The organism is Billgrantia zhangzhouensis, from assembly GCF_021404465.1.
Classification (GTDB): domain Bacteria; phylum Pseudomonadota; class Gammaproteobacteria; order Pseudomonadales; family Halomonadaceae; genus Halomonas; species Halomonas zhangzhouensis.
Window position 1 is genome coordinate 1 of sequence record NZ_JABFTT010000011.1, and the last position, 56544, is coordinate 56544.

At 62.9% G+C, this 56544-nt stretch carries 51 protein-coding genes (1 of these 51 only partly in view); 27 read left to right on the plus strand and 24 right to left on the minus strand.

All coding sequences use genetic code 11. The annotated features are described in order from the left end of the window. From HOP51_RS14420 to HOP51_RS14460, 9 genes are all read left to right on the plus strand, one after another. Positions 1-118, plus strand: a 118-nt coding sequence (locus tag HOP51_RS14420; protein ID WP_138143452.1) for a transposase, incomplete at its 5' end; no start/stop codon positions are given. A gap of 217 nt (positions 119-335) precedes the next feature. Then, complete coding sequence (locus HOP51_RS14425; protein ID WP_276574358.1) at positions 336-2189, plus strand: type I secretion system permease/ATPase; 1854 nt, start codon at positions 336-338, stop codon at positions 2187-2189. Then, positions 2186-3541, plus strand: coding sequence for an HlyD family type I secretion periplasmic adaptor subunit (locus tag HOP51_RS14430; RefSeq protein ID WP_234274607.1), 1356 nt, complete (start codon positions 2186-2188; stop codon positions 3539-3541). Before HOP51_RS14425 ends, HOP51_RS14430 begins: the two co-directional genes overlap by 4 nt. Further along, on the plus strand, positions 3538-4914 hold the full coding sequence (locus tag HOP51_RS14435; protein ID WP_234274608.1) for a TolC family outer membrane protein: 1377 nt from the start codon (positions 3538-3540) through the stop codon (positions 4912-4914). Before HOP51_RS14430 ends, HOP51_RS14435 begins: the two co-directional genes overlap by 4 nt. Positions 4915-5009: 95 nt before the next feature. Beyond that, positions 5010-7211, plus strand: coding sequence for a ferric-rhodotorulic acid/ferric-coprogen receptor FhuE (fhuE, locus tag HOP51_RS14440; protein ID WP_234274609.1), 2202 nt, complete (start codon positions 5010-5012; stop codon positions 7209-7211). Between the two features lie 175 nt (positions 7212-7386). After that, positions 7387-8310 carry an iron-siderophore ABC transporter substrate-binding protein gene (locus HOP51_RS14445; protein ID WP_234274610.1) on the plus strand — a complete coding sequence of 308 codons (924 nt, stop codon included), beginning with the start codon at positions 7387-7389 and terminating at the stop codon, positions 8308-8310. Between the two features lie 76 nt (positions 8311-8386). Beyond that, positions 8387-9346 (plus strand): FecCD family ABC transporter permease, encoded by a 960-nt coding sequence (locus tag HOP51_RS14450; RefSeq protein WP_234274611.1) that lies wholly within the window; start codon positions 8387-8389, stop codon positions 9344-9346. Further along, the gene (locus tag HOP51_RS14455; protein WP_234274612.1) at positions 9343-10401 is read left to right on the plus strand and encodes a FecCD family ABC transporter permease; all 1059 of its coding nucleotides are present in this window, start codon (positions 9343-9345) and stop codon (positions 10399-10401) included. Before HOP51_RS14450 ends, HOP51_RS14455 begins: the two co-directional genes overlap by 4 nt. Beyond that, the gene (locus tag HOP51_RS14460) at positions 10398-11258 is read left to right on the plus strand and encodes an ABC transporter ATP-binding protein (protein ID WP_407061812.1); all 861 of its coding nucleotides are present in this window, start codon (positions 10398-10400) and stop codon (positions 11256-11258) included. The genes HOP51_RS14455 and HOP51_RS14460 overlap by 4 nt, the downstream gene beginning before the upstream one ends. Here HOP51_RS14460 and HOP51_RS14465 read toward each other — a convergent pair. Beyond that, positions 11255-11887: a cytochrome b gene (locus tag HOP51_RS14465; protein WP_234274613.1), complete on the minus strand. Its 633-nt coding sequence runs from the start codon at positions 11885-11887 to the stop codon at positions 11255-11257. The two genes, HOP51_RS14460 and HOP51_RS14465, sit on opposite strands and share 4 nt — an antisense overlap. A 335-nt stretch (positions 11888-12222) precedes the next feature. Between HOP51_RS14465 and HOP51_RS14470 the strand changes: the two genes are divergently transcribed. Continuing rightward, positions 12223-12600 carry a YbaN family protein gene (locus HOP51_RS14470; protein ID WP_234274614.1) on the plus strand — a complete coding sequence of 126 codons (378 nt, stop codon included), beginning with the start codon at positions 12223-12225 and terminating at the stop codon, positions 12598-12600. A gap of 150 nt (positions 12601-12750) precedes the next feature. Here HOP51_RS14470 and HOP51_RS14475 read toward each other — a convergent pair whose 3' ends face one another. Further along, positions 12751-13473, minus strand: coding sequence for an SDR family oxidoreductase (locus HOP51_RS14475; RefSeq protein ID WP_234274615.1), 723 nt, complete (start codon positions 13471-13473; stop codon positions 12751-12753). A gap of 236 nt (positions 13474-13709) precedes the next feature. Here HOP51_RS14475 and HOP51_RS14480 point away from each other — a divergent pair, with 236 nt between their 5' ends. Then, the gene (locus HOP51_RS14480) at positions 13710-14654 is read left to right on the plus strand and encodes an AraC family transcriptional regulator (RefSeq protein WP_234274616.1); all 945 of its coding nucleotides are present in this window, start codon (positions 13710-13712) and stop codon (positions 14652-14654) included. Positions 14655-14960: 306 nt separating this feature from the next. Here HOP51_RS14480 and proC read toward each other — a convergent pair whose 3' ends face one another. Both proC and HOP51_RS14490 read right to left on the minus strand, forming a co-directional pair. Further along, positions 14961-15773, minus strand: a complete 813-nt coding sequence (proC, locus tag HOP51_RS14485; RefSeq protein WP_234274617.1) for a pyrroline-5-carboxylate reductase — start codon at positions 15771-15773, stop codon at positions 14961-14963. A gap of 2 nt (positions 15774-15775) precedes the next feature. After that, positions 15776-16450, minus strand: a complete 675-nt coding sequence (locus tag HOP51_RS14490; protein WP_234274618.1) for a GntR family transcriptional regulator — start codon at positions 16448-16450, stop codon at positions 15776-15778. A 121-nt stretch (positions 16451-16571) separates the two neighbouring features. Here HOP51_RS14490 and HOP51_RS14495 point away from each other — a divergent pair, with 121 nt between their 5' ends. The 4 genes from HOP51_RS14495 to HOP51_RS14510 all read left to right on the plus strand — a co-directional run bounded on the left by HOP51_RS14495 (position 16572) and on the right by HOP51_RS14510 (position 22419). Further along, positions 16572-19970 carry a molybdopterin-dependent oxidoreductase gene (locus HOP51_RS14495; RefSeq protein ID WP_407061813.1) on the plus strand — a complete coding sequence of 1133 codons (3399 nt, stop codon included), beginning with the start codon at positions 16572-16574 and terminating at the stop codon, positions 19968-19970. Positions 19971-20079: 109 nt separating this feature from the next. After that, the gene (locus HOP51_RS14500; RefSeq protein ID WP_234274619.1) at positions 20080-21396 is read left to right on the plus strand and encodes a short-chain fatty acid transporter; all 1317 of its coding nucleotides are present in this window, start codon (positions 20080-20082) and stop codon (positions 21394-21396) included. 167 nt (positions 21397-21563) lie between these two features. Beyond that, on the plus strand, positions 21564-21740 hold the full coding sequence (locus HOP51_RS14505) for a helix-turn-helix domain-containing protein (protein WP_234274620.1): 177 nt from the start codon (positions 21564-21566) through the stop codon (positions 21738-21740). A 64-nt stretch (positions 21741-21804) separates the two neighbouring features. Continuing rightward, complete coding sequence (locus HOP51_RS14510) at positions 21805-22419, plus strand: flavin reductase family protein (protein ID WP_234274773.1); 615 nt, start codon at positions 21805-21807, stop codon at positions 22417-22419. Positions 22420-22425: 6 nt separating this feature from the next. Here the strand turns inward: HOP51_RS14510 and HOP51_RS14515 are convergent, their stop codons facing one another. Beyond that, positions 22426-23379 (minus strand): LysR substrate-binding domain-containing protein, encoded by a 954-nt coding sequence (locus HOP51_RS14515; protein ID WP_234274621.1) that lies wholly within the window; start codon positions 23377-23379, stop codon positions 22426-22428. A 96-nt stretch (positions 23380-23475) separates the two neighbouring features. Here HOP51_RS14515 and HOP51_RS14520 point away from each other — a divergent pair, with 96 nt between their 5' ends. Beyond that, entirely contained in the window at positions 23476-24405 is a 930-nt protein-coding gene (locus HOP51_RS14520) for a DMT family transporter (protein WP_234274622.1), read from the plus strand. A gap of 16 nt (positions 24406-24421) precedes the next feature. Here HOP51_RS14520 and HOP51_RS14525 read toward each other — a convergent pair whose 3' ends face one another. From HOP51_RS14525 to HOP51_RS14550, 6 genes are all read right to left on the minus strand, one after another. Next, positions 24422-25024: a 2-hydroxychromene-2-carboxylate isomerase gene (locus tag HOP51_RS14525; RefSeq protein WP_234274623.1), complete on the minus strand. Its 603-nt coding sequence runs from the start codon at positions 25022-25024 to the stop codon at positions 24422-24424. 94 nt (positions 25025-25118) lie between these two features. Then, complete coding sequence (locus tag HOP51_RS14530) at positions 25119-26048, minus strand: siderophore-interacting protein (protein WP_234274624.1); 930 nt, start codon at positions 26046-26048, stop codon at positions 25119-25121. A 150-nt stretch (positions 26049-26198) separates the two neighbouring features. Beyond that, a complete protein-coding gene (locus HOP51_RS14535; RefSeq protein WP_234274625.1) occupies positions 26199-27182 on the minus strand; it encodes a TAXI family TRAP transporter solute-binding subunit in 984 nt (327 codons plus the stop codon). 61 nt (positions 27183-27243) lie between these two features. Beyond that, positions 27244-28191 carry a D-2-hydroxyacid dehydrogenase family protein gene (locus HOP51_RS14540; protein ID WP_234274626.1) on the minus strand — a complete coding sequence of 316 codons (948 nt, stop codon included), beginning with the start codon at positions 28189-28191 and terminating at the stop codon, positions 27244-27246. Beyond that, a complete protein-coding gene (locus tag HOP51_RS14545) occupies positions 28188-30146 on the minus strand; it encodes a TRAP transporter permease (RefSeq protein ID WP_234274627.1) in 1959 nt (652 codons plus the stop codon). The genes HOP51_RS14540 and HOP51_RS14545 overlap by 4 nt, the downstream gene beginning before the upstream one ends. A 96-nt stretch (positions 30147-30242) precedes the next feature. Further along, positions 30243-31226: a TAXI family TRAP transporter solute-binding subunit gene (locus tag HOP51_RS14550; protein ID WP_234274628.1), complete on the minus strand. Its 984-nt coding sequence runs from the start codon at positions 31224-31226 to the stop codon at positions 30243-30245. A gap of 488 nt (positions 31227-31714) precedes the next feature. Between HOP51_RS14550 and HOP51_RS14555 the strand changes: the two genes are divergently transcribed. The 3 genes from HOP51_RS14555 (at position 31715) to HOP51_RS14565 (ending at position 34482) form a co-directional block, all read left to right on the plus strand. Further along, entirely contained in the window at positions 31715-32098 is a 384-nt protein-coding gene (locus tag HOP51_RS14555; RefSeq protein WP_234274629.1) for a Na-translocating system protein MpsC family protein, read from the plus strand. A gap of 166 nt (positions 32099-32264) precedes the next feature. Further along, positions 32265-33287, plus strand: coding sequence for a Nif3-like dinuclear metal center hexameric protein (locus HOP51_RS14560; RefSeq protein WP_234274630.1), 1023 nt, complete (start codon positions 32265-32267; stop codon positions 33285-33287). 91 nt (positions 33288-33378) lie between these two features. Then, a complete protein-coding gene (locus HOP51_RS14565; RefSeq protein WP_234274631.1) occupies positions 33379-34482 on the plus strand; it encodes a hypothetical protein in 1104 nt (367 codons plus the stop codon). Between the two features lie 67 nt (positions 34483-34549). Here HOP51_RS14565 and HOP51_RS14570 read toward each other — a convergent pair whose 3' ends face one another. The 5 genes from HOP51_RS14570 to dctP (HOP51_RS14590) form a co-directional block, all read right to left on the minus strand. Further along, positions 34550-36067 carry a malonate--CoA ligase gene (locus HOP51_RS14570; protein WP_234274632.1) on the minus strand — a complete coding sequence of 506 codons (1518 nt, stop codon included), beginning with the start codon at positions 36065-36067 and terminating at the stop codon, positions 34550-34552. Next, entirely contained in the window at positions 36064-37443 is a 1380-nt protein-coding gene (locus tag HOP51_RS14575; RefSeq protein ID WP_234274633.1) for a malonyl-CoA decarboxylase, read from the minus strand. The genes HOP51_RS14570 and HOP51_RS14575 overlap by 4 nt, the downstream gene beginning before the upstream one ends. 12 nt (positions 37444-37455) lie before the next feature. Further along, positions 37456-38790 (minus strand): TRAP transporter large permease, encoded by a 1335-nt coding sequence (locus tag HOP51_RS14580; protein WP_234274634.1) that lies wholly within the window; start codon positions 38788-38790, stop codon positions 37456-37458. A gap of 2 nt (positions 38791-38792) precedes the next feature. Beyond that, on the minus strand, positions 38793-39314 hold the full coding sequence (locus HOP51_RS14585) for a TRAP transporter small permease subunit (protein ID WP_234274635.1): 522 nt from the start codon (positions 39312-39314) through the stop codon (positions 38793-38795). 69 nt (positions 39315-39383) lie between these two features. Further along, positions 39384-40385, minus strand: coding sequence for a TRAP transporter substrate-binding protein DctP (dctP, locus tag HOP51_RS14590; RefSeq protein ID WP_234274636.1), 1002 nt, complete (start codon positions 40383-40385; stop codon positions 39384-39386). A gap of 143 nt (positions 40386-40528) precedes the next feature. Between dctP (HOP51_RS14590) and HOP51_RS14595 the strand changes: the two genes are divergently transcribed. Both HOP51_RS14595 and HOP51_RS14600 read left to right on the plus strand, forming a co-directional pair. Further along, positions 40529-41272 (plus strand): GntR family transcriptional regulator, encoded by a 744-nt coding sequence (locus HOP51_RS14595; RefSeq protein WP_234274637.1) that lies wholly within the window; start codon positions 40529-40531, stop codon positions 41270-41272. 65 nt (positions 41273-41337) lie between these two features. Further along, a complete protein-coding gene (locus tag HOP51_RS14600) occupies positions 41338-42816 on the plus strand; it encodes a protein adenylyltransferase SelO (protein ID WP_234274638.1) in 1479 nt (492 codons plus the stop codon). Between the two features lie 19 nt (positions 42817-42835). On the opposite strand, the gene HOP51_RS14605 is transcribed toward HOP51_RS14600, so the two are convergent. From HOP51_RS14605 to HOP51_RS14640, 8 genes are all read right to left on the minus strand, one after another. Further along, complete coding sequence (locus HOP51_RS14605) at positions 42836-42964, minus strand: putative transporter small subunit (RefSeq protein WP_234274639.1); 129 nt, start codon at positions 42962-42964, stop codon at positions 42836-42838. Between the two features lie 57 nt (positions 42965-43021). Then, positions 43022-44719 carry a sodium:solute symporter family protein gene (locus HOP51_RS14610; protein WP_234274640.1) on the minus strand — a complete coding sequence of 566 codons (1698 nt, stop codon included), beginning with the start codon at positions 44717-44719 and terminating at the stop codon, positions 43022-43024. A gap of 629 nt (positions 44720-45348) precedes the next feature. Then, positions 45349-46662, minus strand: coding sequence for a TRAP transporter large permease (locus HOP51_RS14615; RefSeq protein ID WP_234274641.1), 1314 nt, complete (start codon positions 46660-46662; stop codon positions 45349-45351). Then, the gene (locus tag HOP51_RS14620; protein WP_234274642.1) at positions 46662-47168 is read right to left on the minus strand and encodes a TRAP transporter small permease; all 507 of its coding nucleotides are present in this window, start codon (positions 47166-47168) and stop codon (positions 46662-46664) included. The genes HOP51_RS14615 and HOP51_RS14620 overlap by 1 nt, the downstream gene beginning before the upstream one ends. Before the next feature lie 74 nt (positions 47169-47242). Continuing rightward, a complete protein-coding gene (dctP, locus tag HOP51_RS14625; protein WP_234274643.1) occupies positions 47243-48244 on the minus strand; it encodes a TRAP transporter substrate-binding protein DctP in 1002 nt (333 codons plus the stop codon). A 70-nt stretch (positions 48245-48314) separates the two neighbouring features. Further along, entirely contained in the window at positions 48315-48950 is a 636-nt protein-coding gene (gene leuD / locus HOP51_RS14630) for a 3-isopropylmalate dehydratase small subunit (RefSeq protein ID WP_234274644.1), read from the minus strand. 13 nt (positions 48951-48963) lie between these two features. Further along, positions 48964-50361 (minus strand): 3-isopropylmalate dehydratase large subunit, encoded by a 1398-nt coding sequence (leuC, locus tag HOP51_RS14635; protein ID WP_234274645.1) that lies wholly within the window; start codon positions 50359-50361, stop codon positions 48964-48966. Positions 50362-50555: 194 nt separating this feature from the next. Next, the gene (locus HOP51_RS14640) at positions 50556-51368 is read right to left on the minus strand and encodes a GntR family transcriptional regulator (RefSeq protein WP_234274646.1); all 813 of its coding nucleotides are present in this window, start codon (positions 51366-51368) and stop codon (positions 50556-50558) included. Positions 51369-51524: 156 nt separating this feature from the next. Between HOP51_RS14640 and HOP51_RS14645 the strand changes: the two genes are divergently transcribed. The 6 genes in view from HOP51_RS14645 to HOP51_RS14670 are tightly spaced (at most 55 nt apart) and all read left to right on the plus strand, a layout consistent with a single transcriptional unit that may run on beyond the window. Further along, positions 51525-51911, plus strand: coding sequence for a nuclear transport factor 2 family protein (locus tag HOP51_RS14645; protein ID WP_234274647.1), 387 nt, complete (start codon positions 51525-51527; stop codon positions 51909-51911). Between the two features lie 55 nt (positions 51912-51966). After that, complete coding sequence (locus HOP51_RS14650) at positions 51967-52842, plus strand: isocitrate lyase/PEP mutase family protein (RefSeq protein ID WP_234274648.1); 876 nt, start codon at positions 51967-51969, stop codon at positions 52840-52842. Between the two features lie 33 nt (positions 52843-52875). Beyond that, positions 52876-53550, plus strand: a complete 675-nt coding sequence (locus tag HOP51_RS14655; protein ID WP_234274649.1) for an isochorismatase family protein — start codon at positions 52876-52878, stop codon at positions 53548-53550. Positions 53551-53567: 17 nt separating this feature from the next. After that, a complete protein-coding gene (locus HOP51_RS14660) occupies positions 53568-54530 on the plus strand; it encodes a polysaccharide deacetylase family protein (RefSeq protein WP_234274650.1) in 963 nt (320 codons plus the stop codon). Positions 54531-54533: 3 nt separating this feature from the next. Next, positions 54534-55484 carry a polysaccharide deacetylase family protein gene (locus HOP51_RS14665; RefSeq protein WP_234274651.1) on the plus strand — a complete coding sequence of 317 codons (951 nt, stop codon included), beginning with the start codon at positions 54534-54536 and terminating at the stop codon, positions 55482-55484. Between the two features lie 9 nt (positions 55485-55493). Beyond that, positions 55494-56544: the 5' portion of an FAD-dependent oxidoreductase gene (locus tag HOP51_RS14670; RefSeq protein ID WP_234274652.1), read on the plus strand. The gene runs 362 nt beyond the window's last position; only the first 1051 of its 1413 coding nucleotides appear in the window; its start codon is at positions 55494-55496; the stop codon falls past the right edge of the window.

Genomic DNA, 56544 nt, shown 5'->3' on the forward strand with positions numbered 1-56544 from the left:
TGTGCTGGAGGGCATGAACAACCGAATCAAGGTCATCAAGCGGATGGCCTACGGGTATCGCGACACGGCGTACTTCTTCCTGAAGATCCGTGCCGCGTTTCCCGGCAAAGTGCGATGAACCATAAAAAAGGCAAGGGGAGTCCCCTTGCCGCAACGTTCGAACACCGCGCCTCGGGCCTTGTGCCCTGGCGCGGTGCCTCGGCATTTTCGCCGGATTCGGCGCGATGTCAAGCCTGGTTACCGTGACCCTGTGATGAGTGGCACCGAATGCACGCGCGAGTCCCCGTGAGGGATTCGTCGGATTTTCACGACTCATCCGATAGGGGCAGCCCATCATGAAACCTTCGCGCGGTCAGCCGCGTAACGAAATACGTCAGGCACTGGCGGCCTATCGCGGCGGCTTTCGCAGCGTTGGTGTCTATAGCGCAGTGATCAATCTGCTGATGCTGGTGCCGCCGCTCTACATGCTGCAGGTCTACGACCGGGTGCTGGCCTCGGGCAATACCACCACGCTGCTGCTGCTGACGCTGATGGCGCTGGGCCTGCTGGCGTTGATGGGCGGGCTGGAATACGTGCGCAGCCTGGCGGTGATCCAGATCGGCGAGCGAATGGACGAACGCCTCGGTGAACGGATCTACGCCGCGGCCTTCGAGCGTGGCCTGGCCGGCCAGGGTGCTCAGGCGGGCCAGGCCACGCGGGATCTCGATTCGCTGCGCCAGTTCATCACCGGCAACGCGGTGTTCGCCTTCTTCGACGCCCCCTGGTTTCCCCTCTACCTGCTGGTGATGTTCCTGTTCCATCCCTGGATCGGCTGCTTGGCACTGGCGGGAGCGGTGCTGCTGGTCGGCCTGGCGTGGCTCAATGAGCGGCTTTCCCAGCCGCCGCTGCGTGAAGCGGGCGGTCTTTCGGTGCAGGCCGCCAGCACCGCCGAGGCGCAGCTGCGCCATGCCGAGGCCATCGAAGCCATGGGCATGCTGGGTGCGCTGTCGCGGCGTTGGGTGCGGCTGCATGGCGGCTTCGTGGCCCTGCAGGCGTTGGCCAGCGAGCGCACGGCGCTGATCACGTCCATTTCCAAGAGCCTGCGGGTGGCGCTGCAGTCGCTGGTCTTGGGGCTGGGGGCCTGGCTGGCGGTAGCGGGCCAGATCAGCCCGGGAACGATGATCGCCGGCTCGATCCTGATGGGACGCGCGCTGGGGCCCATCGACCAGGTCATCAACGCCTGGCGGCAGTGGTCCTCGACGCGGCTTGCCTACCAGCGGCTGGTGGCGCTGCTGGAGGCGCACCCGCCGCGCCGGCCCGGCATGGAACTGCCGGCGCCGAGCGGTGAATTGACGGTGGAGCCGCTCAGCGCGGTGCCGCCGGGGGGCACGGTACCGACACTGGTGCAGGTCGGCTTCCGGCTGGCGCCGGGCGAGGTGCTCGGCGTGATCGGCCCGTCGGGCTCCGGCAAGTCGACCCTGGCGCGGCTGCTGGTGGGCGTGTGGACACCGCGGATCGGCACGGTGCGACTCGACGGCGCTGAGGTCCAGCGCTGGGACAAGGCCCAGTTAGGGCCGCACATCGGCTACTTGCCCCAGGACGTGGAGCTGTTCGCCGGCAGCGTGGCGGAGAATATCGCGCGCTTCGCCGAGCCGGACTCCGAAAAAGTGATTGGTGCTGCCAAGGCGGCGGGCGTGCATGAGTTGATCCTGTCGCTGCCGCAGGGCTACGACACGTCGCTGGGGGATGGCGGCCTGGGGCTGTCCGGTGGGCAGCGCCAGCGCATCGCCCTGGCCAGGGCGATGTATGGTCCACCCGCGCTGGTGGTGCTCGACGAACCCAACGCCAACCTCGACGAGACCGGCGAGAAGGCCTTGCTGGAGGCGCTGGGCCGGCTGCGCGAACGTGGCGTCACGGTAGTGCTGATCACTCACCGCCCCACGGTGCTCAAGGCCACCACGCATCTGCTGGTACTGCGTGAAGGTCGCCTGCACAAGTTCGGGGCGACCCAGGAGGTACTGCAGGCGGCTGCCGCGTCGCGTCAGCCGGCGGCGAGCGGCCCGACGTTGATGGCGCAGAGTCCTTATTCGATGAACAGCACGATGAATGGCGCTTACGCCATGGGCGATGCCTCAACGAAGAACGGCGCCAACATGAGGGATAAGAGTGTCGAGACGGCTGCCGCGGGTGGCCAGGGAGGGCGTGCATGAGCACTCTCGACGAGCGTAAGACGTTGCGCCCCGCAGTGGAGCCGGCAACGCCCGATTGGCAGGCGCTGGCCTTGCGTCGTCAACGCCGGCCGAGGCGCCTCGGTGGGTGGTTGCTGTTGCTGGGGTTTGCCGGCTTTCTGACATGGGCGGCGCTGGCGCCACTGGACAACGGCGTGGCGGTGCCGGCCACCGTGGTGGTATCGGGCAACCGCCAGGCGGTGGAGCACCCCAGCGGCGGTATCGTCGGGCGGCTGTGGGTACGCGAGGGCGATCGTGTGACCCAGGGCCAGACGCTGGTCAGCCTGGATGCGACACGGCTGCGGAACGAAGCGGATATCTTGAACGTGCAGCACGGCGCTGCGTTTGCCGAAGCCGCACGCCTCGAGGCCGAGCGCGATGGCCATGAGCGTATCGAGTATCCCGAGTGGTTGGCGTCCACCGCTGACGTGGAACTGCTGACCGTGCTGGAGCTGCAGCGACAGCTGTTCGCCAGCCGGCGTGCCGCGCTGCAGTCGGAACTGGACGGTATCGAGGCCAATCTGGCGGGGCAGCGTTCGCTTGCCTCGGGCCTGGAATCCTCGCTGGTGCAGAAACGCCTTCGCCTGGAGGTGTTGGGCGAGCAGCGCGACAACCTGCGCGAGCTGGCCGGCGAGGGCTACATTCCGCGCAACCGGCTGCTCGAGGTCGAGGGCTCGTATGCCCAGATCCAGAGCGAAATCGCCGCCGATATCGGCACGCTCGAACAGACCCGTCGCCAGATCGACGAACTGCGGCTGCGCACGACCCAACGCCGCGACGAATATCAACGCGAGGTTCGGGAGGCCCTGGCCCAGGCTCGCCTGCGCGGGCAGGAACTGGCCGGACGCCTGGCGACGATGCGCTTCGACCTGGCGCATACGCAGTTGCGGGCACCGATGTCGGGCATCGTGGTGGGGCTGGCGCTACATACCGAGGGGGGAGTGGTACAGCCCGGCGCCTTGCTGATGGAGATCGTGCCGGAGGGCGAGCCGCTGCTGGTCGAGGGGCAACTGCCGGTAGAGCAGATCGACAAGGTGCATCCCGGGCTGCCGGTGGAACTGGCCTTTACCGCCTTCGAGCGTAGCACCACGCCTCGAGTGCCGGGCGAGGTGACGCTGGTGTCTGCCGACCGCCTGATCGATGAACAGACGGGAATGCCCTACTACCGGTTGCAGGTGGAAGTGGCAGCACAGGACCTGGAAGGGCTGGGCAGTGTCCCGCTGAAAGCGGGCATGCCGGTGGAAGCCTTCGTGCGCACCGGTGAGCGCACCTTGCTCAACTACCTGTTCAAGCCGTTGATGGATCGGGCGCGCACCGCCTGGGGGGACGCATGAAGGAAATAGCGATGGGGCTCTGCCTGGCGTTGGCGGCCATGTCCGCCCAGGCGCTGGATTTCCGCGAAGCTTACGAACTGGCGCTGCGCCATGACCCTACCTGGCAGGCGGCCCGCAGCGAGAGCGCCGCGGGCAGCCATGAGCGGGCGCTGGGGCGTGCGGCGCTGCTGCCCAACCTGAGCTACCGCTATACCCGCATGCGCAACGATGCGGAGATTCGCCAGGACATCCCCGCAGGCGCGACCCGTCAGGACATGGAGTATTCCAGCTACTCCTCGGGTTTCACCCTGACCCAGCCGCTGTTCGATGCCGCGGCGTTCGCCCAATACCGGGAGGGTAAGGCGCGGGCCGAGGCCGCCGGCCTGACCCTGGAGCGGGCCCGCCAGGCGCTGGCGGTACGCGTGCTGCAGGCGTATACCGAAGCCCTCTATGCCGAGGAGGAGGTAGCCCTGGTGCGCGCCCATGGCCGCGCCCTGCAAGAGGAGGCCGAACGCAGCCGACGCTTCGTGGCAGGCGGCGAGGGCACCCGCACCGACCAGATGGAGATCGAGGCGCAGCAGCGTCTGGTGGAGGCGCAGCTGATCGAGGCCGAGGACCGCCTGCAGGATGCCCGCAACGCCCTGGCGGTGTTGATTGGCCACTCGCCAGCCGCTGCGCTGGCGCCGTTGCGTGATGCCGCGCTCATGCAAGCGCCCGACCTCCTACCGCTGGAACAGTGGCGCGAGCGCGCCGTGGCCCATAACCCCGAGCTTGCCGCCCAGCGCAGCCTGCTGGAAGCCACTCGGCAGCAGCGTAACCGGCAGCGCGCCGGCCACTTGCCCAGCGTGCGGCTAGTGGCTCGCAGCCAGATCACCGACTCCAACGCCGAAAACCAGGTGGGGCAGCGCTACGACACCGATAGCATCGGCGTGGAAGTGCAGGTACCGCTATACGCTGGCGGGCGCGTGCGCGCCGCCAGCCGGCAAGCCAGCGACGCCCTGGAACAGGCGCGCCATGAGCTGGATGGCGCCACCGCCGAGCTGCTCAACGACGTCGAGCGCCAGTACCGCATGACCCTGAGCAGCCAGCGGCGCATTAACGCCTACCGCCAGGCCGTGGCCGCCGCCGAGGCGCGGCTCGACGCTACCCGACGCAGCATTCTTGGCGGCGAACGTACCAACCTCGATGCCCTCAACGCCGAACAGCAGCATGTCGAAGCCCAACGCGACCTGGCCCGTGCCCGCTACGACTACCTGCTCGCCTGGCTGTCGCTGCGCTGGCAGGCGGGCGTGCTCGACGCTGGCGATATCGAACGGGTGGCGCGAGCCTTTGCTCAGCCCATGCTGCAGGGTGACCTGGGCAATCGAGACGTATTAATAAGAATGATTATCTAAATTATTGACATCATAATTGCATTTGCAGATGATTGCTCTTCTTACGTATTACCTATCAAAACAGGCGCCCATGAGGCGCGATTCAGGGGATCCCAATGAAGCTGTCACTGTGTCATGGCCGGAGCATGATTCTGCCGCGGGAGGCCAGTCATACCTCAAAAGCCTGGTACATCAGCCAAATCTCGCTCACCGCGCTCATCTCGGTAACGCTACTTACCTCGAGTGGCGTACTGGCACAGTCCTCATACGACGCGACATCGCTGGAGACAGTGACCGTCACCGGCGAGAATCTCTACGAGAACGTGGGCTATACCCGCCGCAGTACCAGTGCCGGCACCGGCTTGACGCTTAGCCAGAAAGAACTGCCGCAGGCGATCAGCATTATCACAGAGCAACGCATACAAGATCAGAACCTGGACTCCATTGAAGCGGTGCTGAGCAATACCACCGGCATTTCGGCGCGCCATCTGGACAGCGACCGTATTGCCTTCTCATCACGTGGCTTCCGCATCAACAGCTACCAGTACGACGGCATCCCCACGCTCAATACCGATGGCCGCTGGTACTTCGGTGAGGGCCGACTCAATACGGCCATTTACGATCGCGTTGAAGTCATTCGTGGTGCCAATGGGTTGGTAAGCGGCTCGGGAAACCCGGGGGCTTCGGTCAACTTCGTACGCAAACACGCTGACAGCCGCGAATTCACCGGTTCCGTTTCTGGCACCCTGGGCAGTTGGGATAAGCGCGGCAGCACCGTCGACTTGACTACCCCCCTCACGTCCTCGGGCGATGTGCGAGCCCGCTTCATCGGCGGTTACGAGGAGGGCGGCGCCCACCTCGATCGCCAGGACAAGCGCCGCACGTTCGGGTACGGCATCATCGACGCCGACGTGACGGAGTCCACAACGCTGTCGATAGGCTTTGACTACCAGGATAGCCACACCTCTTCGCCGACGTGGGGCGGTTTACCGCTGTGGTTCAGCGATGGCACGCCGACGAACTACTCACGCTCCTTTAGCGTGGCGCCAGACTGGTCCTACTACGACTTCGAGTCCGAGAAGGTCTTCGCCAACCTGGAGCATCGCTTCGATAACGATTGGCGACTGCACGTGGCAGCGACCCACGAAAAGACCAATATGGATGGCAAGCTCGCCTACCCCTATGTCGAAGGGGGGCTGCCGGACCCGGTCACAGGAAGCGGCGTCTTCTTCTATACCGGCTGGAACCGCGGCGAGCGCACGGTCGATGCCATCGATGTGCTCGCCTCTGGCCCATACGCGCTGTTCGGGCGCGAGCACGAACTGGTCGTGGGGAGTAGCTACAGCGACCAGGAGAACAACTACGAGAATACTTTCATTAATGGCTTCAGCGTCGATGATTTCAACAACTGGAACGGCTCGGCGCCCAACGAAGGTTGGCTAGAATTCTCTCCATCCGAAGCGTCCAGCACGCGCCAGAAAGCCGTTTATACAGCGTCGCGGTTCTCGCTGGCTGATCCGCTAACGCTGATTGTTGGCGCACGCTACACCGAGTGGGATGGGATGACGCTGTTCCGCAGCCTGGATCGCCAGAGCAAGAGCGAAGTCACGCCTTACGGAGGCCTGGTCTACGACTTCAACGATACTTACTCGGCATTTGCCAGCTACACCGAAATCTTCGAGCCACAGAACTACCGCGATAGCAGTGGTCGCTACCTGGACCCCGTAGTAGGCAGGAACTACGAGACGGGGCTCAAGGCGGCATGGTTCGATGGATTGCTGAATGGCTCCTTCTCCGTGTTCCGGATTGAGCAGGACAACGTCGCTCAGGCGGATCCGCTCCTCCCTGGGCAAACCGAGACATTCTACTCTGCCGCCAATGGCGTGGTCAGCGAAGGCTTCGAGATCGAACTGAGTGGTGCGGTCACCAATGATCTCAACATGACCGTCGGTTACTCCCATTTCACTGCAAAGGCCAATGAGGGGGCTTTCAACACCGATCAGCCGCGCTCGCTGTTCAACCTCTTCGCCAGCTACAACGTGCCCCAACTGCGCGAGCTGACCGTGGGCGGTGGCGTTAACTGGCAGAGCAGCATCTTGGCCAGCAACCTTACCACCCCGGCCGGAATCCCCGCCGAGTTCGAGCAAGGTAGCTACACTCTGGCCAATCTTTTTGGTCGCTATCAGTTCACGCCGGAGCTATCACTTCAGGTCAACGTCAAGAACCTGTTCGACGAGAAATATTACAGCCACATCAATGGCTACGGCGTTTACGGCGAGCCGGCCAGCGTAACCACGACGCTGACCTACTCCTTCTAACCTGGGTGCATCCCGCGACTATCAAAGCGACAACGGTGCTTATTGAACAACGACCCTTGTCTGGCTGAATCAGGTGGGGGCCGATCACGCAGCAGGAGAGCAAAGCATGAGATGGCGTTGGCTTGATGGAGGCAAGATACTCTGCGTCGCGCTACTGGCGTCGACCAGCGTTGGCTTGGCGAGTGCGCAGCAGTATCCCCTCGAGATCGAGCATGCCCTGGGTACCACCGTAATAGCGGCAAAACCCGAGCGGGTAGCGACCGTTGCTTGGGCCAATCATGAAGTACCGCTGGCCCTGGGTGTCGTGCCGGTCGGTTTTGCTGCCGCCAACTTTGGCGATGAGAATGGCAATGGTCTGCTCCCTTGGGTCGAGGCACGACTCGAGGCGCTCGGCGCGGAGTCGCCCATTCTGTTCGACGAAGGGGATGGAATCGACTTCGAGGCAGTGGCGGCCAGCGCGCCGGACGTCATTCTTGCGGCCTATTCCGGACTCAGCCGCTCCGATTACGACACGCTGAGCAAGATCGCCCCCGTCGTCGCCTATCCCGAAGCCCCCTGGGCGACGGACTGGCGCGATATGATCCGACTCAACAGCACGGGCATGGGCATGGCCGAGGAAGGCGAGGCACTTATCGCTCGGATCGAGGCACAGATAGCCAACACCGCCGCCAGCCACCCTGAACTAGCGGGTAAAACGGCGATGTTCGTCACCCACCTTGACCCCACGAATCTCAGTCGTATCTCGTTCTATGCCGACAATGACGCGAGGGTGCGGTTCTTTCACGATCTCGGGCTGGCGTCGCCCCGTTTCGTGCAGGAAGTCTCGACCGAAGGCAAATTCGCCGGCGAGATCAGTTCCGAACGCATTGACGAACTAATGGATGTGGACATCCTCGTCATCTATGGCGGGCAGCCCTTGATCGATCGATTGTCCGCCCATCCGCTGACTTCCCGATTGCCCGCGGTTGAGCGGGGTTCGCTTGTCATGCTGGACAATAGCCCGCTCGGCACCGCCGCCAATCCTACGCCAATGTCGATCCCTTGGGTGCTTGATGACTATGCCGATCTGCTCTCGAGTGCGGCGCGCAAGTCGGAGTGAACGCGACCGGGCCCATGGTCCCGCTCTTTCCGTCTCACATCCGGGAGCGCGCAAGCGGTTCGGCTGGGGGGTGGCAATGGTGCTTCTGCTCGTCGTGGCCGTGGGGCTCTCCATGACCTTTGGCGCGCGCGATGTCGGATGGCCGGAGGTCGTGGCGGCGTTGTACGGTCAGGTCGATACCATCGGGGAGGCCGCCGTGGCGAGCCGGCTCCCGCGCACTTTTCTGGCCATTCTCGCGGGCGCAGCTCTCGGCCTGTCGGGCGGTGTCATGCAGGGGCTCACGCGCAATCCACTCGCCGATCCCGGGCTGCTGGGCGTGAACGCCGGGGCGGCACTTGCCGTTGTCATTGGGCTGGCGTGGTTCGGGATCGAAGACGCCACTCTCTATATCTGGACCTCGATCCTGGGTGCCGGACTGACGGCTGTCGTGGTCTATGCCATCGCCAGCCTTGGCCGAGGCGGAGCAACACCGCTCAGACTCGCGCTTGCGGGCGCGGTGACGACCGCGGCGCTGAGTTCCCTGACCACGGCGGTCGTATTGCCGCGCGGCGATATCGCCGGACTCGTGCAATCCTGGATGGTCGGCGGGGTCGGAGGTGCTACCAGGGACCAGATCGTACCGGTCCTGCCTTTTCTGCTCATGGGGCTTGTCGTTGCGCTGCTCTCGGCCCGCAAGCTCAACCTGCTTGCGCTTGGGGACGATACGGCAACCGGGCTCGGCGAGAAAGTGGCATTGGCGCGAGCCATGGCAGCGGTCGCAGCGGTATTGCTATGCGGCGCGACGACCGCCGTGTGTGGTCCCATCGGGTTCGTTGGGCTTGTCGTACCGCATGCCTGCCGCCTACTGGCAGGGAGCGATTACCGCTGGCTCCTGCCGTTTTCCGCGCTTGGGGGAGCGGTGCTGCTGACGTTCGCGGATGTGTTCGGACGGCTCGTAGCGCGACCGGCAGAGCTGGATGTCGGCATCGTCACCGCCTTTATTGGCGCTCCCGTCTTCATCTGGATCGTGCGCCGACGGAAGGTAGGGGCGCTATGAGTGAGCCGCTCCGGAGCGATCAGCTATGCCTCGCTGCTGCCGGAATCGCCCGGATTCGCCGGAAACGCGCCAGGCGGCGCTGGTATGTTTGGGCGGTTCTCCTGGCCTGCCTGCTGGCGGGGGTGGCACTGACATTGATGCGGGGGCAGTCGTTCACGCCGTCGATGACGCTGCTCCGCGCGCTCGGCGGCGCGGATGTGCCGGGAGTGGGATTCACCGTACGTGAATTGCGCCTGCCGCGGGCAGTGGTCTCGATTCTCGCGGGAATCTGCTTCGGCCTCGGGGGCGTCGCTTTTCAGACAATGCTGCGCAATCCGCTCGCCAGCCCCGACATCATCGGCATCAGTACGGGAGCAAGCGCTGCTGCGGTTTTCGCTATCGTGGTGTTGTCGATGAGCGGTCCGGCAGTTTCCATCGTCGCGGTCGTCGCGGGGCTAGGCGTCGCGCTTCTGATCTATGCCCTCTCCTGGCGGAGAGGCGTAACCGGCGCGCGGCTCATTCTTGTCGGGATCGGTCTTGCTGCGATGTTGCAGAGCTTTACCGCCTATTTGCTCATGCGTGCGCCGAGTTGGAGCCTTCAGGAGTCGCTACGCTGGATGGCCGGCAGTGTGAACGGTGTCCAACTGAATCAGGCACTACCGTTATTCATTGCCCTCCTGTTCTTCGGTGGGCTGATCTTAAGCTGCAGCCGCGATCTCGAAGCCCTGCGCATGGGCGATGACATAGCCGAGGGGCTTGGGGTCCGGCTGACGGCGACGCGTGTAAGCGTCATCGTCGCTGCGGTCGGGCTTGTCGCTTTTGCCACGGCGGTTTCGGGACCGGTCGCTTTTGTGGCCTTTCTTTCCGGTCCGATTGCGGCACGCCTGACAAGCCGGAACGGATCGCTTCTCATCCCTTCGGCTCTCGTGGGAGCTTTGCTTGTTCTTCTGGGCGATTACGTGGGCCAATTTCTTTTACCCGCGCGCTACCCGGTGGGGATCGTCACCGGCGTGCTCGGTGCGCCCTATCTCGTTTATCTCATCATTCGTGACAATAAGAGCGGAGGCGCCCTGTGAGCAGTCCCTCACTCCTCGTACACGACCTCATGGCGGGCTATGGTGAACGCACCGTGCTGGACGACATCAACCTGACGATCCCGTCGGGTAGGAATACCGCTATCGTGGGCGCGAACGCCTGCGGGAAATCGACCCTCCTGCGTACGCTCTCGCGGCTTCTCGTACCTGAACGCGGCAAGGTTTTGCTCGACGGTCTCTCCATCCACCGGCTTCCCGCACGCCGCCTTGCGCAGCAATTGGGTCTTCTGCCGCAATCACCCATCGCGCCTGAAGGAATCACCGTGCTCGATCTCGTCAGCCGAGGCCGCCATCCTCGTCAAGGCCTGTTCGCGCGCTGGAGTAGCGCCGACGAGGCTGCTGTAGCCGAGGCACTGGAGGCCACGCACACGACGGAACTGGCCGAGCGTGCCGTGGAAGAACTATCAGGTGGGCAGCGTCAGCGGGTCTGGATCGCCATGGCGCTTGCACAGCAGACGGGGGTTCTGCTCCTTGATGAGCCTACGACGTTTCTCGATATCAATCACCAGATCGAGGTGCTCGATCTTCTGACTGATCTCAATCGGATGCGTGGCACGACCATTGTGATGGTCCTGCACGAGCTCAACCTTGCGGCGCGTTATGCCGATATTCTTGTCGCCATGGCGAAGGGGAGGATCTACGCAATAGGAGCCCCGGAAAAGGTACTGACCGAACAGATGGTGTGGGAGGTCTTCGGCCTCGCGAGCCGAGTCATAGAGGACCCGGTCACAGGCAAGCCGATGATGATCCCGCTCGGGAGGCACATCGCGTGCGAGCCAAGTCGCGATAGGGTCGAAGAGCCGATCAAGAATACTCCCAGCGCTGAAATATGTGCCTAGTCTGGTTGTGATCCCGCTCGGTGAGCGTCGGGATGAGCGGGAGCGTGTCCACGGTGGTCTAGCGGCCCCGTTAGTCGCGAGAAGACAGCATCCTCTCGCCACAGACGATGGACTAGTGCCATCGCCACATGACCGACAATCAGCCCCAGCAGCAGCCAGGCCAGGGTGCTGTGCAACAGGTCGGCGGGCGCTACCATCCAGGGGATATCGCGCTCCGCTTCCGGCAGCAGTTCCATTCCATAGAAGAGCAGGTGGCCACCCCGGCCGTACTGACGCAGGATGGCCATCGCCGGTATCAGGATCAACAGCACATAGAAGGCCAGGTGCACGCAGCGAGCCGGCACGCCGGCCAATCCCCTTGGGCGGGGCGGTCGGTGATGGCGCTGGCTGTAAGCCCAGATGGCGCGTAGCAGCGTCGTCAGCAGGAGCATGGCACCCAGCGAACCGTGGGGGCCGATCCTCGCCAATAACAGGGTGACGGCGTTCTCGCCGGCCCCTTTCCAGGCTAGCGTCACGGTGAACAACAGTGTCACCTGCCCTGCCGTGAGCCAGTGCAGGATACGGCTGATGCGTCCGTAGCGATCTGGGGTATCCCGCCAAGGGGAGGGGTGGGGGCTGCGCCGATTCATCGTGTTGCGATCCTCGTAAAGTCGTTCAGCGACTGCCCTTGCCCTGGACGCTAGTCGCCATGCTGGTGACGTAGCGCTTGGGCAGGCCGCACTTGTTGATCAGGTAACGGCGGATGGCCCTCGCCACCTTGGATTCCGCGGCGTCCAGGCATAGAAGGGGGCGGTGTCATCGAGTTTCGCCGCCTCGCGGCAACCGCCATGACGGATGATCATCATAAGCAATCTTAATGCTATAAATAGTATTGATGTTTATCAATTTCATATGGGTTTGATGAATCATCCCCGCTGAGACGTTATCTCTGAGGGCATGGGAAAAATCGAATGGGAAAAGGGCGATGAAGATGGCGCGTCTCTGCTGGGCGGCATTAGCTGCATTGAGTTTTGCGGTGGGGTTTCTAGGCCTGTTTCTGCCCCTGCTGCCCACCACGGAGTTCATGCTGGCAGCGGTCTACTGTGCGTCGCGAGGTTCGCCACGTTTTGAGGCTTGGATCCGCTCGCGGCGTTATGTGGGACCGTTGCTCGAGAGTTGGGAAGCGGAGCGGGCTATCCCCCGGCGTGCCAAGTTCGTCGCTGTGGGGATGATCTTCGCCAGCATGGTGATGATTCTGCTGCACTTGGGCGATGGCTGGTTGCGCTGGGCGATTGCGGCAACGCTGGTTGGCGTGTCGGTATGGTTGGTAACGCGACCGGAGCCTTCTTCACCCATGCGCTGATCCTCCGCCTGATGAGGACTCTCCATGAGCGGCCATTCGGTGAGTCTGGCGCTGAGGGGGCAGCAAGCCCCCTCCTGTGTTCAGTACGAGTTCTAGGCAGAGTTGCACCTTTGAATGACTGTTGAGTACGGCTCATTGCGGCGGCTGGGCTCATGCCGGGCTGGCGGTGGGGCGCACCACGATCTCGCTGGTGTCCACATCGTCGGGCTGAGCGATGACGTGAGCGATAGCCGCGGCAATGGCGTCGGGCTTGAGGGCGATCTGGCGGAAACTCTTCATCGCTTCGGCGGCGCCGGCATCGGTGATGGTGTCGGCCAGCTCCGATTCCACCACGCCGGGATAGACGCAGGTGACGCGCAGCTTGTCGTGTTCCTGGCGCAGTCCGTCGGAAATCGCCCGCACGGCATACTTGGTCGCACAGTAGACGGCGGCGGTGGGCACCACATAGAGCCCGCCGACGGAGGAGATGTTGATCACCTGTCCGTTGCCCTGGGCCTGCATGGTGGGCAGTACGGCGGCGATGCCATGCAGCACGCCGCGGATGTTGACGTCGATCATGCGGTCCCATTCGTCGACCTTGAGCGAGGCCAGGGGCGAGAGCGGCATGACGCCGGCGTTGTTGATGATCACGTCGATGCGGCCATGAAGCTTCAGTGCGGTATCGGCGAAGGCCTGCACGTCTTCCCGCTGGGTGACGTCCAGCGTGCGGTAATCCACGCTGCCGCCCTCGCTGCGAATGGCCTGGACCAGCGCTTCCAGCCTGTCGGTGCGGCGTGCGCCGATGACCAGCCGATGCCCGTGGCTTGCCAGCAGGCGGGCGGTAGCCTCGCCAATACCGCTGCTGGCGCCGGTGAGAAGGATGACTTTACTCATCAGGGTGACCTCCGTATGGATGGCTTAAACGACCTCTCGCCGGGCTCGGATAGCGACCCGTGGGTGAGCCCAGGAGCCAGAGCGTCGTTGAGACAAGCCTACGGAGGCGGTGGAAAGGCCAACAGAGTCAATCCTATCGAAGTCTTGCCTAATCCTATTTTAAAGATTGGATATAAATGAAAATTTGCCGTGATAATTGCATAAAAATAAGATGAGGAGGAAAGAGGAGTTTGCGTGTGGCTACCCTGTCTTCCCCTTCCCCCCAACAGCGAATGATCGAGCTGCTGTATCGGCTGGCACCTCATGAGGGCTATACCGAGTCACTGCTGGATGGCGTGCGCTTCATGCGTTCGAACCGCCCGCTGAAGCTCACCCCGGTGCTGTATGAGCCGAGCATCGTGATCGTGTGCCAGGGGCGCAAGCGAGGTTACCTGGGTGGCGAAGTGTATCTCTACGATGCCCTGCACTATCTCGTGCTGTCGGTGCCGCTGCCCTTTGCCTCGGAAACCGAGGCCAGCCCTGAGGAGCCGCTGCTGGCCATTTCGATTCGGCTGGATATGGCCGTGGTGGCGGAGCTGGTCTTCGTGTTGGACCAGGCGGATGCACGCTCTGCGGCACCGCCGCGGGGCATGCTCTCCACGCCGCTCGATGCGCCCATGTCAGACGCCACGCTCAGGTTGCTCGAATCGTTGGGCTCGCCCATGGAGGCTCAAGTGCTGGCGCCCAATATCGTGCGGGAGATCTGCTACCGCGTGCTGGTCGGCGAGCAGGGCGGCAGTGTGCGCGCGGCGCTGGCCCAGCAAGGCCAGTTCGGCAGGATCGCCAAGGCGCTGCACCGCATCCACGCGGAGTTTGCCGAGCCCCTGGAGGTGGGGGAGCTGGCCAGCGAAGTCGGCATGAGTACGGCGGCCTTTCACGTGCACTTCAAGGCGGTGACCCAGACTTCGCCCCTGCAGTACATCAAGTCGACGCGGCTGCACCAGGCCCGGCTGCTGATGATCCGTGATGGCCTGCCCGCAGCGGCCGCCGCTGCCCGGGTGGGCTACGAGAGCCCTTCGCAGTTCAGCCGCGAGTTCAAGCGCTTCTTCGGCCGGCCGCCCGGCGAGGAAGTGCGCGAAATGAAGGCCTCGCTGGTGCTGTTGCCGCCGGCCCAGGCGGCGGGCATGGCGCAGCCGCATTGAGAGTTTAGGGTGATAAGGCTGGCGCCGCTGACTCATCATCAGCGGGCCAAACGCGTCAGAAAGATAGCTGACGCTCAGAACCAACTTACGGTCAGTGCAGCGAGATCATTCGCCGCCTGCTCTTTCGTGCAGCCACCATGAACCATCTTGTCTGACAATGCTTCAGAAGCTCCGATCAGGCCAACGCAGCGACGGTGGTCAGCCTCGGCCGGAAGGCGAGATAACGGTGCCAGCACTTCCACCACTGCTACATAGAAGTGGAAAGCCAGTCACCAATAGCGGCAAAAATCTAAGGTGGGGGGCATGCTAAGTTTGGCCGCGTGCCAATTCGCGGCTACGATTGGCAGCCGCGGAAATGGTTCTCGATATTAAAGAAGACAGTCCCTGCTCGGGTGACATCAGTTGGTCAAGACCTGCTGCTGTCGTACCATTTGGAGACGTTACACCTTGGCGCAGGTCAATGAGAGATTCGTTGGTTTCTATTGCAAGCATGCTAGAACCTGCCACGGTCTTCTTTGCAAGGTCCAGCGCTATTTCCAAAGGCAGCCCTTCCGCCTGACCTGCTGCTGCCATGGATTCGATCATGTGAAATACATAGGCGGGACCGGAGCCAGAAAGTGCGGTGACAGCGTCGATTTGTGCTTCCTCGTTCAGCTCCACCACATCACCCACAGCCTCCATGACCTCCAAGGCAAGAGCCACATCTTGCCGTTCAGCTTTGTCGTTTCCGGTGATGGCCGTTATGCCCTGGCGAATCATTGCCGGTGTGTTCGGCATGGCACGGACAATAGGGGAGTGTGGGAAGAATGCCTCCCAAGATGAAAGGGTAATGCCTGCAACTACCGACAGAACGAGGGTGTCTTTACCTATTGTGGGTAATTTTTCTGCGATAGTATCCAAAGACTGAGGCTTAACGGCGATAACGACGACTGCAGGTGCGTGCGGTAATTTTCCTCCCACATTCACGCCAAGCTCTCTGAGCTCCGCGCGTGGAAATGGGTCCACTACATGAACGGCTGAAGGATAAATTCCACTGGCAAGCCAGCCGTCTAGCAAGGCCCCACCCATACGCCCGCAGCCTATGAGGACCAATCCCCGTTCATTCACTTTCCAAGACATGACTAGCTCTCCAAGGTTCTTTTCTTTCTATGGCGAAGGGCATCTTTTTCTAGGGCTGCGGCGAAAATCGGTTCCCAGCTACGAATGTGATAATGCAAGAGCTTGAGCAGCTCATCTTTCTCACCAGCCTCAATGAGGTCAATAATGCGGTAATGTTCCTCAACGGACTCACGTTGCCGATCTATCCCGGCACCTGATCGAATCCCGAAGAGCCGCATCCTGTCCCGAAAAGCTAGTGCCGTCTGTGCTAACAATTCGTTGCCGGAGGCTGCAAACAAGGCATCGTGAAAGGAACGGTCAGCGATGAGGTAAGCACGCACATCATCATCGTTCACGGCTTGCTCAATCTCGCGAGCATATTCCCTGAGCATCTCAGTATCACACGACGCATTGTCCATCATTAGCTTGGCAGCTTGAAGCTCCAATAAATCGCGCATATCGAAAAGGTCATGTAACTGTTTCTTGGTAGGTCGTGATACCCGAAACCCTCTGTTTCGGACTGGCTCTACCAAGCCGGTATTTGCCAATTCAAGCAACGCCTCACGCACCGGCGTCGTCGAAACGTTAAGCTCGGCCGACAGCGCAGGAACGGAGTAAAGGGTGCCAGGAGGGCTTTCTCCCGAAATGATCTCCGACCTCAGTTGCTTGAGGATACGCTCACGAAGGTTCTCTTGCATCGCATTGATCACCTAGTTTCTGACCACTCTCATCATGATATTGCCTTGCGGTTGACAAGTCCAGATAGTGAGCGCACTATAGTAGTGCGCTACAGTAAAGTATCTATTGTGGAGGTGCATCGTGACAGAGAAGCGGCTGAAAGGATACTGCACCCTTTGTCGTTCACGCTGTGGGTCGGAGACGGTCGTGGCTGGCAAGCGTGTCCTATCTGTCGAGCCCCTTCGCGACCACCCAACCGGTGGTGCGCTCTGTGCAAAGGGGCGCGCCTTGCCCGAGATGGTTCACAGTCCCGAACGTCTAAGATCTCCTCTCCGGCGAATCTCACCCAAGGGAGCCCCTAATCCCCAATGGAAGGAAATTAGTTGGGAAGAGGCGCTAGATGAAGTGGCTACCACGTTGGCTTCCATCAGAGAGGAAGATGGCGCTGAAGCAGTGGCATTCGCCATTACGACACCGAGCGGGACGCCGATGGTGGATAGTTTCGAATGGGTCGAACGCTTTGTCCGATGCTTCGGATCACCCAATCTAATTTACGCCGTCGAGGTATGTGGGTGGCACAAGGATTATGCACATGAACTGACTTTTGGGCGCGGTATCGGCTTCGCTGACTATGAAAATGCCGACGTTATCCTTCTTTGGGGCCATAACCCTGCGAGAACCTGGCTTGCGCAGGCGAGTCGAATTGCTGACGCTCGCAGCCGTGGCGCAAATATTGTGGTCATTGATCCCAAGCCAAATGGATCTGGACAGCAAGCTGATCTATGGCTGCGAGTTCGGCCGGGCGCCGATTCGGCACTCGCTATGGGTGCCATACGCCACCTGATATCAACGAAAACTTATAACGACGCGTTTGTCCGCCGATGGACGAACGCATGCTTGCTAGTAAATCTTGAAACAGGCCGCCTTGTGCGTCAGGAAGATCTCTGGGAAGGAACTGAGCTTCCCGGTTTTGTAGTTGTCGATGGGAGCGGAAAGCCGCAAAGCTTCGACCCCAGAGCCGCCGATACAGTGACTGATAATCTCATGCTCGATCATGAGATTCGATTGATTGATCGGAGTGGCACAGCGTTTTCTGCCAGAACGGTTTTCTCACTACTGAGGGAGTCAGCCGAACCATACACCACAGCACATGTAGCTGAAGTCAGTTGGATAGGCGAGGCCGATCTCATACAATTCTATACCTTGCTAGAAGGTGGTCCCAAACTGGCTTACCATTCGTGGACAGGTGTCGGGCAGCATACCAATGCTACGGCTATTGAACGTACCATCGCTAGCTTATATGCCCTGACAGGCGCGTACGATCTACCAGGTGGTAATATATGGCCCACTCCACCACCCACGCGTGCCGTCAACCAACTATCACTTCTACCAAAAGGGCAGAAGGAAAAGACACTTGGCCTTTCCGAACTTCCGCTTGGGCCGCCGTCCCGGGGCTGGGTCACCGCTCGTGATTTTAGTCAGGCTGCCATTGAGCATCAGCCTTACCGAGTCAAGGCATTGGTAAGCTTCGGAACCAATTTGGTGGTATCGCAGGCCGATGCAGAGCGCAACATGATAGCACTGAACGCACTGGACTTTCATGTTCATGCGGATGTTTTCATGAATCCGACAGCGGAATGTGCGGATATCATTCTCCCGGTAAATCTTCCACCCGAGCGCGATGCACTAAAGATAGGCTTTGAAATCGACCAGGCCGCAGTAGAGACCATCCAGTTCCGCCCCAAAATGGTCGAATGTGAGTTCGACGCACGTGCCGACTACGAAATTGTTTTCGAGCTTGCCTGCCGCTTGGGGCATGAAGATGATTTCTTTGGCGGCAGTATCGAGGCGGGTTGGAACTGGCAGCTTGCTCCGTTGGGTGTGACGGTAGACGAATTAAAAAAATTGCCTGGCGGAAGCCGGTTTCAACAAAAAAATCCAATGAAGAAATATTCTCTTCCCGATGGAAGTGTTCGGCTCAAAGGCTTTCCCACCGGCTCGGGCCTGGTCGAGCTTTATTCGGAACAATTGTTAGATATTAGCTATCCTGCCATTGCCTGCCATATTGAGCCGGAAGAGAGTCCGCTACGTGGGAGGCGTGAAGGGACAAACTTTCCTCTTACGCTGACTACCGCAAAGTCTGGCTGGTTCGTGCATACCTCGCACCGACATATCTCCTCTCTACGAAAAAAATCACCTGACCCAACAATGGAAATCAGCGCGGCACTGGCACGCTCTCGCGGACTCTTCGAAGGGGACTGGGCTTATATCACAACCTCTTACGGCAAGGCTGCACTACGGGTGACGCTGAATGAGTCGCTGGATGATCGTGTGGTCATAGCCGACTTCGGCTGGTGGCAGGCTTCACTTGCCCTCAACCGTAGCTCGTCACCTGTGTTCGGACACAATACTAGCAATATCAATGCCGTGCTGAGCGACACATCACGTGATCCTGTCAGTGGGTCTGTCCCATTACGCGCCGTGCTTTGTGACATCAGCCCTCATCCGATCAGGAATATTGGACGCTGGAATGGTTGGCGCGATTTTACCGTCACACGAGTGCAGGTCGAAGGGAGTGATATTGTCGCTCTTGAACTGACGCCACTGGACGGCAAGGCGTTGCCAGAGTTCCTTCCAGGACAGCATGTTGTTACTCGTATTGCCGAAGGCGGCCCCGTCCGTTGCTATTCCTTGCTAGGATCCGGGCTGCCATCCAGCAAACTGTCGATTGCCGTCCGTTGCCAAGGTACAGAGTTCGATGCGCGTGAAGGAAAATCGCTCTCGGCTGCCATTCACGGATTATCTGTGGGAGATCAGCTACAGCTTAAAAACCCAACAGGTATTTTCACTCCACCCACTTATAGCGACCGTCCCCTCATCTTTCTTGCGGCAGGCATTGGCATCACCCCGTTCATTAGTGTCTTGGAGCGCCTTGCCGTCGAGGGATGCAAAGCAGATATCATGCTGCTGCACGGGTGTCGAAGTGGTGTCGAGCACCCCCTTTCAGAGAGGTTGAACGAACTTTGCGAGGAGCTGCCCAGGGTGCATCGCATCACGGCATTTTCTGCTCCTCTGCCGAGCGATGCGGCAGGCAAGGATTATGCGGTACATGGCCGTGTGGATTTTACGGCCGTAACACCACTTTTACCAAGCAGGCCTCTTGTCTACATCTGTGGATCTCCCAGTTTTACAGAAAGTGCGATGCATGCAATGAGTGAGCTCGGTATTCCGCCGTACGATATCTGGTCTGAGGTCTTTACCTCACCTAAATCTGTGTCCATGGATTTACAGCCACAGGTGGTTCACATCAGAGGAACCGGGCGCAGCTTTGAGTGGCGCCCAGAATTGGGTTCGCTACTCGACGCCGCCCTTGAGCATGGCGTCGCGCTGCCTAGCGGTTGTCGCGTTGGCCAATGCGAGAGCTGCATTTGCAAACTTGTCGACGGAAAGGTCGCGCATCTGGGTGGCAGCGAACCAGAAGAAAATCAGTGCCTAACCTGTCAGGCGGTGCCGCTGACGCGAGTAACAATAGCCATATAGAATAAATTCAACAGAGGTAAGTGTCATGTCCAATCAAAGACCAGATCCCATAGTGGCTCAAAGGGGGGGAGAGAGCGTTCAAGAGTTGAAGCCCGGTGAAGAGCGCAGCATGCTCAAGACATTTACCGGCGGTTTCGTTAACGCGTTTGATCGATATATGCCCGATCCGCTGATCTTGGTGCTTTTCATTACATTAATCGTGTTCGTAGCCGGAATGATTTTCCAAGGGCAAGGAGCGGTCGCGATGCTTGGCTATTGGCAGGATGGATTCTGGAATCTGCTGAGCTTTGCGATGCAGATGACTCTCATCCTCGTTGCCGGCTTCACCGTAGCACGTACTCCCTTGTTCATGGGCTTGGTCGATCGCATCGCTAACGTGGCGAAAACGCCGGGGCGTGCCATTTTGACAGTGAGCTTCACTACGCTTGTCATTTGCTGGATCAACTGGGGTATGGGCCTGGTGGCCGGCGCCATATTGGCTCGTGAACTGGCACGGCGTGTCGAGGGTGTCGACTATCGGCTCTTGGTGGCCAGTGCCTACGCCGGGTTCATGAGTTTTCATGCTGGGCTGTCGGGATCGGCAACGCTACTTGTCGCTACGCCGGGGCATTTTCTGGAGGACCAGGTGGGGTTGATCCCTACCAGAGAAACGATCTTCGGAGTGCTCAACCTAAGTATTTGTGCCGCGATCCTCATCGTGTTGCCCTTAACATGCCGTTTGTTGATGCGCGGTATCAACAAGCCGGTGACCGTCGAGATCGACAAGCTCAAGGATGAAGACATCAAGGACAGCCCGTCGGAGACACTGCGTCCGGCCGAGCGCATAGAGCGCTCCAAGACGCTCGCCTGGGCCAGTGCGGCGCTGGGTTTTGCTTCGGTTTCCGTGTATGCCATGAATGGCGGCGGGCTCAATCTTAACATCATCATTTTTATACTTATCTTTCTGGGCCTGGCGCTGCATGCCAGTCCTCGAAGTTTTCTCTCGTCAATTGATGAAGCTGCGCGTGGTGTTTCGGGTGTGTTGATCCAGTTTCCTTTCTATGCCGGGATTATGGGCATGATGGGTGCCTCGGGCCTGGGGGCTAGCCTGGCGCAGGGATTTACCAGCATTTCGACGGCTAGTACATTGCCGTTCGTCAGCTTTCTCTCAGCGGGTGTGTTAAATATCTTTATACCTTCAGGAGGTGGGCAATGGGTGGTTCAAGGGCCGATCCTCGTCGAAGCGGCCCAGTCACTGAACGCGGATATTTCGGACGTTATCATCGCTTTTGTCTGGGGCGATGCTTGGACCAACCTGATTCAACCGTTCTGGGCGTTGCCCGTACTGGCAATTGCCGGGCTCAAGGCGCGTGATATCATGGGTTTCTGCGTTATCATGATGGGTACGACAGGCATCGCCATTGCAGCCGCATTGTTGATAATCTAAGTGACGAGAGGCATGAGCTGCCAGTATTGGGTGCGTCTTTCAGGGATGCCTGGCCAGCGAAGTCGGCATAAGTACGGCGGCCTTTCACGTGCACTTCAAGGCGGTGACCCAGTCTTCGCCCTCTGCAGTACATCAAGTCGACGCGGCTGCACCAGGCCCGGCTGCTGATGATCCGTGATGGCCTGCCCGCAGCGGCAGCTGCCGCCAGGGTGGGCTACGAGAGCCCTTCGCAGTTCAGCCGCGAGTTCAAGCGCTTCTTCGGCCGGCCGCCCGGCGAGGAAGTGCGCGAAATGAAAGCCTCGCGGCGCTGTTGCCGCCGGCCCAGGCGGCGGGCATGGCAATGACGCATTGAGCGATGCCACGACGGGTGTAGGATGGAAGCCTTACCGAATGCAACAAGGGCTGGCCATGAGCGACTATCTGCTGGAAGAGGCGCCGCTGAGCAGCGGAGCCATCTATCGCCTGTTCTGCGGCACGATCTGCCCGCGCCCCATTGCCTGGGTCTCGACGCACGATCGCGCCGGCAACACCAATCTGGCGCCGTTCTCCTTCTTCAACGTGGTGAGCGTGGCGCCCCCGGTGCTGGGCTTCTCGCCGCTGCTCAATGGCGAAAGTCAACCCAAGGACACCATTCGCAATCTGGAGCAAGTACCGGAGTGCGTGGTGCACATCAGCGGCGAGGCGCTGGTCAATGAAATGAATGCCACCAGTGCCAGCCTGCCGGCGGGAGAGGACGAGTTCGCCCTGGCCGGCCTGGAGAAGGCCACCATGCCGGGGCTGTCGGTGCCGCGGGTGGCGGCGGCTCCGGTGGCCTTCGGCTGTCGGCTGCGCGAGATCGTGCGCTTCGGCGACCAGCCCATGGCGGGCTGCCTGGTGCTGGCGGAGGTGGTGTCGATCCACATCGACGATGCCATCTGGAACGGCCGTCACGTGAGCGTCGAGGCACTCAAGCCCATCGGGAGGATGGCGGGTAGTGACTACGCCCGCACTAGCGACTTGTTCGGGCTGGAAAGGCCTGCGTGACCGGGCTCAGTCCGCCTTGCCGCCCAGCGTCTCCCGGTCGAAGGCGGCCGCTTCGGCCAGCAGCCACTCGATGAAGCGAGCGACCGCGGGTGGTGTGTCGCCAGTGGCGGGCACCAGCAGGTCATAGGTCATGGGCGAGGCAAGAATGTAGCGTTCGCCGAAGGGACGTACGAGGATACCGCTCTTCAAGCGATCCATTGCGATAGGGTGGTTGGCGAGCATGACGCCTCGCCCGGCGATGGCCTGATCCAGGGCCAGGCCGAACAGCGAATAGCGGTGCTGTGGCGGGGCGACTTTGTCGTCGACGCCGGCGGCCTCAAGCCATTCGCTCCAGCCGGGAAAGGCGATCCCTTGTCGCGATTCCCAGCCGACGTCCAGCAGGGTGTGGTCGACCAGATCGGCGGGTTCCCGCAAAGGCTGGCCCTGTTGCAGCAACGATGGGGCACAGACGGGAAACAGTTCATCGGCAAACAGGCGATGACTCGTCACGCCCGGCCAGGGGCCGCGGCCATAGCGAATCGCCAGGCGTGCGCCGTCGCCGTGCCAGGCGGGCACGGTAAGCGATTGGTTGGCGTCGAGGGAGATGCTGAGCCCCTGCACCGAGGCTTCGAAGCCCGCCAGACGCGGCAGCAGCCACAATTGCAGGAAGGAAGGCGGGGCGCTCAGCGACAGGGTGGCGGCGCTGCGTGCCTGTTCTTTGGCGGCCGTGACCCCCGCCGCAATACGCTCCAGGCCACTGTCGATGTCGGCGGCTAGGCGGCGTCCGGCCTCATTCAGACGTACACCGTTGGCGTGCCGGTCGAAAAGAGCAATCCCCAGTCGCTCCTCGAGTTGCTTGATCTGTCGGCTGACCGCACCGGGGGTAACGCCCAAGCGGCCGGCGGCAGTCTTGAAGCTTCCTTCTCGTGCCGCTTCGGCAAAAGCCCGAAGCGCATTCAGGGGCAGGCGCTCGATTTTCATAGAGTGAGTTTTCCTGAGCCTAGAGCGGCAGAGTAATCGTTTGGAGCCAGCGCTGACAACTGCTTGACTAGCGGTATTCACGGTCGAGGAGGCGGTATGGAGCGCGTCAGGCGATTGACTCGAACTGAGGCTGTGGCGAGCACGGCCTCGCGCCGCCACATCGATTTGCAGGCGAGCGGCTTGATGGTGCTGTTCTGCCTCGCGCTCGGGCTTCAGCAGGTCGCGATCAAGGCGGTCGCTGCCGATATCTCGCCATTGGCGCAGATCGCCCTGCGTTCAGCCATCGCGGCCTCTCTGGTGGCGGCCTTGGCCTACCGGCATGGCTTGCGGTTGTCCGATTTTCGCGCTCGCCTCGGGCCGGGGTTATTGGTGGGATTGGGGTTCACGGCGGAATTCGTGTTCGTGGCGTGGGGGCTGAACTATACGCTGGCTTCGCACATGTCGGTGTTTCTGTACACCGCGCCAGTGTTCGCCGCGTTGGGGTTGCATCTCTGGGTGCCAGGCGAGCAGTTGACGCGACGGCAGTGGGCGGGTGTCGGGCTGGCCTTCGCCGGCATGGCCATGGCGATGGCCCCGACGGCCGATATCGAGAATGCCGGCGCCATCCTGCTGGGCGATGCCCTCGGGCTGCTGGCGGGCCTCTCCTGGGCCGCGACCACGCTGGTGATCCGGCGCTCATCGCTCTCCGAAGCGCCGCCGGTCCAGGCCCTGTGCTACCAGCTCGTTATCGCCGGCCTACTGCTCTTGCCCGTCTCCACGCTACTGGGGGATCTTGGCCGCATCCATGCGACCGGTGCTGTCATAGCCAGCCTTGCCTTCCAGACGCTGGTGATCTCTTTCGCCGCGTTGCTGCTCTGGTTCTCGCTGCTGCGGCGCTACTTCGCCTCGCAGCTGGGCATCTTCTCGTTCCTGTCGCCGGTGTTCGGCGTGCTGTTCGGCGCCGCCCTGCTCGGCGAACCATTGACGATGAATTTCATCGCGGGTGGCATTGCGCTGCTGGCCGGTCTGCTGATGGTGACACGTTAGGGGTTCGTCGGTCGGCTCACAGCTCGCCGGTCAGCTTTTTCTCTACCAGATTCAGGCGGTCCTGGCCCCAGAACGGCTCGCCTGCGACCTCGTACCAGGGAACGCCGAAGCAGCCGGCGGCGATGGCCTGTTCACAAGCGTCGTCGAGTCGCTGCTGCCCCGCTTGTGTCTCCGACTCATCCAGTAGCGCCTGGCCGTCCAGACCACAGGCATCGGCGATCTCGCGCAACGTGGCGAGGTCCGCAATGTCGCGCTCTTCGGCCCAGCAGGCCCGCAGGACGGCCAGCGAGAGCCCGGCGATGTCGTGGCCCCGGGCCTTGGCGGTCAAGGCCAGACGTGCCGCGGGGCGGTCGTCGGTGGGGAAATACTTGGGCTGTACGGTGAGCGGAACGCTAAGCACCTGCTTCCAGCGTTGTAGCTCGACCAGGCGATAGGCCTGGCGTTCCGGCGCGCGCTTGGGCAGCGGCAGCCCGCCTGTCCTGGGGAAGATGCCGCTGACGGTGATCGGCACATAGTCGATGGTGGCGCCGTGGCGGGCGGCGATCTCGCCGAGCCGGGCGTGGCCGAGGTAGGTCCAGGGCGATACCAGGCTCAGGTAGTAGGTGATGGTCTGCGACATGGATGCGTCCTCAGGTCCGTTGCGTAGGGTTTTCTGAGGCTAGCGCGCCTGCAGAGTATTGTCTCGCTTCGTACCTTGGCCAGGGCGTGGCGATTCACCCCAGCACCTTGCCCTCGCGCCAGTAGCCCATGCTGCTGACGCAGTGCTTGGGCAGCCCGCACTCATTGACCAGGTAGCGCCGGATACCCAGCGCCACCTTGGTCTCGGCGGCGATCCAGGCGTAGAAGGGAGCGCCGTCGTCGGTTTCCGCGGCTTCCCACAGCAGCTCGTCGTCGCCTGGCTCCGCTGGCGCCTCGGCGCCGCCTTCGGGGCTGGCGCCCAGGTGGGCGATCTCGTGATGCAGGTCGACGTCGCGAATCGCGCGTAGCAGCCGCTCGCCGTGAGCGTATCCGGGCGTGGCATCGCGCGGCAGCCAGCGCACCCCGGCGGTGGCGGCTAGTGGTCGGGCGTCATCGCCCAGGGGGACCTCGATCAGTGCGTCCAACTGTGGGCGATCGGCACGCGCGGCGAGTTCCTCCAGGATGCCGGCCGTCGCCGGCAGGGCCGTTTCGTCGGCCACGATAAGGATGCGCTTCACGCCGCGCGGGGGCTTCCATTCGTAACCCACGCCGAGGTTTTCCACCTCGACGACCGGTGCGGTCATGGCCAGGCGCTCGCCCGGCTGGGCGCGCATGGCCCAGCGCGAGGCGGGGCCTGCGTCGCCGTGCAGCACGAATTCGACATCGACTTCGCCGCGTTCGGCCCGCAGCTCGCGAATGGTATAGGTGCGCATCGGCGGGCGCAGGGCTTCCGGCAGGGCGCGATAGGAGGCGTACCAGTTTTCGGGCTCGCGCTCGACGCAACCGAACAGGGCATCGAGGCTGCCTTGGGCTTCGGGGAAGAACAGCTTGATACGCTGGTCCGGCGCGCAGGTGGTCATGCGCGAGACTTCGGGCCCGGTGAACGTGAACCTGACCAGCGAGGCGCTGACCTGATGCCGGTGGGCAAGGGTGATGTCGAAGACCTGGTAGCTCTGCTTGGCCATGGTGTGTCGCTCCGCATGAGATGGCGGCAGGCTAGCATTTTCGATAATGGTTCTCAATGCTATTTCTCGGTACTATTTCTCAGTGCCGTTCCGCCGCCGATGGGGCCCCACCGGCGGCGTGATAAGTGCCCGATGCTGTGAATGGCGTGTTTACTGCGCTTCGGGCGGCACCAGTTCCTCCGGTACCTCGATACCGATCTCGCGGTAATAGCGCAGCGCACCGGCATGCAGCGGCGTGGCGGTGTTCTCCACCGAGATTTCGGCGCTCATGCCCTGGGCCGGGGCGAAGGTCTCGCCCAGCTGCTCGACGTTCTCCCAATAGGCGCGAGTGAATTCGTAGGCGGCTTCCTCGGAAAGGTCGCTGGTGGCGGCGATACCGATGTAAGTGCCGAGCGTGGTGGCCGCCGGCATGTCGCGGTAGGTGCCTTCGGGGATCTCGGTGGCCGAGAGGAACGGTAGCGCCTCGGTGGCGGTAACCACCTGCTCGTCGCTCAGTGAGAGCACGCGCAGCGGGCGTGAGGAGTGCACCTCGGTGAAGGCCGGAATCGGCGGGATGCCGTTGTAGCTGAAGCCGACGATGCGCCCGTCGACCACGGCATCCGCGGCATCGGACATGCTCATGCGCTGGAAGTCAGGGGCGATGCCCAGGGCATTGAACACCAACTCGGTGATGTACTCGCCGCCACCGCCGATGCTGCTGGGGTTGAAGCGCTCGCCCTCGAGATCCTCGAAGGTTTCGATGCCGCTGTCCTGGCGTACTGCCCAGTGCATGGTCGAAGGCGCCACCCACAGCACCATGCGCATCTGCTCGATGGGGTCGTTCTCGTAGCGCCCCGTGCCGGTGTAGGCCTCATAGGCACCCGGGGCGTCGATCAGGCCCATGTCGATCTCGCCGCGGCCGAGACGGATGGCGTTCTCACGCGAGCCGCCGGTCTCGCGCACCGAGACCTCAAGCGGTGAATCGGCGCTGACCAGCCGTGAAAGCTCCGAGAAGCCGAAGTACCAGCCGGAAGCCGCCGGTGCCACGCCGATGCCGATCGCTTCCTGGGCGGCGGCTGGCGCGACCAGGCTGGCGGCGAGCGTTGCCGCGGCAAGCGGCTTCAGGGCGTGACGAAGAGAGCTGGGCAGTGTCATGGCGTATCTCCTTGTGCTGTTGTTTGTTGTTGGCCGTGCTTGGCGTGTCGTACTTCTCCCTTCACTCGGCCAGGTTCTTCACCGGCCGGCCCGCCTCGAAGGCCAGCAGGTTGTCGAAGGCATCGCCGAAGTAGAGTTCGTAGCTGTCCTTCTCCACATAGCCCAGGTGCGGTGTGGCGAGGAAATTGGGCAGCGTGAGCAGCGGATGGCGGGTCACCGGCTCCTCTTCGAACACGTCTACCGCGGCGCGGCCCGGGCGGCCCTTGCGCAGCGCCTCTTCCAGCGCTCCCGGTACGATCAGTGGCGCGCGGCTGGTGTTAACCAGTAAGGCGCTGGGCTTCATGCGCGCAAGATCCTCGCTGGTGACGATGCCGCGAGTGTCGGCGTTCAGGCGCAGGTGCAGGCTGAGCACGTCGCTGCGTTCGAACAGCTCGGCCTGGCTTGCCGCCACTTCGAGGCCGGCCTCGGCGGCGCGGGTGCGGGTGCCCTCGCGGCCCCACACCAGCACGTTCATCTCGAAGGCCTGGCCGTAGCGGGCGATCAGTTGGCCGATCTTGCCGTAGCCGAAGATCCCCAGGGTGCGGCCCTTGAGACCGGTGCCCAGGGTGCGCTGCCAGCGGCCGGCCTTGAGGTTCTCGAACTCCTCGGGAATGTGCCGCATGGCCGCCAGCACCAGGCCCCAGGTGAGTTCGGCGGCGGCATGGGGAGAGCCGGTGCCGGCCATGACCGTGACGCCGTGGCGCTTGCAGGCGGCCATGTCGACGTGGGCCGCGCCGCCGCCGGTCTGGCTGATCGCCTTGAGCCGGGGCAGTCGGGCCAGCAGGGACTCGGTGATCGGCGTGCGCTCGCGAATCAGTACCAGGGCATCGGCGTCGGCGAAGCGTTCCACCAGGGCGTCCTCGTCGCTCACGCTGTCGTTGTAGATGGTGACTTCCTTGCCCTCCAGCTTGGTGAAGGCGTCGAGATGGCGCACGCAGTCCTGATAGTCCTCGGGGATCACGATCTTCATTGGGCAGGCTCCTTGCTGGCCGCAGGTGAAGAAGAAGCTCCTAATTTGCTTCGGTTCAGCCGATATTGCCAGGCCCACACGGCGCCGATCAGGGCGATGCCCAGCGCGTCGGTAATCAGTTGGCCACTGATCAGCATCAGCGCCGCGGCCAGCAGCAGGCCGCGCTCGGGCCAGGAGCAGGGGCGCAGGAAATAGCCGATGGTGGAGGCCGCCAGGGCAATGATGCCGAGCACGCCGCTGCCTACCGCCAGGGCTATCTCCAGCCCCGTGCCGTTGCCCAGCAGCGGCGGATGGTAGATGAACATGTAGGGGATCAAGAAGCCGCCCAGCGAGATCTTGGTGGCGGTGAGCGCGGTGCGGAACCAGTGCGAGCCAGCGATGGCGCCGCCAATGTAGGCGGCCAGCGCCACCGGCGGCGTGACGCCCGAGAGGATGGCGAAGTAAAGGATGAACAGGTGGGCCGAGAGGCTCGGCAGCCCGGCCTCGACGAAGGCGGCGGCGACCACCGAGGCGGCCAGCATGTAGGCGGCCACGGTGGGCAGGCCCATGCCGAGGATGATCGCCACTACCATGGCCAGCAGCAGGGTGACCAGCACGTCGCCGCCGCTGACGACGAGGATCACCGAGGAGACCTTGAGCCCCAGACCGGTGAGGCTGATCACCGAGGCGATGATCGCCACGCTGCCGATGATCACCGCGATCATGGCGGCGGTCATGGCGCCGGCCTCCAGCGCCGCCGGCAGCGACTTGAGGCGCTCGACTAAGGTGCCGGGGCTGCGCCAGGAGAACAGGTAGAGCAGCAGCGCCGTGAAGTAAGCCGCCACCGCTGCGGTGGTGGGTGTGTAGCGCATCACCAGCAGTGCGATCAGCACCGCCAGGGGGATCGCCAGGGTCTCGATGTTGTAGAGGCCCTGGCGCAGGGTCGGGCGTTCCGCCTTGGGGATGGGGTTGAGCCCGAGGCGCTTGGCCTCGAAGTGCACGCTCATCCAGATGGCGAGGTAGAACAGCAGCGCCGGGATCAGCGCGGCGCCGATGATGTTCAGGTAGCTGGTCGAGATCACGTCGGCCATGACGAAGGCTGCTGCGCTCATCACCGGCGGCAGGATCTGGCCGCCAGTGGAGGCGGAGGCCTCCGTGGCGGCGGCGAAACGCGGGCTGTAACCGTTGCGCTTCATCAGCGGGATGGTGAATACCCCGGTGGTGGCCACGTTGGCCGCGGTGCTGCCGCTGATGCTGCCGAACATGGCGCTGCACAGGGTAGCGGCCTTGGCTGGGCCGCCGGCCATGCCCCCTGTAGCGGCGTTGGAGAGGCGCATGAAAGTGTCGCCACCGCCAGTGGTGACCAGCAGCGCGCCGAACATGATGAAGATCACGATCACCGTGGAGGAGGTGCGCATCAGGCTGCCGTAAACGCCGGTGGGGCTCATGTAGAAGGTGGCCACCAGGTCATCCCAGCGGAAGCCGCCATGGCCCCAAACGCCAGGCAGGTAGTGGCCGAAAGCCGCATAGGCCAGGGCGATCAGCACCAGGATGGGAAAGGCCAGGCCGATCGCGCGGCGGCATGCCTCCAGCAGCAGCAGGATGGCCGAGGCCCCGAGCACCAGGTCCAATGTGGTGGGCATCAGGTAACCCAACTGGTAGATGATGCGATCGAAGTGGTGGATGTAGTAAGCGCTGATGGCCACACCCAGCGCGACCGGCACGATGTCGAACCAGGGCACGCGGTCGGCGTCCCGTGCCCGGCAGCGGTAAGCCAGGAAGATCAGCGGAATGGCGAACAGCAAGTGCACGGCGTTCTGCGTGTTCACTGGGCCGGTAACGGCGGTGTAGAGATGGAACAGCGCCATGGACACCGCGGCAAGACGCGTTATCAGGAACCAGAAGCCCGTGAGCTTCCGCTTTCCCGAATCCTCGGAATATTTTTCGACCACTTTCGGGTTTTCAGGGGTGTCCATCGGATGACTCCCGTGCCGCCGCGTTCGGAGGGCGGCGGCGGCACGTCATGCTGTGGTTACGGTTTGCCCCGCGGCTGGCGCGGGGCAGGGGGCGGCTTATTGCGCTTCGGGTGGCAGGACGTCGTCGGGAATGTCGAGTCCCAGCTCCTGATAGTAGCGCAGCGCCCCGGCGTGCAGCGGGAAGGTGGCGTTGTCGATGACAGTCTGCGGCGTCACGCCCTCGGCGGGCTTGAACGAGGCCGCGACTTGCTCCTGATTCTCCCAGTATGCCTTGGTGATCTCGTAAACCACATCATCGTCGAGGTCGGCGTTGGCGGCCACGCCCATGTAGATACCGAGCGATGTTGCCTCGGGCATGTTGCGGTAGGTGCCTTCCGGGATCACGGTGCCGGTCAGGAAGGGCAGCTCTTCGGTGACTTGATCGACCTGCTCCTCGGAGAGCGACAGCAGCCGCAGCGGGCGTGACGAATGCACCTCGGTGAAGGCCGGAATCGGTGGTACGCCGTTATAGCTGAAGCCGACCAGGCGTCCGTCGACCACGCCCTCGGCGGCATCGTCGATGCGCATGCGCTGGAAGTCGGGCTCCACGCCGAGGATGTCGAATACCAGCTCGGTGATGTATTCGCCGCCGCCACCGATGCTGCTGGGGTTGAAGCGCTCGCCGTTGAGGCCTTCGAAGGTTTCGATGCCGCTGTCCTGGCGCACTGCCCAGTGCATGGTGGACGGAGCGATCCAGTAGATCAGCCGGGCATCCGGGTTGGGGGTGTCCTCGAAGCGGCCGGTGCCGTTGTACATTTCATAACCCACCAGGGCTTCGGTGAAGGCCAGGTCGAGGTCGCCGCGGGTTAGGCGAATGGCGTTCTCGCGGGTGCCGCCGGTCTCGCGCACGGTAATCTCGTATGGGGTATTGGCGCTGATCACCCGTGCGCCCTCGGATATGCCGAAGAACCAGCCGGTGCCGGTGGGAACGGCGCCGAGGTTGAGTGCGGTATCGGCCTGGGTAGTGGTGGCCGCCAGGCTGCCGAGTACCAGCAGGGAGGCGGGAATGGTCTGGCGTGCTTTCCAGCGGAATTGCATCATTGTTATGTCCTCTTGCGGTTAGAGAGGCTATTTCTCGTCAGACAAAATATTTGGGGCCTCTCCTGATCGAATCGGGCTGTTGAGGGCTGCCTGCCTGGGGGCACCCCGTTGCGGCGCGAAAAGGCGAATCAACATCGCCATACTCTATTGATACCTGCGCGCCATGGCCTTGTGTATTGGTAATTCATGATCCTGCCTTCGCGAACGGAGAAGTCTGAGAGAGGAATGCGCAAGGGGAAGGGGAGTGCGTTATGGTATACCGAATTTCGATGGCTTTCTCTGCATGCCAGGCCTCTCCAGCGCCCGCAAGGTCTGGCGATGACGCTGAGAGTTCACTAGAAGAATAGAGAGTTACCGTCGCATCGGGGCGTCAGGAAAATAATCGATTATTCATGGTTGACAGGTTTTTATCGCTTGGCTAGTCTCAGTGATGTATGAAGTTGGTATACCAACTGGCGAGAGCCAGCCGAGCCGATGCGAGGTAGACCATGAGCGCCTTGGACAGTCATTCCCCGGGCACCTACTCCCTGGGGCAGTTCAAGCAGGAGCTGATCAAGGACTACAACGAGGTCAACCATCGCATCTTCGGTATCGGTGTGGTGCGCCAGAAGGTCGACGTGCAGGGCGACAAGATACTCATCGTCGCGCTACACAAGCGGGTTCCCTCGCTGGCCTATCTAAATACACTGAACAGCAACGTGAGCGAGCTGGCCGACCACTACTTGATCAAGGGTTTCAAGAACGAATTCAAGCAGCTGCTGGTAGAGAAGTACGGCTTCGAGATCGTTTCCATCTTCAAGGACTACGACGCGCAGGCCGAGCTTTCCGCTACCGTGGTGTTGTTGCAACGAGACGTGCGCGACTACCTCTGACCCCAACGTCAGGGCATAGACCGCAAGTCCGTACAGGAAAGACCGTTGACTGGTGATGTGAACTCGCCCTGACAGGACGAGTGCTCGAGACCGTCAGCGCAGTTGGAGGCAAAGGCCTCTCGCTGTGCTGGCGGTCTTTTTTTGTGGCTAAGAGAGGAGAAATGCGATGGCCAAGGTAGCGGATATCGTCAATGCAATGAGCGTGATAACGGGCGGCAGAACGGTTTCGTCCATGGAGGAGGTAAAGAGCGGGAAGCATCCTTTCGTGATTCTCAAGTCGTCCGGCATCTACGGCAAGGAGGTGTTGGAGATTCCGGGGCTGATCTACGGCGACGCAAACAAGGAGGTGAAGAAGATCGCCGTGTGCATGACCATGACCGAGCTGGTGATCGAACTGGCGGGCGCCACCGGCGTGGATGCCGTCGTGGCGCATCACCCCATCGCCGATGCCGCCAGTTGCGGCGGGGTGACGCTGAAGCACTATCTCGATCTCTACGACGTGGCGGGGCTAGAGTGCCACGAGGCCTTTCACGGCCTGCATCCCGGCATTCCCTTCCTGCACGGCCACAAGGTGCTGAAGGGCAGCATTTCCTACGGCGGCGTGCATGGCAATATCGTGTTCGTGGGCCGGGCGCTGCCGGGTATCGCCACCCTGGGCGACATTCTCGACCGCCTGGACGGCTTCATGGCGCTGGATCAGGACCGCGCCCTGCTGGCCGAGGAGCGCCTGGTGCGCGGCATCGAGGAAATCCGCGAAACCAGTGTGGAGACCCGCGGCTTCATCCATCTCGGCGAGCGCGGCAGCCGGGTCGAGAATGTGCTGCACATCTTTCCGCATACCGGTTTCTCGCCGGAGAACCTGCGTCAGGCCGTGGCCGAGAATCCCGATGTGGATACCGTGCTGGCTTCGATCAGCCGCGTCTATGCCGGCCACGAACTGATCGAGACGGCCCGTGAGCTGGGGCTCAACTTCCTGGTCGGCAACTGCCATGTGATGGAGATTCTGGAAAACGGACTGCCGCTGGCCCATGCCCTCGCTGAGCTGCTCGAAGGCGTGGAAGTGGTGCTGTTCCGTGACCGGGTCACCTCCACGCCGGCACACAAGGTCGGCAACGCGGCCATGCAGGCCTATGCACGCGAGATGTCGGCGAGCCATCTATTGGGCAAGCATGCCTTGAGCGAGACCTAGGCGGACACAGGTACATGACACGTTAAACACAGGTTATCCACAATCGCCCGATCAATGACAAGGCCCATTCAAAAACAATAGAGGCACCGACATGAAGACCTCAGTCACAACCCCTGAAGCGAAGGCCGCTCTGCCCGCGAGCAAGCGCGCCTGGAAGCGCATCGAAGTGGTCGGCATCGTACTGCTGTGCATTTGCCTGCTGATGTTGCTGTTCTCTCCCACCAGTCTCTCGGGACTGTTCAACGCCATTCTCGATTCCGTGCGGCCCGTAGTGGTCGACGTCTTCCTTACCGGCGTGGTCGGTACGGCGATCATCGTCAGCGTGATCATCGGCCGGCTGCTGGAGCGGCTGGGCTTCACCGATGCCTTGGTACGCATCTTCGTGCCCGCCATGAAGCTTTTGGGTGTCAATCCGGCGGTGATCATTCCCAGCGTCTACAACATCTTCGGCGACATCAACGCGGCGGGTAAGATCTCCGGGCCGATCCTCAAGAAGGCGGGTGCCACCAAGGACGAGCAGAAGCTCGCCGTGGCCACCATGGTGCAGTCGCAGCAGTCGTTCTCCACCTTCATGCTGGGCTTGATGGCGCTGACTTTCGCCGGCGTCAACGTCTTTGCCGTGGTGCTGCTGGCGGTGTTCCTGCCCTTGGTGATCGTGCCGCTGATCCTGTCGAAGGTGCTCTATCGCGACGTCAAGCGGGTCGAAATCGGCCATCTGCCCACCTTTACCCCCGAGCGCGACTTCATGCCGACGCTGTTCAGCGCCGCGCGGGAGGGAGTGGAACTGCTGCTGCTGATCCTGATTCCCGCCGTGGCGCTGGTCTTCGCCGTGATCGGCGTGCTCGACTACGTCGGCATCTGGGCGCCGATCGAGGCGGGGCTGGGCAAGGTCATGCTGTTGTTCAACATCCATCCCGAAACCGGCGTGCTGTCGGTGCTGGTGAGTCCAACCCTGGCCATGGGACAACTGCAGAGCATCGCCGCCGATCTCGATCCCTCGTTGGTGGTGGGCTCCTTCGTGCTGGCCTCCTCTGGCCTGCCGCTCTCCGCCGTGTTCGGCCAGGTGCCGGTGGTGTGGGCGGAGAGCTCCGACCTCAGCGAGCGCGAGGCGATGGGCGCTGCGGTGCTGGGCATCTCGATGCGCCTGGCCACGGCCTTCGTGATCGCCTTCTTCGTCACCCCGCTGGTGGTCTAGCAGCAGCGCTGAGGACGAGCGCAGCCTGGCCGGACCGGCCAGGCTGGCTTGGGTGGCGAACGCAGGGTCAGCGATAGGTGTCCTGATACTGCTTGCGAAGCTCATTCTTCTGCACCTTGCCCATGGTGTTGCGCGGCAGGGTATCGGCGAAGAACACCCGCTTGGGCTGCTTGTACTTCGCCAGTCGCCCCTCGAGGTGGCCGAGCACCTGTTTTTCCTCCAGCTTGGCACCCGGCTCCGGTACCACCACGGCGGTCACGCCCTCGCCGAAGTCCGGGTGCGGCACGCCGATCACCGCCGACTCCACCACGCCTTCCAGCTCGTCGATTACCTGTTCGATCTCCTTGGGATAGACGTTGTAGCCGCCCGAGATCACCAGATCCTTGTCGCGGCCGACGATGTGCACGTAGCCCTGCTCGTCGGTCATGGCCAGGTCGCCGGTGATGAAGAAACCATCCTCCAGCAGTTCCTCGCGGGTCTTCTCGGGCATGCGCCAGTAGCCGATGAAGACGTTGGGGCCGCGAATCTCGAGCATGCCAATCTCGCCCTGGGATACCGGCGCGTGGGTCTCGCGGTCGGTGATGCGATACTCCACCCCCGGCAGCGGCATGCCCACGGTGCCGGCACGGCGCTTGCCGTCGTAGGGGTTGGAGATGTTCATGTTGGTTTCGGTCATGCCGTAGCGTTCGAGAATGGCGTGCCCCGTCTTCACTTCGAAGGCTTGGTGGGTCTCGGCGGTGAGCGGGGCCGAGCCGGAGACGAACAGGCGCATGCTGGCGGTGGCTTCGGGCGTGAGACGCTCATCGGCCACCAGTCGCGTATAGAAGGTGGGCACCCCCATCAATACCGTGCCGCGTGGCATCTCCTCGAAGATCACGTCGGCATCGAACCTGGGCAGGAACAGCATGCTCGAGCCCGCCATGAGGGTGACGTTGCATCCGACGAACAGCCCATGGGTGTGAAAGATGGGCAGCGCATGGATCAGCCGGTCTTCGGCGGAGAAGCGCCAGGCGTCCTTGAGAGTGGCGGCGTTGGAGCCGAGGTTGCGGTGGGTCAGCATGGCGCCCTTGGAGCGTCCGGTGGTGCCAGAGGTGTAGAGAATCGCGGCGAGGTCGTCGTTAGCCCGCGGCTCGGTGCTCGCGTAGGGCTCGGCCCGTTCGGCCAGGGTCAGCAGGCTGCCGTCGGCGTCGGTGCCCAACGTCTCCACCGCCGGGCAACCGGTCTCGCCGGCCACGCCACGGGCTTCGTCGAAGGTGGCGGGGCGGCAGACGAACAGCGCCGGTTCGGCGTCGTTCAGAAAGTAGCGGATCTCGTCAGAGGTATAGCCGGTGTTGAGCGGCAGGTAGACGCCGCCCATGCGCAGGCAGGCGAGATAAAGCAGGATTGCCTCGGGGCTCTTGTCGACCTGCACCGCGACGCGGTCGCCGGGAGCGACACCCAGCGCTTTCAGCGCACCGGCCAGACGGGCGCTGGCGTCCAGGGTATCGCGGTAGGAATAGCGCCGGCCCTCGCGGGTGGTGATGAAATCGGCATCGCCACGGTCGCGCATGCGGGCGGCGAAGGTTGCGAAGAGGTTGTGACTCATTTGGCAGGCTCTCCTTTGGCCATCTTGCGGGCGCGGCGATTGAGGTCGCGAACCCCACTGGAGCAGACCACGGTGGCATTGGCGGTGTAGTTCTCGTGGTTGCGCTCGATGTCATCAAGCACGTAGAGATAATTGACCATGAGCCCGGCGGCCTGCTTCAAGCCTTTGGGCGAGATATCGCCCAGCCAGTTGATGCGATGCAGCTCGGCGCCGTTGCCGAGATGGAAGCGGGCTACCGGATTGAGCGGCAGGCCGCTAGCGTTCTTCTCCTCGACCAGGTAGCGGGCGGCAAGCGGCTTGATCACTGCCTTGAGGCGCTCGCTGTGGGCCGGGTCGAGGTGCCATTCGGGGGCATCGATCTCATGCAGCACCTGGCGCAGCTCGTCGGGCAGGATGGCGTCGTCACGGCGTTCGGCCAGCCAGGCGGCGAAGCCCGGCACCGGAGAGAGGGTGACGAAATGCTTGAGTTGGGGCAGTTCCAGCTTCAGCTCCTGGACCACCTGCTTGATCAGGAAGTTGCCGAAGGAGATGCCGCGCAGGCCGGTCTGGCAGTTGCTGATGCCGAAGAAGGCGGCGGCATCGGCGGCTTCGGGGTCGTCGATGTCGCGCTCGCCGGCGCCCTCCCCCGAGAGGATGGGCTGGATACGGTCGGGTAGGCCCCGGCATAGCGCCACCTCGACGAAGATCAGCGGCTCGTCGCCGATGGCGGGGTGGAAGAAAGCGAAGCAGCGGCGGTCGCGGGCGTCGAGGCGTCGGCGCAGGTCGTCCCAGTCGCGAATTTCGTGCACCGCTTCGTAGCGGATGATCTTCTCCAGTATCGAAGCGGGGGTGTTCCAGTCGATACGCTTGAGCACCAGGAAACCGCGGTTGAACCAGGAGCCGAACAAGTGGGCGAAGTCGGCATCGATGGCCTCGAACTCCCGCTTGTCCTCGTCGCTCCGTTCGCGCAACCGCGTGAGCAAGCCCTCGCGCATGCGTACCAGCTCATAGGTGCCGTTGCTGGCCAGGTTGAGACGCCGGAACAGCTCCTGGCGGCGTGGCTCGCAGGCATCGAAAAGCGCCTGCAGGCTGCGGTTGTCGCGCCGCTCCCGATAGGCCGAGTAGGCCGCGTCGATGCGGGTCGGGTCGGCGGCGAACTCGCTGGCCAGTCCCTCGAAGAAGCGGGTGCGCTCCTCCTCCGTCAGGCGGTTGTACATGCTCAGCGCGCGGCTGGCCAGGCTGATGCTCGAGGCCTCGCCGTCGCTCTCCAGCAGCGCCCGGCAGGCGGTGAGCATCTGGTCGTGGTCGGGAGCGCCGGTATCGCCCTGGCGCCGCCACAGCAGGGCGTCGCGTTGGGTGATGCTGTTGAACAACTCCTGCAGGAAGGTCATGTTCATGATGGCTCTCCGTCAGCCCATGATCAGGTTGGGCAACCACAGGGCGATGCCCGGGAAGAAGCACAGCAGGACGATGCCCAGCACCATGCACAGGGCGTAGGGCAGGCTACCCATGAGGATGTTGCGCAGCGAGATGTCCGGTGCGATGCCCTTGATGATGAACAGGTTGAGCCCCACCGGTGGAGTGATCAGGCCAATCTCCAGGTTGATGGTCAACACCACCGCGAACCAGTAAGGGTCGAAATCGGCGGCGAGGATGATCGGCAGCAGGATCGGTGCGGTCATCACGATCACCGCCACCGGCGGCAGGAAGAACCCGGCCACCAGCAGGAACAGGTTGATCACACCCATCAGCACCCAGCGGTTCACTTCCATGTCGGCGATGGCCGCGGCCACGGTCTGGGTGATGAACATCGAGGAGAGGGCATAGGCGAACACCTCGGCGCAGGCGATGACCAGCATGATCATCACGCTCTCGCGTAGCGAGTCGCGCATGATCAGTTTGATCGGGCCCACCTGCCACATGCGATAGATCAATACCGCCAGCGCCACGCACAGGAAGGCACCGACCCCGGCGGCCTCGGAGGGCGTGGCCACGCCGCCGTACAGGGCGAACAGGATGCCCGCGATCACCGCCAGGAAGGGCAGTACGCGAACCAGCGCCTTGAGATTGGCGTCGACGTTGGCCTTGACGTTCTGCTTTACCTGGGCGGCCGCCTGGGCCATGGGATTGGCGTAACCTCCGGCCAGGCGGCAGGCGATCATGGTCCAGGCCATGAACAGCCCGGCCAGCATCAGCCCGGGCATGACGCCGGCGATGAACAGGCGACCGATGGAGGTCTCGGTGGAGATGCCGTAGATGATCATGGTCACCGAGGGGGGAATCAGGATGCCCAACGTACCGCCGGCGGCGATGCAGCCCGCCGCCACGCCGTCGGGATAGCCGCGGGTGCGCATCTCGGGAATGCCCATCTTGCCAATGGCCGCACAGGTGGCCGGCGACGAGCCGGAGAGCGCCGAGAACACGGTACAGGCGCCGATGTTGGAGACTGCCAGGCCGCCCGGCAGCCGGCCCATCCACAGGTCCAGCGAGCGGTAGAGGTCTCGGCCGGTGGGCGAGGAGGCCACGGCGGCGCCCATCAGGATGAACATGGGAATGGCGACGAAGCCGAATTCGGCGATGCGGTCGAAGAAGGTTTCGCCGAAATAGACGAGTTCCGGCAGGCCACGGTCGTAGATCAGGGCCAGCAGTGATATGCCGCCCAGGGCGAAGGCGATGGGCGTGCCGATGGCCATCAGCACGATGAGCGCAATGGCGACGATGATGCCTAGCGTGATCGGGTCCATGCTCACTCCTCCCCGCGCAGGATTTCGGCCACGTACTGCAGCGTGAGCAGGCTGGTACCCAGTGCCATCGGCAGCAGCCCTGGCCACAGCAGCGGGTTCCATACGGTACCGGTGCGCCAGTTGAACATGTAGGCCTCAATCACGTAGACCCAGGAGGCGTAGGCCAGCGCCGCGCAGAAGGCCAGCCCGCACAGGGCGGCGACCAGGCGCATGATCTTGCGTGCCACTCCGCCAAGGGCGTCGGGCAGAAGCGTGATCGCCACGTGTCCGCCGGTCATCAGCACGTAGGGGCTACCCATCAACATGGCGCCGGTAACTGAAAAGACGGTGAACTCGGTCTGCCAACTGGTGCTCATGCCAAGCACGTAACGGGTGAATACCATCTGGCAGATCACCGCCACGCCGGCGACGAACATCACGGCCGCCAGGTAGGCGCTGGCACGGGACAGGACGGTCATCAAGCGGATGTAGCCGCCGACGAGGCCGGCGCGTTGAGTCAGGGGATGAGAGTGGGCCATGGCCATGTAGTCCTCCCGGGGTCGAAATGGGGGCCACCCGTGCGGGTGGCCCGGCTCACGGGGAAGGGCTCGGCGTCACTCGACCGCGAGGGCCGCGTCGATGATGGCCTGGCCGTTGGGCACGTTTTCGGCAAAGTTCTTGTAGGAGGTTTCGCGGGCGATCTCGAGCCAGGCGTTGTAGTCCTCCTCGCTCATGCGCACCACCTCGATGCCGTTCTCCTCGTAGACCTTCACCATTTCCTGATCGATGGCGGCGGCCTCGGCGGCGAAGAACTCCTCGGCGGCCTTGCCGGCCTCCATCAGCGCTGTCTGCTGCTCTTCGTTGAGGCCCTGCCAGACCTGCTCCGAGATCAGGATCGGCTCGTACATGAACCACAGCGCGAAGTCGCCCGGTTCGGTCAGGCACTCCACCTGTTCATAGAGGCGGAAGGAGATGAACGACATCGACGAGGTGTTGGCGGCATCCAGCACCCCGGTCTGCATGGCGGTGTAAACCTCCGAGGAGGGCATTGAGGCGATGGAGGCCCCGGCGGCCTGCAGCATCTGCTCGAAGGCCGGGCCAGCGGCGCGGATGTTCTGGCCGCGCATGGTATCGGGCGAAGTGATGCACTGTTCGCTGGAGGCGAAGCCGCCGGAGAGCCAGGCATCGGCCAGCACCCGCGCGCCGTTGTCCTGGATCACCTGCTTGATCATGTCCATGTACTCGGACTGGTTGAGCCGCTGGGCATGCTCGTGATTGCGCACCAGGCCCGGCATCAGGGTGGCGGAGAACTCCGGATGGCGACCGCTGGCGTAATCCAGCGGCAGTGCGGTGATATCGAGGCGGCCGCGCACCAGCGCACCCCACTGTTCGTTGGCCTTGAACAGCGACTGGCCGGGGTAGACCTGAATCTCGAGCCCGACGTCGGCCTCGGTCACCTGGCGGGCCATCATCTGCACCATTTCATCGCGCACGTCGCCCTGGCCTCCGGGGAACTGGTGCGAGGCGCGCAGCACGGTATTGGCGGATGCTGTGGCGCTCAGGGCCAGGGACAGACCGAGAGCCACGGCCAGGGCGGTTAGGGTTTGGCATTGCATTTGGCGTCTCCATGATTTGTTGTTGTGTGGGATCATTCATGTCTTTATGTTTATCAGACGGGCTGATGTATACTTCAATAGACGCTATGTATATCGATGTCAAATTCATTACAGTTGAAAGACAGGCGTCGAGGGAGGTGCCCATGGACGATACCAAGCGCTCCGATACCAAGCGCTCCGATACCAAGCGTTCCGATACCAAGCGTTCCGATACCAAGCGCTCCAACGCACAGCGCCTGCGGGATTCGCTGGAGGACGACATCATCAATGGCCGCCGGGTGCCGGGCGAGCGGCTCGATCCCGAAGCGCTGGGCCGCGAGTTCAATGTGTCGCGTACCCCGGTGCGCGAGGCGATCCAGCAACTCGTGGCCAGCGGGCTGGTCACGGTCAAGCCGAAGAAAGGCACCTTCGTGGCGCGGGTGGGTATCGATCAGTTGATCGAGATGTTCGAGGTCATGGCGGAACTCGAAGGCATGTGCGGGCGGCTGGCGGCGCGGCGCATCAGCGAGGAGGAACTGGCCGAGCTGCGTGGCGCGCTGGAGCGCTGCGAGGCCGCAGCCCTGGCCGGTGACACCGACGAGTATTACTACGAGAACGAAGCCTTCCACGACTGTATCTACCGCGCCAGCCACAACGGCTTCCTGCTCGGCGAGGCGCGCCAGCTCAAGCAGCGGCTCAAGCCCTATCGTCGCCTGCAGTTACAGGTTCGCCAGCGCATGCACAGTTCGCTGCGCGAGCATCGGGCCGTGGTGGCGGCCATCGAAGCGGGCGACCCGGCCGCGGCGGAGCATGCCCTGCGCGATCACGTGCTGATTCAGGGCGAGCGCTTCAGCGACTTCGTGGCCAGTATTCGTGAGTTCGAGCGGCCGGTTTCCGTGACCGGCTAATCGCTACTCTCGATTTTCGCCCTTCGCCCACCTACAGTGACGGCAGGAACGTCAGTGGAGCCGTCATGTTTCCCGCTTTTACCCTTAGTTATTCCCGTCTGCCGGAGCGCTTCTACGAGCGCTTCGAGCCGGTACCCGTCCGCGAACCACGGCTGATCGCCTTCAACCGGCCGTTGGCGGAAGCGCTTGGTTTCGATCTGGCCGCCTTCGACGCCGAGGAGGCGGCGGTATGGTTTTCCGGCAACGTCGTGCCGCGTGGCGCGGAGCCACTGGCCCAGGCTTATGCGGGGCACCAGTTCGGCGGCTTCGTACCACGACTGGGCGACGGCCGTGCGGTACTGCTGGGTGAAGTGACCGACCGTGACGGCCGGCTGCGCGACATTCAGCTCAAGGGGGCCGGGCGCACGCCGTTCTCCCGTGGCGGAGACGGGCGTGCGCCGCTGGGCCCGGTGCTGCGCGAGTACCTGGTCAGCGAGGCGATGCATGCCATGGACATCCCTTCTACTCGGGCACTCGCCGCAGTGACCACCGGTGAGCACGTGGTGCGCGGCATTCCCGAGCTGGGTGCCATTCTCACCCGCGTAGCGGCCAGTCATATCCGCATTGGTACCTTCCAGTACTTCGCTGCCCGCGGCGACATCGACGGCGTGCGCGAATTGGCCGATCACGCCATCGAGCGGCATTATCCGGAACTCACGAAACGGAAGGGTGGCGAGCGCTACCTAGGGCTGCTGGAGTCGGTACAGGCGCGTCAGGCGGCGCTGGTCGCCAAGTGGATGGGGGTCGGCTTCATTCATGGTGTGATGAACACCGACAATACCTCGATCTCGGGTGAGACCATCGACTTCGGTCCCTGTGCCTTCATGGAGCAGTACGATCCGCAGATGGTGTTCAGCTCCATCGATGAAGGCGGTCGCTACGCCTATGCCAACCAGCCGTGGATTGCCCAGTGGAACCTGGCGCGGCTGGCCGAAACCCTGCTGCCGCTGATCGATGACGACACCGAGCGGGCGATCGAGCTTGCCACCGAACTGCTGCAGCGTTTTCCGGAGCGCTACGATGAGGAGTGGCTCGCGGTGATGCGGGCCAAGCTCGGCCTAGAACGGGCGCAGCCCGGCGACAAGGCGCTGGCCGAGGCGCTGCTGGCGATCATGCATCGGGGGCGTGCCGACTTCACCCTGACCTTCCGCCGCCTGGCGGACACCGCCGAGAATCGTGAGGCCGAAGCCTCGCTGATCGCGCTGTTCGAACGCCCGGAGGATATCGCTGGCTGGCTAGAGGATTGGCGCCAACGCTTGGCCCAGGATCTGTGGGCCGAAGATGAACGGGCTCGGCGGATGCGCCTGGCCAACCCGGCCTTCATCCCGCGTAACCATCGCGTGCAGCAGGCGCTGACCGCGGCCATGGACGAGAACGACTACGGTCCCTTCGAGACGCTGCTCGAAGTCATCACCCATCCCTTCGACGACCAGCCCGGACGCGAGGAGTACACGCGCCCGGCCGAGCCCACTGAGCGGGTGTTCCGCACCTTCTGCGGAACATGAACGGCTGTCCCGGCACGGATCACACCAGTTCGCGCTGCTCCTTGCGCGCTGCGCGCCAATCGCGCAGCACCGCGCGGCAGATCAGCGCCAGCACCCCCAGGGTGAGGGCAGGCCAGATCAGGACATAGAAGCCATAGAGCATTGTCATGTCGAATTCTCCTGCGGGGGCCGATCATCGGCCCTCCTGCATGTAGGTTGAGGGAGGTCAGCGTGGGATGGCCGCGTTGGCCGAAGCTGTCTGGTTGCCTTGCGTGACGGGTTCGGGCCGGGGTGTGTCGTAGTCGCCCACCTGTTCGCCAATGGTGGCGAAGTCGAAGTCCGGCTGACGGCTCATCAGGCTCATCACCACGCAGACCAGGGTGCTGGCGCCATAGGCGGTCAGCGAGGCCAACAGTACGGTGTACTCGTGCAGGAAGCCGGTGGCGAAGATCAGCATTGACACCAGCGCCAGCGCGGCGGCGATGAACCCGGCGATACGGCCCAGGAAGCCGAATACCATCAGGCCGATAATCACACCGCCACCGATGCTCGCCAGCAGCTCGAAGAACAGGCCGCTGGCACCGTCCAGAGGCAACAGCTCAAAGCGCGCCAGGCAGAACAGCACCATGGCCACCAGTACCGAGGTGGTAAAGGCCTGGTTGGTCACCCGGTTCCAGAAGCAACTGGCGATGACCGGAAAGACGATGGCCCCCCATAGCGCGCCGACGAACACCAACATCACCAGTATATCCAGCGAGAAGCTGGCGAAGAGGATGCCCACCGCGGTGGCGACGATCATGGTCAGGCGACCGATCAACAGCATGCGCTTGGGATCTGCCTTGCCGCGAGCGATATTCTTGCCGTAGACGTCGGCCATCATGATCGCCGACAGTGCCGAGAGGTCGGAGTCGGCGGTGGAGGAGAGCGAACCGATCACCAGGATGAAGAACAGCGCGATGAACAGCGGCGGCAGATAGCTGGAAACCATCTGAGGGATCAGGTTGTTCATGTCGCCGCCCATGGGCTCGATCCCGAGGGTCAGCGCCATCAGCCCGATCATGCCCAGCCCGATGACGATGGCGCCGTAGCCGACAGTGGCGGTGAGGAAGGTCGGCTTGATATGTGCCTCGTTCACCGCGAACAGACGCTGGGAAATGGTCTGGTTGCCGATGGCGTAGGCCAGCACGGCGACGAAGAAGGGCGCGCCCTGGTTGAGGATGGCGTCCATGGAGAAGAAATTCGCCTGTTCGGCGGTGAGGTTGCTCAGGCCGGCCACGAGTTCGGTGGGGCCCCCCATGGCGAAAAACACCGCTGGAATAATCACCACGGCGATGGCCATCAGTGCCACCAACTGGGCGAAGTCGGTCAATACCGAGGCGCGGAATCCGGACCAGAGGGTATAGAACAGTACGCCAGTCCCGGCAATGATCACACCGGCCTGAAAGGAGAGCGGCGAGAGCACGGCGACGAGCGCTCCGGCGGCGGTGAAATTGACCATCAGGCTGATGACGCTGCCCAGGACGTTGGAAAGGGCGAGGATCAACTGGCTGGAGGCGCCGTGCCGGGCATGGATGAGCTCTCCCAGGGTATGGGCATTAGGGGCGAGCTTGCGGAAGCGTCGGCCGAAGGGGTAGATGAACAGGATCATCAGCGCGCCCCACAGCCCATAGTGGATGGGACCCGAGACGCCGTAGGTATAGCCGGAAGTGGCGGCGGCATAGAAGGAGGCGGCCCAGATCCAGGTGGCCGTCATGCTTGCCGCGCCGATACCGAACCCCACCTGGTGATTGGAAACCATGAAGGCGTCGGCGTCCTCTTGCTTTTTGCCGATGCGAAGCGTCAATAGGTAGGTACCGCTGTAAAAGGCGAATAACAGCAGCAACACGGTCGGGATCGAGAATTGATAGAGCGATTCGCTGTTCAAGGGCAGTCCCCGGTAGATGAAACGGACACACCCGGGTAGGTCGAATCAGGCCGACTTGCCGGGCGCAGTGATGGAACTGGGAGATGCCATGCCAGAGGCGGGCCAGCGCGGCGCAGGCGGACACCGAGCGTGTTTCCGCTTCGGTGCGCTAGCGTGCGCTATGGGCGGACTCGGCAAGGCAAGGCCGCTGAAGAGGCGTTATCCCAGAGCGAAGAGGCTGGGTGGCGGGCGGCGCGGCATGCACCGGCCCTCGTCGGCATAGTGAGGCGACATGGATTCCCTTTCTATCGATGACGTCGACGACGGACAGTCGAAAGTGCCGGTGATCCAGTCTGCGTTCAGGCAAGACCAGGGTGTCCCGTGGCGGGACCTGTCAGGATCGATGGCAAGCGTTGTAACCCGATCCAAGGGGGCTCTACCCTACTGCCCCGTCGCGGAAAAGTCCAATTGGTGCCGAATGGGCATGCAATGGTGTCGAATTGACGCAAAGACGGCTGCGCTTGCGCAGCCGTCTTTGTAAAGACCTTGGCTCTGGAGCCTGGTGTCGAGGCACCAGAGTCGACTTCCGGTCTGCCCCGTCCGATCATCTGCGCACTGCGTTTCAGCAGCGCAGCTGACCTGGGCCTGGCTCAGTTGATCATGCCGGGTAGCCAGGTAGCGATGCCGGGAAATACGATCAGGATGGCCACCAGCAGCATCGAGCAAAGGATGTAGGGGATCGCTGCGGCGTAGATTTCGCGCATGCTGGTGCCCTGGGGCGCCACACCCTTCATGACGAACAGCAGCAGCCCCAGTGGCGGCGTGGAGAAGCTGATCTCGAGCGCCAGCAGCATGATGATACCGAACCAGATCGGGTCGAAGCCCAGCACCTGCGCCAGCGGGAAGAAAAACGGCACTGTCAGCATCATGATCGAGATCTGTTCCATGAAGGTGCCGAGCACCAGCAGCACGGCGAACATCGCCAACAGCATCAGGATCGGCGCCAGGTCGAAACTGGTGGCCCACTGGATCAACCCGCTGGAAGCGCCCGAGAAGGCCAACAGTTGGCTGAAGGTGGCCGAGCCGAACACGATCAGGTAGGCCATTAGCGTGACCTTCAGCGCGCCGATCACCGAGAGCTTGAATGCCTCCCAAGTCATGCAGCGAAAGATCACCGCCAGCACGATGGCGCCCAGGGCACCGAATGCTGCCGCTTCGGAGGGCGTGGCGAAGCCCATTAGCATCAAGGCGACGATGATTGCCATCACGCTGATCATTGGCAGAATATCGGTCATCACCAACAGCAGTTTCTGCTTCAGCGGCACCGGATCGAGCTCGTAGTTGGGGGCCGCGCTCGGGTCGATCCGGGTCTGGATCCAGATGGTGGCCATGTAGAGTCCGGCCAGTACCAATCCCGGCATGATGCCGGCGATCAGCAGCGCACCGATATCGACCTTGGCCAGGGTGGCCAGCAGCACCGCCAGCGCCGAGGGGGGAATAATGATGGCCAGACCTCCGGTGCCGAGTATCGGGCCGATGGCCATGCGCTTGTGGTAGCCGCGGCGCTCCATCTCCGGTACCAGCAGCGAGCCCATCAGCGCAGTAGAGCCCATCGACGAGCCGCTGAGGGTCGAAAAGCCGGTGCCGCCCACCACGGTGACGTAGGAGAGCCGCCCCGGCACCTTGCCCATCAACTGATCGATGGCGTTGAACATACGCATGCCGAGGCCGGTGCGGAAGAACAGCTCACCCATCAGCAGAAACAGAGGGATCGGCACCAGGTTGAAGCTGGAAAGCGCGCCGAAACCGTTGTTGAGCAACTGGATGAGGCCGTTCTGACCGCCCATGAAATGCCAGGCGCCGATGACGTTGGCGGCAAGGAAAGCCAGGGCGATGGGTGTGCCGATGGCCATGAAGCCAAGGATCAGGGCCAGTAGAAAGGCCAGGGCCAGATACCATTCCATTATTCCTTGACCCCCGCTTCGCCGCTATGAAGGATGTCCCGCCCGATGACGAAGCGGGCGAATTCGATGGCCATCAGGGAGAAGCACACCGGATAGGCGATGGTGAGTATCCACTTCGGCACGAAGAAGGCGCGTACGTCGTAGTCGTTGCGCGCGAGATTCATTGACACCAGATCGTAACCCTTCCACGCCAGTACCACGCAGACCGCCACGCACAGCAGGGCGACCAGGCGGCTCAGCACCTGCAGGGCCAGCGGCGGCAGGATCGAGGTGAGCAGCTCGATGTGCACGTGGCCCTTGTGGCGGACCAGCCACGGCGCGCCCAGCAGGGTGAGATAGAACATGGCGTACTCGGTGGAGAGGAAGAACCACGCCGAGGGTTGCAGGCCCAGGTTGCGGATCATCACGGAGAGCACGATGGCGATCATCAGCCATACCAGCATGACGGCGGCGGCGAGGGCCATGCCATTGAGCAGCAGCAGGTAAGCACGACTGGCGTAACGCATAGAAAATCCCCGGGAAGGTAGGGGCGAAACCACTATGGGAGTCGGGCCGGCCATCGGGAGGCCGGCCGCCTTGTTTACAGGTCGTTGAACTTCTCGATCAGCTCATCGTAGTGCTTCAAGCCCATGGGATGGCGTTCCATCTGGCGGCGCATGCGCTCCCAGGTGGCCTCACGGGCGGCCTCGGAGAAACGTTCGGCGGCCTCGCCTTCCAGGCGGAAGACCTGCATGCCGTCGGCTTCCAGCTCGGCTTGCTGCTCCTGGGCCAGCATCTCGAAACGTTCGGCACTCTCTCGCTCGTGCTCGATCGCCACTTCCTGCAGGATCTCGCGGGCTTCCTCACTCAGGCCATTCCAGCTATCGAGGTTGACGATCACACCCATGTCGGTGGAGAAGACATCGGGATCGATGCGGTAGTTGAGGAAGCGATCCCAGTTGAGGTCCTGCAGGCCGATCTGGGTCCAGCCAGTGGCGTTGACTATGTTGCGCTCCAGCGCCGAGTAGACGTCGGTGGTCGGCAGGCTGATCGGCTGGGCGCCGAGATAGTCCTGGAAGAAGGCATCGTAGACCGGGTTGCTGCGCAGCGTCAGGCCGGAAACGCTGAGGTTGCCCTCGCCGTCGAGACGCGGCTCGTTGATGGTGTAGAGGTTGTAGCTCACGCCGCTGTCGAACCAGCCTAGGTAGTAGACCCCCATTTTCTCCTGGTGGATCCGGTTGAGCAGGTCGATGCCGCCGTTCTCGCGGGCATGGATGGCGTTGGTGTTGGAGGCCACCATGGCATCGCGCTCGGGTACGGTGCCGGCGTAGAAGCTCGCCGCGGTGTAAGCCATGTCGACCACGCTGTTACGCACGGCGTCGGGCTGCTCGGAGAGCCCGATCACCTCGGGACCGCCGCGTACCTCGATCCGTACCACGCCTTCACCGCGCTCGTTTACCTTGTCGACGAACTCGAGGAAGCTCTGGGTATAGATCAGCGACGGTGGGAATGCGTGAACGGCGGTGATGCGGTCCTCGGCCAGGGCATGGCCGGTAGCCACCAGGGCGGCAAGACCGAGAGAAGCGATAAGTGGTTTGTTCATGGTTGTTCTCCTTGTGACAGCAGTGTTCGTGTTGTGGCTTGTCATATACCCCGTGCCGCGGTCGTCGGTGTCAGCTCCGCGTGATGATTTTCGTCACGGGTGTTGCCTTTAGCCAGGGGCGTTGGTTTGCGTAGTCGCCAGCGAAGCGCTGGATGGCCTGGGCGTGCTGGCGGGTCATGTCGATGTCGTCCCAGCCGTTGAGCAGCTTGGTGCGCCAGGTCGGGGCAATGGTGAAGGCCACGCTCAGCTCGCCGGTGCTGATGCGCTGCGTTTCGAGATCGACGTGCAGCGTGCCCGGGGCGTCGCCTAGTGCCGTGAGCAGGGCCTCGGCATCCGCCTCGCTGACTGTGGCCGGCAGCAGGCCGTTGTTGACCGCGTTGGAAGCGAAGATGTCGCCGAAGCTCGGCGCGATCACGCAGCGCAAGCCGAAGTCCACCAGTGCATAGACGGCAGCCTCCCGTGAGGAGCCGGCGCCGAAGTTGCGTCGTGCCACCAGGGTTTTCGCCTGTGTCGCCTGCGGATGGTTGAGGATGAACGTCTCGACCGGCCGGCCGCTTTCGTCGTGGCGCAGGTCGTGGAGCAGGAAGCGCCCGTAACCGACGCTGCGCGGCTCCTTCATGAAACGGGCTGGAATCAGTTGGTCAGTGTCCACGTTGGCCAGCGGCAGCGGGCAGGCCGGGGCGTCGATGATCTTGATCGGTTCCATCACTCGGCTCCTGTCACAACTGGCGTACGTCGGCCAGGCGGCCGGTGACGGCCGCTGCGGCCACCATCGCCGGCGACATCAGGTGGGTCCTGGCGCCTGGCCCCTGGCGGCCCTTGAAGTTGCGGTTGGTGGTAGAGGCGCAGCGCTCGCCGGCCGGCACTAGGTCGCCGTTCATGCCCACGCACATGGAGCAGCCGGATTCACGCCACTCCAGGCCCGCCTCGCGAAACACAGCGTCGAGCCCCTCGGCCTCTGCCTGATGTTTCACTTGGGTGGAACCGGGCGAGACGATGCCCGGTACCTTGCTGCGGTGTCCTTTCAACACATCGGCGGCGGCGCGTAGGTCCTCCAAGCGGGCGTTGGTGCAGGAACCGATGAAGACCCGGTCGATGGCGATATCGGTGAGCTGTTGGCCGGGTGCGAGGCCCATGTAGTCGAGGCTGTCGCGAACTTGCCGGGCCCGAGCGAGATCTTCGATATGCGCTGGGTCGGGTATGCGGGCGTCGATGGGCAGGGCCTCCTCGGGGGAGACTCCCCAGGTCACGGTGGGGGCGATCTCGCTGGCGGCCAGTGTCACTTCGCGGTCGAAGCGGGCATCGGCGTCGCTTTTCAACGTCTGCCAGTAGGCCTGTGCCTGTTCCCAGCATTCTCCTCGGGGGGCGAAGGGGCGATTGCGCAGATAGGCGGAGGTGGTCTCGTCAGGAGCGATCATGCCGCAACGGGCGCCGCCCTCGATGGTGAGATTGCATAGGGTCAGGCGCGCTTCCATCGACAGACTGCGGATGGCACTGCCGGCGTACTCGATGGCATGACCGCGGGCGCCGTCGGCGCCGAGCCGGGCTATCCAGGTCAGCGCGATATCCTTGGCAGTGATGCCAGAGGATAGCTCACCCTCGACGGTCAGGCGCATCTGCTTCGGGCGGCTCTGCCACAGGGTCTGCGTCGCCAGCACGTGGGCCACCTCCGAGGCGCCGATGCCGAAGGCGATGCTGCCGAAGGCGCCGTGGGTGGAGGTGTGACTGTCGCCGCAAACCATCAGCAGCCCTGGCTGAGTCAGGCCCTGCTCGGGACCAAGCACGTGAACGATACCCTGGCGCGGATCGTCGAGGCCGAACAGGGGGATGCCATGCTCGCGTGTATTGTCCGTGAGCTGCTCGATCATGCTGCGCACCTTGGCGTCGCCGATGGCATCGAGGCGGCGGGTCAGGGTAGGCACGTAGTGATCCGCGATGCCGAACGTCAGGTCGGGGCGGGCCACACCCAGGCCGCGATCGCGTAGCTTGTTGAAGGCATGGAAGGAGCCTTCGTGCACGAAGTGGCGGTCGATCCAAAGCAGGCTCTGGCCGCTTTCGCTACGCAGGATTTCGTGGGCGTCCCACACCTTGTCGAACAGGGTCGTTGGCATTGTCATGTCGATCGCTTACCGAAGCTGCATCTCGCGTGGGCGTCGTCGCGCCGCTCGTCTTGCTCTGATTGCCAGTGGCTATACAACGGGTTCATATATCAATCTTCCATACAACTATCCTAGATATATGGCACAGGTCAAATGTATTTTTTGTTCTTGTTAAAATGTATTAAAAATAGAACAAATTGGCTTGGCTGTACTCACGCTTCCTGGCGCTCGGTCTCGTACCGGGACTCTGGGGCCATCGGTTCCCAATAGCGGGCCGCCTCGTCGCCGGTACGGTTGAGGTCGATCTGGAAGCGGTAGCGGTCAGGACGGTAGAGCGCGTCGAGATGCTCCACGCCGCGTCCTTCTTCGTCGTACACCACTCGGGTGAGTGCGATCAGCGGCGAGCCCACGGCGACGTCGAGTGCTGCGGCCACTTCATGGGTAGCCAGGGTGGCTGAGATGGTCTGGGCCGCGTGATCGACTTTCACGCCGCTTCGTTCTAGCAGAGCGAACAGCGGCGTCTGCGACAGGTCTGCCTCGTTGTAATGCAGGGCGATGTACTCCGGAACATGAGTCACCAAGTAGGAGAACGGCTTGTCGTCGGCCATGCGTACGCGAATCGAACGTTGCACTCGGTCGCCGTCGGGCAGTCCCAGACTTTCGCGTACCGGCTCCGGCGGCCTGACATAGCAGAACTCCAGCAGCCGTACCCGTGAGGCCTTGCTCATCTTGACCATGTTGGGCAGCAGGTTGGCGACGCTGGCGGTCATCACCGTGGCATCCAGCGGCTGTTCCAGTACCACCGTGCCGAGCCCGGGCTTGCGCGCCACCAGCCCCGCCTCGTTGAGGGCTTGCATGGCGCGGCGGACCGTGACCCTCGATACGCCGTACTGCTCCGCCAGTTTCAGTTCGCCGGGCAGCTTGCGTCCCGGGGCCAGCCGGCCGCTGAGGATCGCATCCTTGAGCAGCAGATAGATGCGATGGGACTTGGTGCCCCCGACGGAGTTGGCATGCGTATCGTTCATGATGCAGTCCTTGGTCTTGTTGCCATTCAGGGGGAGGCGCTTGACGCGATGCATGGAGTAGACATAGAAATGTATTATGCATAGTACAGATAGATGTTCCATGCATGTTGAAGCATAGCGCCAAACAACGACAAAGGCTTCCCTGGAGAACTTGCCATGCCTGTCGATATGCCCGCCGCATCCTCCGAGGAAGTGGTACGCAACTTTCTCGAAGCCATGGAGGCGCGCGATCTTTCCCGTGCCGAGTGTCTGCTCGACGAGGGCTTCACCGTGGTCTTCCCCGGCAGCGGCGAAATGACCCGGCTATCCGAGCTTACGGCCTGGGCCGCCAGCCGCTATCGCGTCGTACGCAAGCGCATCGCCGCTTTCGACACCTGTGGCGAGGGCAAGTACGTCACGGTGGTCTGCCACGGCGAACTCGACGGGGAATGGCTCGACGGGACGCCTTTCTCCGGCGTGCGCTTCATCGATCGCTTCGAGCTACGCCATGGCCGGATCGCTCGCCAGCAGGTCTGGAATGACCTGGCGCTGGAACGCAACTGAGCCAGGCATCCCGCCTGCCTTCGATTTTCCTATGACGACCGAGGAAACCCTGTTCATGACTCATCCCGCCAACGATCTGAAGGCCAGGCTGCACGCCCCCGAGATCGTCGTGGCGCCGGGTGTCTACGATGCCCTGAGCGCCTCGCTTGCCGCCGATGCCGGCTTCGATACCGTCTACCTCTCGGGTGCCAGCATCGCCTACACCCAGCTCGGCCGCCCCGATATCGGCCTGGTCAGCGTCAGCGAGGTCAACGACGTGATGTCGCATATCCGCGAGCGCACCGAGCTTTCCGTAGTGGTGGACTGCGATACCGGTTTCGGCAACGCCATGAACGTGATGCGCAGCGTACGCCTGCTGGAGCGCGCCGGGGCCAACGCCATCCAGCTCGAGGACCAGACCTACCCCAAGCGCTGCGGCCATCTGCGCGGCAAGACCCTGGTACCGGAAGGCGAGATGGTTGGCAAGCTCAAGGCCGCGCTGGATGCTCGCGACAACGACACGACCCTGATCGTCGGCCGCACCGATGCGGTGGCGGTGGAGGGCACCGAGCGAGCCATCGAGCGCGCCCGGGCCTACCGTGAGGCCGGGGTCGACATGCTGTTCATCGAGGGGATTCGCAGCGACGACGACATTGCTCGCATCATGGCCGAGTTCCGCGGCGAGATTCCGATCATGGCCAACATGGTGGAGGGGGGCGACACGCCGCTGCAGAACGCCCAGGCGCTACAGGAACTAGGCTTTTCTCTGGTGATCTTCCCCGGTGCCCTGGTGCGCGCCTTCACTCACATGGCGAGCCAGTTCTTCGACACCCTGCGCCGTGATGGCACCACCGATGCCTTTCGCGAGCACATGCTCGATTTTCGCCAGCTCAACGAGGTGCTCGGCACGCGCAAGATGCTCGAGCTGGGCGAGAAGTACGATGACCGCTAAGGCAAAGAACAACCGACTGCAGGAGAGAGAGCGATGATCACGACTGATAAAACCGCCAAGGAGATTTTCTTCGAGGTGATGGCCAACCCCCAGCGCGTGCCATTCGGATTCGGCAACAAAGCGGTGCTGGTCAACGTCGACCCACAAAAGGCTTATACCCGAACCGATCTGTACAAGACCGCCTACGAGACCGACCCCAACCAGCTCGACTACGTCAACCAACTGGCGCGCGGCTTCCGTAGGCTTGACTGGCCGGTGGTGTGGACCCATGTGGCTTTCCTCGACTCCGCCGAGGATGCCGGTGTGTGGGGGACGCGCACCGATACCCCCGACTCGCTGCAGAACATCAAGTACGGTTCCGACCGCGCGGCCTTCGACGAGCGGGTCGAGATCGAGAAGGAGGACGTGGTCTATACCAAGCGCATGCCTTCGGCCTTCTTCGAGACTCCGCTACAGTCGCTGCTGGTATGGCATCAGGTGGATACCGTCATCGTCACCGGCGGCTCCACCTCGGGCTGCATTCGCGCCACCGCGGTGGACAGCCTCTCGCGGGGCTACCGCACCATCGTGCCGATGGAGTGTGTGGCCGACAAGCACGAAAGCTACCACTACGCCAACCTCACCGACCTGCACCTGAAGTACGCCGACGTGATGAACGTGGCCGACGTGCTGGCCTGGCTCGAGGGACGTGCGGCCGAGCAGGCCTGAGCGGCGAGGAGGCTGAGATGCAGGCAGAAATGAAAGAACGGCTGGACGCCTACGCCTACTGGCCCTATGAGAACCGGCCGAAGATCACCTGGCCGGGTGGGGCACGAGTCGCCTTCTGGGTGGCCCCCAACATCGAATACTACGAACTCGATCCCCCGGCCAACCCCCAGCGCAAGCCATGGCCCACGCCGCACCCCTCGGTGCCGGGCTTCAGCATCCGCGACTACGGCAACCGGGTCGGGCACCAGCGGCAGATGGCGCTACTCGACAAGTACGGGATTCGCGGCTCTGTATCGCTCTCCGTGGCGCTATGCGAACACCATCCCGAGATCATTGCGATGTGCCGCGAGCGCGACTGGGAGTTCTTCAGCCACGGCATCTACAACACCCGCTATACCTATGGCATGAGCGAGGAGCAGGAGCGGGAGATGATCCGCGACGGCATCGAGACGATCCACCGCCATACCGGACAGAAGTGTGCCGGCTACCTGGCGCCGGCGCTCTCCCACTCGGAGCATACCCTCGACCTGTTTGCCGAGGTGGGCCAGGAACTGTTCGGCGAAGAGGGTGGCATCTACACCAGCGACCTCTTCCACGATGACCAACCCACGCCGATCCACCTGCGCTCGGGGCGGCGCTTCATCTCCATGCCCTATTCGCTGGAGATGAACGACACCATCGTCTACGCGGTGAACAAGGTAGAGCCGCGTCACTATCTGACCATGCTCAAGCGCCACTTCGATCGGCTCTACGCTGAGGGTGCCGAGTCGGGCACGGTGATGTGCATTCCCACCCATAACTACCAGATCAGTTGCCCGCACCGCATCAAGGCCTTCGAGGAGGCACTGGAGTACATCACCGGCCACAGTGACGTATGGGTCGCCACCGGTCGCGAGATCGCCCAGCACTATCTCGCCCACCACTACGACGACGCCCTGCGAGACATCGAGGCCAAGGCTGCCACGGCAGGGAGGAGCTGAGCCATGTCCTTCAAGAACGCGTCTCTCGAACCGGACCACCTGCACTATCCCTGGCGGCGCCATGGCTACGACCACGAACGCTACGTCTGGTCGATGCTCGGTGACCGCCGGCCGATCCGCTGGCCGGACGACAAGCCACTGGCGGTGTGGATCAACGTCTCGCTGCAGTTCTACCCGCTCAATCAGCGCGGCGTACCGTTCAAGGTACCCAATGGCATGACCATGCCCTATCCGGACCTGCGTCACTACTCGCTGCGCGATTACGGCAACCGGGTGGGCATCTACCGCATGCTCGCGGCATTCGAGCAGCGCGGCATCCGTCCCACCTGGGCGATCAACGCCCAACTCGCCGAGCAGCACCCCTACCTGCTGAATCGCCTGAAAGCCTACGGCGGGGAGTTCCTGTGCCATGGCTGGAACATGGATCACCTGCACTACGGCGGTCAGGATCGCGACGAGGAGGCCGAGATCGTGCGCCGCTCGGTTACGACGCTGCGCGAGCTGACCGGGCAACCCGTTCGCGGCTGGCTGAGTCCGGCCAAGCACCAGAGCTGGAACACTCCTGAGCTGCTCGCCGAGAACGGCATCGAGTACTGCTGCGACTGGGTCAATGACGATATGCCCTATGCGTTCACGACCGAGCGTGGCGAGCTGACCATGCTGCCGCTCTCCACCGAGATCGAAGACCAGTTCGTGATGTGCCAGAACCTGCACTCGGAGGACAGCTGGGTCAGCCAGGTGACGGACGCCTTCGACTTCCTGCTTGACGAGGGGAGGGAGCAGGGCGGCCGGTTGCTGGCGCTCAACTTGCACCCTTGGCTCGTCGGTCAGCCGCATCGCATCGGCTGCCTGGAAGCGGTGCTTGACCATATTGCCGGGCATTCCGAGGTGTGGCAGGCGCCGGCGGGGGAAATTCTCGACGCCTATCGGGCCCAGGCCGGCGACAACGACTGAGGAGACATCATGGCGATCATGGCTGTTGGCGGCGCGGAGGAGTTCGAGGCGCACGTGCCGCTGGTCATCGTGGGCGCTGGCGCCTGCGGTCTGGTGGCGGCACTCGCCGCCAAGCGGTTCGGCACGGATTCGGTGGTGCTGGAGCGCGACGCGCTGCCGCGGGGCAGTACCTCCATGTCCCAGGGGTTCATTCCGGCGGCGGGTACGCGCTTCCAGGACGAAAAAGGCGTCAAGGACAGTCCCGAGCTGATGGCCCAGGATATCCAGCGCAAGAACGGATACGAGGCGGACCCAGCCATCGTGCGTGCCTTGGCCGAGGCCTCCGCCGGCGTGGTGGAGTGGCTGGCCGACGCTCACGGCGTTCCCTTCGACCTGGTGGAGGGCTTCCTCTACCCCGGCCACAGCCGCATGCGCATGCATGCCACTCCGCGGCGCACCGGGGAGGAACTGATGGGCAGCCTGCTCAATGCCGTGGAGGCGGCAGGCATCGACCTGCTCACCGAAGCCCAGGTGGTGGACCTGCACGTCGACGATAGCGGCCGGGTGCACGGCGTGACCCTGGCACGCCCCGATGGCAGCCGGGAGTCCATCGGCTGTGACGCCCTGATCCTTGCCTGCAACGGCTATGGCGGTAACCCGGAGCTGGTGGCCCGCCATCTGCCAGCCTTGAAGGATGCTCTCTACTACGGCCACGAGGGCAACCAGGGCGATGCCCTGCTGTGGGGCGAAGCCATGGGCGCCAGTCTCAAGGATCTGGGCGCCTGCCAGGGGCACGGCTCGCTGGCGATGCCGCACCAGACCCTGATCACCTGGGCGGTGATGATGCGCGGTGGGGTGCAGGTCAACGCCGAAGGGCGGCGCTTCTCCAACGAGCACGGCGGCTATTCGGAACAGGCGGCCAAGGTGCTGGCCCAGCCGGGCGGCATGGCCTGGAACCTGTTCGACCGGCGCATCCACCAGGCGGCGCTGGAATTCGAGGACTATCGCAACGCCCATATCGCCGGGGCGGTACGCACCTTCGACAGCCTGGAAGACATGGCCAAAGGCCTGGTACTACCGC

What these genes read in the sequence shown, in the direction of transcription:
- HOP51_RS14425 (WP_276574358.1), top strand. Translation starts at nt 336, where the DNA reads ATGAAACCTTCGCGCGGTCAGCCGCGTAACGAAATACGTCAGGCACTG.
- HOP51_RS14430 (WP_234274607.1), top strand. Translation starts at nt 2,186, where the DNA reads ATGAGCACTCTCGACGAGCGTAAGACGTTGCGCCCCGCAGTGGAGCCG.
- HOP51_RS14435 (WP_234274608.1), top strand. Translation starts at nt 3,538, where the DNA reads ATGAAGGAAATAGCGATGGGGCTCTGCCTGGCGTTGGCGGCCATGTCC.
- fhuE (WP_234274609.1), top strand. Translation starts at nt 5,010, where the DNA reads ATGAAGCTGTCACTGTGTCATGGCCGGAGCATGATTCTGCCGCGGGAG.
- HOP51_RS14450 (WP_234274611.1), top strand. Translation starts at nt 8,387, where the DNA reads ATGGTGCTTCTGCTCGTCGTGGCCGTGGGGCTCTCCATGACCTTTGGC.
- HOP51_RS14455 (WP_234274612.1), top strand. Translation starts at nt 9,343, where the DNA reads ATGAGTGAGCCGCTCCGGAGCGATCAGCTATGCCTCGCTGCTGCCGGA.
- HOP51_RS14465 (WP_234274613.1), bottom strand. Translation starts at nt 11,887, where the DNA reads ATGAATCGGCGCAGCCCCCACCCCTCCCCTTGGCGGGATACCCCAGAT.
- HOP51_RS14470 (WP_234274614.1), top strand. Translation starts at nt 12,223, where the DNA reads ATGAAGATGGCGCGTCTCTGCTGGGCGGCATTAGCTGCATTGAGTTTT.
- HOP51_RS14475 (WP_234274615.1), bottom strand. Translation starts at nt 13,473, where the DNA reads ATGAGTAAAGTCATCCTTCTCACCGGCGCCAGCAGCGGTATTGGCGAG.
- proC (WP_234274617.1), bottom strand. Translation starts at nt 15,773, where the DNA reads ATGTCTTGGAAAGTGAATGAACGGGGATTGGTCCTCATAGGCTGCGGG.
- HOP51_RS14490 (WP_234274618.1), bottom strand. Translation starts at nt 16,450, where the DNA reads ATGCAAGAGAACCTTCGTGAGCGTATCCTCAAGCAACTGAGGTCGGAG.
- HOP51_RS14500 (WP_234274619.1), top strand. Translation starts at nt 20,080, where the DNA reads ATGCTCAAGACATTTACCGGCGGTTTCGTTAACGCGTTTGATCGATAT.
- HOP51_RS14505 (WP_234274620.1), top strand. Translation starts at nt 21,564, where the DNA reads ATGATCCGTGATGGCCTGCCCGCAGCGGCAGCTGCCGCCAGGGTGGGC.
- HOP51_RS14510 (WP_234274773.1), top strand. Translation starts at nt 21,805, where the DNA reads ATGAGCGACTATCTGCTGGAAGAGGCGCCGCTGAGCAGCGGAGCCATC.
- HOP51_RS14515 (WP_234274621.1), bottom strand. Translation starts at nt 23,379, where the DNA reads ATGAAAATCGAGCGCCTGCCCCTGAATGCGCTTCGGGCTTTTGCCGAA.
- HOP51_RS14520 (WP_234274622.1), top strand. Translation starts at nt 23,476, where the DNA reads ATGGAGCGCGTCAGGCGATTGACTCGAACTGAGGCTGTGGCGAGCACG.
- HOP51_RS14525 (WP_234274623.1), bottom strand. Translation starts at nt 25,024, where the DNA reads ATGTCGCAGACCATCACCTACTACCTGAGCCTGGTATCGCCCTGGACC.
- HOP51_RS14530 (WP_234274624.1), bottom strand. Translation starts at nt 26,048, where the DNA reads ATGGCCAAGCAGAGCTACCAGGTCTTCGACATCACCCTTGCCCACCGG.
- HOP51_RS14535 (WP_234274625.1), bottom strand. Translation starts at nt 27,182, where the DNA reads ATGACACTGCCCAGCTCTCTTCGTCACGCCCTGAAGCCGCTTGCCGCG.
- HOP51_RS14540 (WP_234274626.1), bottom strand. Translation starts at nt 28,191, where the DNA reads ATGAAGATCGTGATCCCCGAGGACTATCAGGACTGCGTGCGCCATCTC.
- HOP51_RS14545 (WP_234274627.1), bottom strand. Translation starts at nt 30,146, where the DNA reads ATGGACACCCCTGAAAACCCGAAAGTGGTCGAAAAATATTCCGAGGAT.
- HOP51_RS14550 (WP_234274628.1), bottom strand. Translation starts at nt 31,226, where the DNA reads ATGATGCAATTCCGCTGGAAAGCACGCCAGACCATTCCCGCCTCCCTG.
- HOP51_RS14555 (WP_234274629.1), top strand. Translation starts at nt 31,715, where the DNA reads ATGAGCGCCTTGGACAGTCATTCCCCGGGCACCTACTCCCTGGGGCAG.
- HOP51_RS14560 (WP_234274630.1), top strand. Translation starts at nt 32,265, where the DNA reads ATGGCCAAGGTAGCGGATATCGTCAATGCAATGAGCGTGATAACGGGC.
- HOP51_RS14565 (WP_234274631.1), top strand. Translation starts at nt 33,379, where the DNA reads ATGAAGACCTCAGTCACAACCCCTGAAGCGAAGGCCGCTCTGCCCGCG.
- HOP51_RS14570 (WP_234274632.1), bottom strand. Translation starts at nt 36,067, where the DNA reads ATGAGTCACAACCTCTTCGCAACCTTCGCCGCCCGCATGCGCGACCGT.
- HOP51_RS14575 (WP_234274633.1), bottom strand. Translation starts at nt 37,443, where the DNA reads ATGAACATGACCTTCCTGCAGGAGTTGTTCAACAGCATCACCCAACGC.
- HOP51_RS14580 (WP_234274634.1), bottom strand. Translation starts at nt 38,790, where the DNA reads ATGGACCCGATCACGCTAGGCATCATCGTCGCCATTGCGCTCATCGTG.
- HOP51_RS14585 (WP_234274635.1), bottom strand. Translation starts at nt 39,314, where the DNA reads ATGGCCATGGCCCACTCTCATCCCCTGACTCAACGCGCCGGCCTCGTC.
- dctP (WP_234274636.1), bottom strand. Translation starts at nt 40,385, where the DNA reads ATGCAATGCCAAACCCTAACCGCCCTGGCCGTGGCTCTCGGTCTGTCC.
- HOP51_RS14595 (WP_234274637.1), top strand. Translation starts at nt 40,529, where the DNA reads ATGGACGATACCAAGCGCTCCGATACCAAGCGCTCCGATACCAAGCGT.
- HOP51_RS14600 (WP_234274638.1), top strand. Translation starts at nt 41,338, where the DNA reads ATGTTTCCCGCTTTTACCCTTAGTTATTCCCGTCTGCCGGAGCGCTTC.
- HOP51_RS14605 (WP_234274639.1), bottom strand. Translation starts at nt 42,964, where the DNA reads ATGACAATGCTCTATGGCTTCTATGTCCTGATCTGGCCTGCCCTCACC.
- HOP51_RS14615 (WP_234274641.1), bottom strand. Translation starts at nt 46,662, where the DNA reads ATGGAATGGTATCTGGCCCTGGCCTTTCTACTGGCCCTGATCCTTGGC.
- HOP51_RS14620 (WP_234274642.1), bottom strand. Translation starts at nt 47,168, where the DNA reads ATGCGTTACGCCAGTCGTGCTTACCTGCTGCTGCTCAATGGCATGGCC.
- dctP (WP_234274643.1), bottom strand. Translation starts at nt 48,244, where the DNA reads ATGAACAAACCACTTATCGCTTCTCTCGGTCTTGCCGCCCTGGTGGCT.
- leuD (WP_234274644.1), bottom strand. Translation starts at nt 48,950, where the DNA reads ATGGAACCGATCAAGATCATCGACGCCCCGGCCTGCCCGCTGCCGCTG.
- leuC (WP_234274645.1), bottom strand. Translation starts at nt 50,361, where the DNA reads ATGACAATGCCAACGACCCTGTTCGACAAGGTGTGGGACGCCCACGAA.
- HOP51_RS14640 (WP_234274646.1), bottom strand. Translation starts at nt 51,368, where the DNA reads ATGAACGATACGCATGCCAACTCCGTCGGGGGCACCAAGTCCCATCGC.
- HOP51_RS14645 (WP_234274647.1), top strand. Translation starts at nt 51,525, where the DNA reads ATGCCTGTCGATATGCCCGCCGCATCCTCCGAGGAAGTGGTACGCAAC.
- HOP51_RS14650 (WP_234274648.1), top strand. Translation starts at nt 51,967, where the DNA reads ATGACTCATCCCGCCAACGATCTGAAGGCCAGGCTGCACGCCCCCGAG.
- HOP51_RS14655 (WP_234274649.1), top strand. Translation starts at nt 52,876, where the DNA reads ATGATCACGACTGATAAAACCGCCAAGGAGATTTTCTTCGAGGTGATG.
- HOP51_RS14660 (WP_234274650.1), top strand. Translation starts at nt 53,568, where the DNA reads ATGCAGGCAGAAATGAAAGAACGGCTGGACGCCTACGCCTACTGGCCC.
- HOP51_RS14665 (WP_234274651.1), top strand. Translation starts at nt 54,534, where the DNA reads ATGTCCTTCAAGAACGCGTCTCTCGAACCGGACCACCTGCACTATCCC.